The organism is Allosaccharopolyspora coralli (assembly GCF_009664835.1).
Taxonomy (GTDB): domain Bacteria; phylum Actinomycetota; class Actinomycetes; order Mycobacteriales; family Pseudonocardiaceae; genus Allosaccharopolyspora; species Allosaccharopolyspora coralli.
The window spans coordinates 853,486-908,735 of the sequence record NZ_CP045929.1; the positions used below are offsets into that span (position 1 = coordinate 853,486).

Sequence of the window (55,250 nt, forward strand, 5' to 3'; positions counted from 1 at the left end):
GGATCTGGTGCTGAGCGCGGGCGGTGGGGTCTTGCGCGAGCATCGCGCCCTCCATGATCTAGACGACTTCGCGCGCGACGAGGCCACGACGCCGTAGTCGGTGACGAGCTCGGCGACCCATTTGCGAGTATTGTTGGTTCCGTATTCCAGGGCAGCCGTGTGAGAGCGCTTTTGGAAGAGCAATTGTCAATACCTGTGGATGAAGTTTGTTTAGGCTGCTGAGGGTGGGGCGTGGTCGTCGGGGCGTTCGATGAGTTGGCCGGCTGTGAAGCGGGCGCCGGCGCGGACGAGGGCCACGAGGTGGGGTGCGTTGATCGCGCGCCAGCGGGTTTGGGCGGATTCGATGAGCTTGAATGCCATGGCCAGCCCGGCAGCCCGCGAGCCGGGTCCCTTGGTGACCTTCGTTCGATGCCGCACGGTCGCGAAGGTCGACTCGATCGGGTTGGTGGTGCGCAGGTGTTGCCAGTGTTCGGCCGGGTAGTCGAAGAACGCGAGTAGCTCGTCGAGGTCGTCGGTGAGCTTGGCGACGGCCTTGGGAAACTTCGCGCCGTAGGTGGTCTCGAAGGCGGTCACGGCCTCACGCGCGTGGTGTTTGTCCTCGGCGTTCCAGATCTCGGCCAGGGCCTTTTTCGCGCCGGGTTGGGCGGATTTCGGCAGGGCGGCCAGCACGTTGCCGGTCTTGTGGAACCAGCACCGCTGCTCGGCCGTGGTCGGGAAGACCTCGCGCAGTGCGCCCCAGAACCCGAGGGCCCCGTCGCCGATGGCCAGGGTCGGGGCGCGCATGCCGCGGCGGGCGCAATCGCGCAGCACATCGGCCCAGGACTCGGTGGACTCGCGGTAGCCATCGGCCAGCGTGATGAGTTCCTTGCGGCCGTCGGCGCGGACACCGATGAGCACCAGCAGGCAGAGTTTGTGCTCGTCGAGGCGGATGTTGACGTGAATGCCGTCGGCCCACACATACACGTAGTCCACTGCGGACAGATCGCGTGCGGCGAAGGCTCGTTGTTCGGCCTTCCACTGCTCGGTGAGCTTCGTGATCACCGTCGACGACAGGCCCTTGGTCGAGCCGAGGAACTGTCCCAGCGCGGGCACGAAATCCCCGGACGAGAGGCCGTGCAGGTACAGCAGCGGCAACACCTCGGTGATCTTGGGTGACTTGCGGGCCCACGGCGGCAGGATCGCCGAGGAGAACCGCTTGCGCTCGCCAGTGTCGGGGTCGATGCGCTTGTCATTGACCCGCGGGGCGGTGACCTCGACAGCACCGGAGCTGGTCAGCACCTCACGCGGTTGGTGCGAGCCGTTGCGCACCACCAGCCGGTGACCGTGCTCGTCACGCTCTCCGGAGTGCTGGGAGATATAGGCATCCACCTCGGCCTGCAGAGCCTCAGCCAACATCCGCCGAGCACCCTCACGAGCAATCTCATCCAGCAACGACGAGGGCGACGAGCCCTGTGTCGAGCCATCATTACCAGAAGTGGGATCAGGGACTACGCTAAGCATGGGTCGTACCTTCCCGACCAGCGCTGCAACGCCGGTCATGCTTGAGAACCTTCACTCGATCACTGGGAAGGTACGCCCCCTCCCAGCCGATCCACAGGTCCCAAGCATTGCTCCTTTTGGAACTTGGGGAGGACGTTCCGGTCGCGTTGACGAACGAGAAAGAGAAATACACATGTCTCGCTCATTGAGACAATTAATTGATCGGAGCAGACGCTCAGAGCCTGTTCCTAATCTTGGGTGAGGCGTTTGCTGGTGGTGTGGATCATGGCCCAGCGGACGATGGCTTCGTGGTGTTGGGGTAGGCGTTCGTAGTCGCGTACGCAGCGGCGGTGCTGGTTGATCCAGGCGAGGCTGCGTTCGACGACCCATCTGCGGTGTAGGACGACGAAGCCGACTTGGCCTGCGAGTTTGGCGACGATGTCGATGCTGATCCCGAACAGGGTTCTGGCCCAGTCGATCAGGGTGCCGGTGTAGCCGGAGTCGGCCCACAGGTGCCGCACGCTCGGGCAGAGGTAACGCAGCCGTGTGAGGAGGTGCCGGGCGGCGACGCGGTCTTGGACGCCGGCGCCGGTGACCAGCACGCAGATCAGCAGGCCAGCGGTATCCACAGCGATGTGGCGTTTACGGCCGTTGATCTTCTTTCCCGCGTCGAACCCGCGGGTACCGGCACCGACGGTCTCGGCGGCTTTGACCGAGGCCGAGTCGATGATGCCCGCGCTCGGAGCGGCGTGACGACCTTCGGTCAGCCGTGCTCGGTCTCGCAGAGCGTCAAGCAGGTCCTGGGTGGCTTCCTGCCGTTCCCAGTCGGCGAAGTGGTTGTACACAGTGGACCACGGCGGGAAATCCGCTGGCAGGGCGCGCCATTTGATCCCGTTGTCGACCACGTACAGAATCGCGTCGACGATCTCGCGGCGGCAGTGCTTGGCCCGGCGGCCACCCCGACCGGCCAGCCACCCCGGCGTCGGCAGTAACGGCTCGATCACAGCCCACTGAGCATCGGTCATATCCGACGGGTAGCGCTGCGACCTACACGAAGGACGGTGCGTGGTAGCCAACAGGCAACACTCACGACCCCGCACGCCAGGTATCGACAGGCTCAGGCACGATGGCACCCGGGACTCCTCGGTAGAGCGACTGATTAGACACCACTCGATCTACCAGGAGTCCCTCTCCTTCCCCGCAGCGCCCCATCAGCCCAAGATCAGTTCAGGAACAGGCTCTCAGAGGCCGCGCGGTTTGGGGCTGTGGCCAGGTACGGTGCGTCGACGTGTTGCCTGCCACGTACGCAGACCGGCCACAGAACCACCTACGCAGATCAATCCGCGCGCCCTGCACGTGACGGTGTCGGGATCTCTCGGGTCGGTGCCGAGTAGGATCATTTTCGCCACCCAGTTCATTCGTTTCAGCGGTGCTCGGCCGGGGCCGATACGTGCACCTGGCCTGTCGAGGAGGAAAGGAACCACAATGGTTGTCGGCTGGTTGCGTCGGCGCTGGTCCCCGCAGCGCTCAGCCCGCCCGAGCGCCACTGCCTATCTGCCACCCACGCCGCTGTCCGGTGGCGTGATCAGCCTCCAGGTGCACGATGAGCAGGAACGGCTGCAACCCGACGCGACGGTTACGGTCACGGACCGGTTCAACCGGCAGGTCGCTACGGGCGAAACCGACACATACGGCTCGTATCTCACGATGGTCCCGCCGGGTCCACACAAGGTCACCGTCAGCGCGGGCGGCTACAAGAGCAAGATCGAGCGCGTCGAGGTCGGCGTCAACGAGCACCACTCGCTCGGGAGCGTGACGATCGAGCCGGACGATTCGTTGGCCTTGCCCGAACCGGGCCTGTGGACGTTCGACCAGGCTCACACCGAAGTGCGTTTCACCGCTCAACACATCGGCATGTCGAAGATCCACGGCGGATTCCTGAACTTCGACGGTCAGATCCGGGTGCAGTCGCCGTTCGAGTACTCCGAGGTCGACGTCACCATCGACGCCGCCAGCATCACCACCGGCGTGCCGCAGCGGGACGAGCACCTGCGCTCGCCCGACTTCCTCGACGTCGCCAGGCATCCGACGCTGCAGTTCAGCAGCGAGCGCCTCGTTCCGGTCAGCGGCGACCGGTGGAAGGTGCGCGGGGCCCTGACGCTGCGCGACACCACCAGCCCCGTCGAACTCGACACCCGGTACCTGGGCCTGCGCTCCTGGAACGGAATCAGGGCTGCGTGCGTGTGCAGGACGGAGCTGCGGCGTGAGGACTACTCGGTGAACTGGCAGCAAACCCTCGCCAAAGGCATCGCCGTCGTCGGCCCGACCATCCAGATCGAGCTCGACGTGCAAGCGGTCCTGCAACAGTGAACCCTCGGTGCCGAAGCCGTCACACCGGAATGCCACCAGGGGGGGTGCCTCTTCCGGGCTCCACGCCGCGCGGGACCATGGGACGCGTGGAACAGCAGCAGCAGCGACGTGAAGCGCGCACGGCCGGGACCGTATGCGCCGCGCACGTCGGATTCGGCGCCGACGACGACGCGGCCAAGGTCGCTCGCGACCGGTTGGCGAAAGTACTGGCGCATTACCGCAGGGCGTTCGTGACGGAGCGGGACGAGACCGCACCGGTCTGATCGGCCCCGGCTTCGACCTTCGAGAACGCGGGCTGCGGTGGGAAGGACGGTCACGTGGTTGCCGTGGCGGAACGCATCGCCGCGCTGACCGTTCGGCTGCTGGGCGAGGACTGTGTGGGTGTGTACCTGTACGGCTCGGCGGTCGCAGGAGGTCTGCGTCCGGACAGCGATGTCGACGTGCTCGTGGTGACGGAAACGTCGCTGTCCGACCAGGTTCGACGCGAGCTGATCGGAGAGCTGCTGCGCGTCTCGGGCCGCTGGCCGGTTCGGGACCACGAACACCCGGTCGAACTCACTACCGTCGTGCGCGGCGAGGTGGTGCCGTGGCTCCATCCGGCTCGCCGGGACTTCCAATACGGCGAGTGGCTGCGCGACGAGTTCGAAGCCGGGGCTCTGCCACGGCCGGCGAGCGATCCGGATCTGGCCGTGCTGGTCACGCTGGTCCGGCAGGCAGGGGTGCTGCTCGCGGGGCGGTCGCCGCAGGACGTGCTCGATCCCGTCCCGTCGCAGGACGTGATGCGGGCGATGCGGGACGGCCTGCCGGAGTTGCTCGACGGCCTCGACGGCGACGAGCGCAACGTCGTCCTCACGCTGGCGCGGATGTGGACGACGGCCGAGACGGGAGAGATCCTCTCGAAGGACGCGGCCGCAGCGCGCGTCGCCGCGCAACTCGACGGACGGGAACGCGAGATAGTCGAGCTCGCCCGAGCCGCCTACACCGGCGGCGTCGTCGACGACTGGACCGGTCTCCGTGAACCGCTGCTCGGGTTCGTGGACCGCGCGAGGCAGGTTGTCGCGGCGCCCCGTTGAGCCGTGCCATCGGAGTCACTCCTGTAGCCTCAGTTCGACCATCGGTAGCTGGTTCACCGGGACCCCCACCGTCGATTCGATCGCGCCGCGCAAGTGCTTCCAGGCTCGCGGATGTGCCTGTTGGTAGCGCCGCAGCGCCGCCGCCGACTCGTCCTCGGAGAGCATGCGAGCAGTGGCCGGGACTCGATCGCGCCCGCCGGTGCTGACGAAACACGCGGGGTGCGCCTGCAGGTTGCGGAACCATTGCGAGCGTTCGCCGAAGCCGCTGACGATGACGAGGCGGTTCGGTGCGGGACGTTCCACGACCTCGAGGCAGACGAACCGCTGCTGTCCCGACCGCCTGCCGGTGTGTTCGAGCATCATCATGCGGCTGCCGAGCAGCCGTCCGAACCCGGAACGGTAGAGGGTGATCGGCGATCGGGCGAGCGACCGTGTTCGCAGTGCGAGGGCGGCCAACTCCGACGGTAGCGAGACGTCCGTGTTCCCGGAATCCGTGTCGTGGCGCGGGGTTCCGCCGTGCCCGCCGATCACCTTCATCAGGTAGACGGGGCCGAGCCAGCGTTGCGGTCCCCGGTCGGTCGCGACATCGGCGGCGCTCAGTGCGCCCGCGACCAGGTTCGCGACGAGGCGTCGTCGTGGATCGCTCGCCAGAACCGTCTCCAGCGTCGCCGTCGCGGCGACGGCGCTCGCGTAGCGCGCCACGGCTCGCTTCCACGAACCGTCGCCGACGACCGGCACTGCGAAGGGCTGAAGGTGTGCGCCGACGAACACCATGCGTTCGCGCAGTGGAGATTCCGCATACTTCGCTCGCGTCGGCGTGAGTTGGAAGGCGATGACACCTCCGATGAGGTCGAACGCGATAGGCGCCATCGTCGTCGCCGCCAGGAATCCGTTGCGGCGTTTCGTCTGCACCGCGACGAGAACGGTACCCAACGCCGCAGCCGAGACGACCCCGGCCGACCGTTCCGCGCCCAGCGGACCGACCAACCGCCCCCAGAAACGTTCAAGCTGTCCATTCACGACTGCACCGTACGCGGGATCGTTGCGCCACCGCCTGCTGTGCGGGCTGAGAAACCGGATTCAGGCTTGGTCAGGCACGGTGCGTCGACGGTTTTCCCGCTACCGACGCAGACCGGCCGCGAGGTGAGGTTCCGCTCCGGACCCGCCAACGTAGATGACTCCGCGCACCCCTCTTACGCGCTCGCGGCGGGAACATGACGATGCGGGGCACGGGTCAGCCACCCGACCCCGATGCCGACGACGACACCGATGAGCGTCTCCACGCCCCGATCGAACAGCAGAATCGTCGCGGGAGTGGGAACGACGAGGTGGGTCATCAGCAGGGCCAGCGGCGTGATCGAGATGAGCGCGAGGGCGTAGTTGCGGCCGACCCACAGTTCCGCACCCGCCTGCAACGCGACGATCACCAGGATGAGCGCGAACCCCGCGGGATCGAACGCCAGCAGGATCGCCGTGAGCACCAAACCCGCGGCCGTGCCGACGATCCGGTGTGCTCCGCGGATGAGCTGCCCCCGGACGTCGCGATGTGTCAGCGGCACCACCGCCGAGACCATCGCCCAGTAGGGGTGACCGATCCCGATACCCGTGGCCACCGATCCGGCGAGCAGGCAGCTCGCGGTGCAACGCACGGCGTGGCGTGGCGCGATCAGCGAGAAGGAGACTCGACGCAGGCTGGTCCGCACCGCCGAGTCCGGCCTGCGGTGCACGCGCCAGGCAGAGCCGAGACCGCCGACCACGACTGCAAAAGCGGCGGAGCCTCCGGCCACGAGGGCCGCGACCGTGACGTCACCGGGCTCGGACGGCAACGACGCGCACGCCGCGAAGGAGAAGACCGGGAACAGCGGCCCGGGCGGGTGCCAGTCCTGCGCGTCGGAAAGCAGCGAGGTGACACCGGCCACCAACGCCGCGATCGGGACGGCCAGCCAGTCGCGGTAGTCGGACAGGCCGACCACGACGCCGGCCACCACCGACGACGTGAGCACCAGCGCCAGGCTCGACTGCATCTGGAGCCGGGACAGATGCACGTGGGTGCGGCCGAACAGCGACGTGAAAGCACCGAAGGCGGCGTAGATCGACCACTCCTGGTGGCCGATGAGCCACAACACGAGCAAGGGAACGGCCACCGACAGCGCTGCTCGCGCGGCCACGCGGTGCGAGCCCGCGTGTGGCCCCACCCGCATCAGCTGGTCTGTGAAGCGGGGATTGTCGGGCACGACGTCCATTTTCCCTCGGGAAAGCCTCGGGCGAAACGGTGCGGGTCACAAGGCGTCGCATCTCACGCTCGCCGCGTACGTGGGCAGGAGCACGTCTCGTTGCCCGAGTTCAGCGGAACCGCCTAGGCTACTCGTCGGTAACTTGGGAGGTCGGCTCGAATGAACATGTACCTGCGGTTGCTCGTCGTGCTGATCCGCGCGCGAGTGCGCGGCGCGGGCCCGGTGCTCGGTCCCGGCAGGATCCCGCTGCGGGTCCGCCCCACGGACCTCGACCCGTTGGGGCACATGAACAACGGGGTCTACTTCTCGATCTTCGACCTCGGCCGCATCGACCTGATGCTGCGCTCGGGCATGTACCGGCGGTTCAACCGAGCCGGATGGTTCGGCGTCGTGACCGCAGAGACCGGCACGTTCCGCCGCGAGCTCAAGCCGTTCCGGCGTTTCGAGCTCGACACCCGCGTCCTCGGCTGGGACGAGCGGCACCTGTACTACGAACACCGCATCGTCAGCGAAGGGCGGCTGGCGAACAGTGCGGTGATCCAGATCCGGTTCCTGTCTCGTACCGGTGAGCGCATCGAGCCACAGCGCGTGATGGACCTCCTCGACGACGACATCGTGCGTCCGGAGCTGCCCGCGTGGGTGCTGGACTGGGCGAAGTCGACGTTCCACCACGCCAAGGCCGCCGAAGCCGACGCAGCCGAGGCACTCGCTCACTGAGCTCGTCGGTGGCGAAGGCTGCTCGTGAGCACAGCTGCGGGCAGGATGGTGGGCGTGTACAGGGAACGGGCATCCACCGTGCCGGGCGCTGTGGTGTGGGAGAAGACCGGAGTCGGCCACGACGCGGTGTTGCCGGACGGCTGCATGGACCTCATCTGGATGGGCGGTCAGGTCGTCGTCGCCGGTCCCGACACGAGCCCCCACGTGAGTCTCTTTGGTGGCTATAGCAACCAAAAAGACTCACGCGAGGACTCGGAACGCTTCGTCGGACTCCGGTTCCCACCGGGCGCACTGCCACGGCTGCTCGGTGTGCCCGCGACGGAACTGGTCGACGCTCGTGCTCCGCTCGCTGAGGTGATGCCGGGCACCGACGCGCTCGCCGACGAGATCGCGACCGCGGATGCCGGGTCCGCGCTGGAATCCTTCGCGCGTCGTCAGACGATGTACACACCCGATGCCCGCACACGGACGATCGTCCAAGCGCTGCAGGCGGGACTTCCGGTGTCCACAGTGGCGAGTCAGGTGAATCTCAGCTCCCGACAGCTCCATCGGTGGAGCCTCCGGAACTTCGGCTACGGCGCGAAGACGTTGGCTCGCATCCTGCGTTTCCAGGCAGCGCTGAACCTGGCCTCCGTCGAACCGTGCGACGCCGCCGTCGCCGCTCGCGCCGGGTATGCCGACCAGGCCCACCTGATCCGCGAGACCACAGACCTCGCGGGCTGCACTTTCGCCGCCCTCGCCAGGGCGTGAGTCTTTTTGGTTGCTATAGCCACTAAAAAGGCTCACGCGAGCGGGGCGAAGCGGTCGACGGAGGGGGGCAGCCGAAGGCTGGCGTCTTGTGCATGTCGTCGGCGATCATGCCGACCGCGTTGGATTCCGGTGTCAGCGTTCGTAGACCTCGCGGCGGTGCCCGAGGGCGACCACGACGACAACGAGTTGGTTGTCGTCGACGCGGTAGAGGATCCGGTAGTCGCCGACCCGGCGGCGTAGGTATCCGGGTTGGCCGGTCACAGCCACCACCCCGCCGGGGCGGGGGTCGTCGCGGAGTTTCTCGATCGCGGCTTGCAGCCGACGGCGTATCGGCTTGTCCAGTTTGGCGAGGGTCTTCACCGCGTCGCGGGTGATCTCCAGCCGGTAATGGCTCACGCGCGGCCGCTTTCGAGGTCGGCCACGGCGGTGTCCCAGGAGACGGCGCCGGAGGCTTCGGCCTCGGCGACCCGACGCGCCCAGTAGGCGTCTTCGGTCTCGGCAATGGCGTCGGCGGCTTCGGGGGTGACCAGCGCGGCGATGCGCTCACCGCGGTTGGTCACGTACACCCGATAGCCCTGGTCTGCCTGATCGATGTACTTGGTTGGGTTGGTCTTGAGGGTCGACACGGGCACCTCGACCACTTCGTCATCGTGGCCCATCGAGATCGTTTCTGCGCTCATATGTCCACGGTACCATCAGATATACGAGACCTAAAAGACCTATTAGACTATTGTGCGGGTGACTCGCGTCGAGCCGGTCTTCGTCACCGACCAGGCGCACGCGTCCACGTGGCCACAGTCGCCCCGCCACGAACCTATTGAGGCTGCGCGTGGGCTCGGGAATCAGCAGAGTTCGGATCGGGTCTCGCCTCCGCCGTACCGCAGTAGTCCCGAAGGACAGTGCTCCCTTTCCTCCGAGGCGTACGACGTCTTTGCTGCGCCCTCGCCAGGGCGTGAGTCTTTTTGGTTGCTATAGCCACTAAAAAGGCTCACGCGAGCGGGGCGTAGAGGTCGACGGGGGTGCCGTCCGGGTCGAGGACCGTGGCGTAGCGCTGGCCCCAGGGGGCGTCCCACGGTGGGTGGTGGCCCTTGTGTCCGGCCTCCGTCAGCCGCGTGTACGTGGTGTCCACTTCGGATGGTGTGGCGCAGTCGAATGCCAGCGCCGCGCGGTGACCCGCCGACGGGGGCGTCCACGACGGGTCCATCGAGCGCACCATGTCCGCGGAGTCCCACATGAGTCGCACACCGGAGGCGGTGGTCACCTCCACGTGTGGTTGCTGTTCGGCCTCCTCTGGGATGTCGAAACCGAGCAGCCGGTAGAAGGCCAGCGTCTTGTGCATGTCGTCGGCGATCAAGCCGACCGCGTTGAATTCCGGTGTCATGAGGCGACGGTAGAACCACCGGCCGGTGGTCGCATTGAACGAATCGGACGTCACGTCGCGCTCGGAGTCCGCGCAGCCGTTCACCGCTTCTCGGGCAGGAGGACACCGGGGTTGAGGATTCCGGCCGGGTCGAGCGCCTGCTTCGTGGCACTCAACGCGGTGGCGAAAGAGTCCGGACGCTGGCGGTCGTACCAGGGCCGGTGGTCCCTGCCCACGGCGTGATGATGGGTGATCGTGCCGCCGTGCCGGATCAGTGCCTCCGAGACCGCGGCCTTGATCTCGTCCCATTGCGTCACGGTGCTACCCCAGCGCCCGCTCGCGTAGATCCCGAAGTACGGCGCCGGACCGTCCGGGTAGACGTGGGTGAACCGGCACGTCACGACTCCCGTGCCGCACACTTGCCGGATCGCTTCGTTCGCGGCGGTCGTGACGGCAGCGTGGAGATCGGCGAAGCGGTCCCAGGTGCAAGCCGTCTCGAAGGTCTCCACCACCACCGAATGCTGCGCGAGCGCGTCGCGGAGGTACGGCATCCGCAGGAACGACGACCGCCACTGTGTCGCTGCGTCGCCGACCTCCCCGTGCTCCCGGTCCACCGGCCGGCCGCCGTGTTCCCGGCACAACGTCAACGCCCGGCTCAGTGCCGCCTCCACCGGGTGATCCGCGGACTCGAATCCGAGTACGAGGACCCCGCCGCCGACGGAGACACCCGCGTTGAGCAGCGCCTCCGTGGCATCCAGCAGACGGCAGTTCGAGGGGTGGAGACCGGCTTGCACGACGTCCCGGGTCGCGGCCACCGCCGAGGCGAAGTCACCGAAGTGCACCGAGCAGCGTGCACGCCAGTGCGGACGGCGCTGCAACCGCATCCACGCTTCGGTGATCACGCCGAGGGTGCCTTCCGAGCCCAGGAACATTCGGTCCGGTGACGGACCCGCACCCGATCCGGGCAGCCTGCGGGACTCGCCGGCGCCGGTGGGACCGACGGTCCGCATGGACTCCACCAGGTCGTCGATGTGCGTGTACAGCGTCGCGTAGTGGCCGCCCGCGCGCGTCGCCAGCCACCCGCCGAGCGACGAGAACTCGAACGACTGCGGATAGTGCCGCAACGTCACGTCGTACGGGCGGAGTTGTTCCTCCAGGTGCGGCCCGAGCGTCCCGGCCTGCACCCGCGCCGCGCGGCTCACCGTGTCGATCTCGAGCACCTGGTCCAACGCGGTCAGATCCAGTGTCACGGCGCCCGTGTAGTCGCCGTCGAAGCGGGGTTCCACGCCGCCGACCACGGAGCTGCCGCCGCCGTAGGGCACCACGGCGATGCCCTCGCGGGTGCACCAGTCGAGTACGTCGGCGACGTCCTGTTCGGTGCGTGGCCTGGCCACCAGGTCGGGCACGTTCCGGAGTTCGCCGTGCAGGTTGCGGACCACGTCGCGATAGGCCTTGCCGTGCGTGTGCGCGGCGCGTTCTTCGTGGTCGGCGTGGCACAGCCCGGCGAGTGCGGCCGGGGGAGTCACTCGGGGCGCGGGAAGGTCGAGCGACTCGGGCCGGGGAGCCTCGTGCCGTGTGAGGTCGCTGCCGGGCAGCAACGCGGCGACCCTGTCGACGAGTTCACGCCGCTCCTCGCCTCGCACGGCGGCGTCGACTGTTCCCCATCCCCACCACGAGCGCCGCTGTCCGGATGCTGTGCTCACCCTTGCCTCCCCAGTTCGCGTCACACCGGTTCAACGAGGCAGGACGCCGGGCGAATACGGCGGTTTCGGCAGCGGTCAGTTCTGTTCGCCGTAGATGGTTTCGCAGGGGATGCCGTCGTTTTCGTTGTCCATGTTCGACGGGTAGCCGAGTGCGGCCCAGTAGGAGTTGACTTCGTCGAAGGTGAGGCCGTTGTCGGCGAGGACGGAGCAGTCGGTGGTGCCCCACCACTCCTGGTTTCGCGGCGCCGTCACCGGCGGCGTCGTCGCTGGCGGAGGCGGGGACGCGACGGGAGGCGGGGCTGCGGGCCGCGGCGCGGACACGGACTCTTCCACCGGAGTGGGCGGCTGGCCGGTGTCCGGCGACACGGGAGGCTGGATCTGGATGGTGCACGCGCAAGCGAGCAGGAGCGCACCCAAAACCGCTCCGAGCCGGAAAGCGGTGCTCGGACGGAGTGTGTGCTGAACGTGTCCGCTCATGGTTCACCCCGAACCCGTGACGCGACGGATACGGGTTCATCGCGCCAGGAAGACCGCTGTTACCGGGGATGCGGAGAGTAACTATGGCCTTTCATTGCTTTCCGAAGGTTGGCTTGGCGGGTTGGGTGGCGGAACCTCAGCGCCCTCCTCGCTGCGGGATCGATTTCTTGAGTAGCGGCCTACGCGGCGAAATCGCTGTCCTCGCGAGGAGGGCGCTGAGAACCCGCGGGTGGTCGGGCTGGGTACGTGGTGACTGCTCAGCGGCTTCGCCGCTGACACGAGCCACCGGGCAAAACCTCCTGGGGTCTCCGTCTTTGCCGCGCGGTGGCGACGATCGTGTCGACGGCACGGTCGAGTGCGGCGTCGGTGAGGTCGGCGCGTGCGGTCAGTCGCAGCCGGGAGGCCTCGTCCGGCACAGAGGGCGGGCGGAAACAGCCGACCACGACACCGCGCTGCCGGCACGCCTGCGCCCACTCCGCTGCTGCGGTGGGGCTCGACGCCGGAATCCCGATGACCGCAGCTCCGGGCGTGCTGACGGTGAGTCCTGCGCTCGTCAGTCGTCCGTGCAGGCGCTCGGCGACCCGGCGCACCCGGTCGCAACGGTCGGGTTCCGCACGCACCAGCCGCAATGCGGCCAGCGCGGCCGCAGCGCACGCCGGGGCCAGCCCGGTGTCGAAGATGAATGTCCGCGCAGTCTGCGTCAGGTGCTCGATGACCCGTCGCGGCCCGAGCACGACGCCACCCTGCGAGCCCAGCGCCTTCGACAACGTTGCGGTGGCCACCACGTCGCCGGCGCCACCCAGGTCGAGGGCAGGAAGTGCCCCACCGGGCGACAGCACCCCGAGACCGTGTGCGTCGTCGACGAGGAGCCCCGCTCCGTGTGCCCGGCACACAGCGTGCAGTTTGCACAGGGGCGCGCTGTCGCCGTCGACGGAGAACACCGACTCGGTGAGCACCATCGCCGGGCCGCCGTGCGCGGCGAGAGCGGCGTCGACGGCCGTCGGGCTGCCGTGATCGACCACCACCGTCCGGCTGCGAGCGAGACGGCAACCGTCGATCAGCGACGCGTGATCGTGGCGATCGGAGACGATCAGCGTGTCCGGTCCGGTCAGCGCCGTCACCGCGGCGAGATTCGCGGCGTAACCGGACGAGAACACCAAGGCGGCCTCGACACCGCAGGCGTCGGCGAGTTCGACCTCCAACTCCCGGTGCAGCGCCGTCGTTCCGGTGACCAAGCGTGAGCCCGTCGACCCGGCACCCCATCGCAGTGCGGCGTCGGCCGCGGCGCGACGCACCACCGGGTGCGCGGACAACCCCAGGTAGTCGTTGCTCGCCAGGTCGAGCGACTCGTCGTCGGCCTCCCGTACCCGGACCTCCCGGTCCAGCCCGGCGCGACGCCGTTGCGCCGCCACGTCGTCGACCCAGTCGAACGGCCGATCGGACGAGGACGTCGGGGACGACGGACTCGGAAACTGCGGGGTGAGAGACACGGCGCGCACTCTGGCACGGTCGGCGCGGACCGCGACACTGTCCGGTTCACACAATCGAACCGTCTCGATGTTGTTCGGAACGCCAATGCCTGCGGCGATACCTCCCAGGGCAGGATCTCCGACGTGCCCGACGATCACCCGAACCGCGCAGGCAGGCGCCGGACACCCGGCGAGCTCCTCGACCTCGACCACGACCACGTCTGGCATCCGTACGGGTCGATGCCCGCGAACGACCGGCCCTACCTGATCGAGTCCGCGTCCGGCGTGCGGCTGCGCCTCACCGAGCCCGTCGACGGTGTCGGCGAACTCGTCGACGGCATGTCGTCGTGGTGGGCGGCGATCCACGGCTACGCCCACCCGGTGCTCGACGAGGCGATCCGCGATCAGCTCGGTCGGATGAGCCACGTGATGTTCGGTGGCCTCACCCACGAGCCCGCGATCGACCTCGCCACGCGCCTCGTGGAGATCACCCCGCAGCCGCTGCGGCACGTGTTCCTCGCCGACTCCGGCTCGGTGTCCGTCGAGGTCGCCGTCAAGATGTCCCTGCAGTACTGGCGGTCGCGGGGCCGTGGCGGCAAGCGCCGGATGCTCACCTGGCGTGGTGGCTATCACGGCGACACCTGGCATCCGATGTCGGTGTGCGACCCCGAAGGCGGCATGCACCACCTCTGGGGCGAGTCGCTCGCCGAGCAGGTGTTCGCCGACGCACCGCCGCAAGGCTTCGACACGCCGCCGGAGCAGTCCTATCTGGACCATCTCGACGCGATGCTCTCGCGGCACGCCGAGGAGATCGCGGCGGTCATCGTCGAACCCGTCGTCCAAGGAGCGGGCGGCATGGTCTTCCATCACCCCGGATACCTGCGAGCGCTGCGGGAACTCACCGACGTTCACGACGTGTTGCTGATCTTCGACGAGATCGCCACCGGGTTCGGCCGCACCGGGGAACTCTTCGCCACCGACCACGCCGGGGTCAGCCCGGACGTGCTGTGCCTCGGCAAAGCGCTCACGGGCGGGTATCTCACGATGGCCGCCACCCTGTGCACCGCGCGGGTGGCCGAAGGCATCTCCGACGGCGAGGTGCCGGTCCTCGCGCACGGACCGACGTTCATGGGCAACCCGCTCGCGTCGGCGGCGGGCCTCGCCTCGGTGAACCTGCTGCTCGCACAGGACTGGAAGTCGGAAGTGCGCCGCATCGAGACGGGGTTGCGGGACGGACTCGCCGAAGCCACCGGGCTGCCGGGAGTCGTGGACGTGCGCACGCTCGGCGCGATCGGTGTCGTGGAACTCGACCACGACGTCGACGTCGCGACCGCGACCGACGTCGCCGTGCGGAACGGGGTGTGGCTGCGGCCGTTCCGGCGGATGCTCTACACCATGCCGCCGTACGTGACCGGCGATGACGACCTCGCGATGATCGTGCGGGCGATGCTGGCCGCCGCGCGGGACGCATGAGCGGCGGCGAGGTTCTGGTCGTCACCGGAACGGGAACCGGCGTCGGCAAGACCGTCGTCACCGCGGCTCTCGTGAGCCTTGCGACGTCCGAGCGACGTGTCGCGGTGGTCAAACCGGTGCAGACCGGTGTCGCGGCCGACGAGGACGGCGACCTCGACGAGGTGCGACGGCTGGCCGGACCGGTCACGACCGTCGAGCTCGCGCGCTACCCGGACCCGCTCGCGCCCGCGACCGCCGCGCGGCGCTGCGGACGATCTCCCGTCCGCCCGGTGCGGATCGCCGAGGCCGTACGCGAGGCCACGGACGAGCACGACCTCGTGCTCGTCGAGGGAGCCGGTGGTCTGCTCGTGCACTGTGACGACGACGGCGGCACCCTCGCGGACGTGGCAGCGTTGCTCGACGCTCCCGTCCTCGTCGTGGCCGCCGCAGGGCTGGGGACGCTGAACTCGACGGCACTCACCGTCGAGGCACTGTCCGCACGAGGACTCGGCTGCCCCGGTGTCGTGATCGGCTCGTGGCCGCACGAACCGGACCTCGCGTGCCGCTGCAACCTCGTCGACATGCCGACAGTGACCGGCAGGCCGCTTCTCGGGGCACTGACCGAGAACGCAGGCACGTTCCGCCTGGACGAGTTCCGTGCCCTCGCCCGGGACGGCCTCGCTCCTGAACTCGGTGGACAGTGGGAGCCGGGCGGCGAGTGGTAGGGACGCTGCTCCCGCGCTAGCGTGCGCACCGTGACCACCGCACCGCCCGCCGTGCTCGTCGTCGGCGCCGGAGTCCAGGGACTGACCACGGCCACGGTGCTCGCCGAATCCGGTGTCGACGTCCGGGTGCGCACCGCCGAAGCACCCCGCGACACGACCTCCTCCGTCGCCGCCGCGATGTGGGGCCCGACCTTCCTGCAGCCGACCGAACGAGTCACGGGGTGGACGCTGGATTCGCACGCGGCGTTCACCGCGCTCGCCGACGAGCAGGACACCGGTGTTCGCATCGTGGGCGGCCGCGTCGCCGCACGAATCGACCTCGGTGACGAGATACCCGACGAGGCGCGCGCCGTGTCCGACCTCGCCCCGTGCGCGCCGAGCGACCTACCCGCCGGATTCGTCAGCGGTTACCGGATGTCCGTGCCGCTCATCGACATGCCTGGCTACCTGGAATACCTCGTCGACCGGCTCGTGCGCGCGGGAGGACGTCTGTCGCTGAGTCCGGTGTCGACGCTGCGTGCCGCCACCGAGGACGCGCCGATCGTCGTCAACTGCACCGGTGTCGGGGCACACGAACTCGTCGGTGATCCCCAGGTGCGGCCCGTGCGCGGACAGCACGTGGTGGTGCGCAATCCTGGAATCGAGGAGTACTTCATGGAGGTCGGCCCGGACGATCGCTGGGCGGGGATCTTCCCGCACGGCGAGCGTCTGATCCTCGGTGGCGACGCTCGTGAGCACGACTGGAACCGCGAGTCCGACCCGGTCTCCACGTCCGGGATCCTGCGTCGCTGCGCCGCGATCGACGACCGTCTCGCCGAGCCGGTCGTCCTCGACGTGATGGTGGGCCTGCGACCCGGACGCCCGGCGGTGCGACTGGAAATCGAGGACTACGAGGGAGCGCGGATCGTGCACAACTACGGCCACGGTGGTGGTGGCGTCACGCTCTCGTGGGGCTGCGCCCACGAAGCCGCAGCGCTCGCGGCCGCCGCGCTGTGATCAGCGGCGCCAGTGCGCAGGCCGTGTCAGGGTGTCCGGGATCGTCGTCGCGGCGTTCCCTCGTGCGGCTTCCAGCTGCGGCTGGGTGACGAACAAGCCGGTGTCCAGACGTGCGCCGCGTACGTCGGCCGCTCGCAGGTCCGCGCCGAGCAGATCCGTCCGATACAGGCTCACCTCGCGCAGATCCGCCCCCAGCAGGTAGCTACCGCGCAGGCTCACCCCGCGCAGGTCCGCCCGCCGGAGGTTCCGGCCGATCAGGTCGGCACCGACCCGGTCACGCCCCGAACCACGCGCGCCCGCCCGCGCGGACTCGCTGACTTCGTCCAGCACCGGACGGACCCGCTGGCGGTACGCGGCGATGTCGAAGGCGGCGAGCGTGTCGGCGCCGGCCCTCGTCGCGTCCTCGCAGTCTCGTGCGGCCGTCCGAACCGACTCGCGCAGTGGACCGTCCGGCACCAGCGTATCCGCCTCGGCGAGGTACCAGAGCAGCTCGTGCAGCTGACGCATCAATGCGAACACGGCGAACATCGAGTTCGCGGTCGATGCGTCGTCCCGCCAGGTTCGCCCGCCGAAGGTCACCTGCGTGACGTGCTGGCCCGCTCCGAAGCAGTCGAACACCGCACAGCCCGGGAACCCCTCGTCACGGAGCCGGTCATGGATGCCGCAGCCGCAGTCGGCCAACAGGTTGCGGCACGGTTGCCCGGCGGGCTTGTCAACGGCGAAATCGGCCGAAGCCGCGAACGCGGGCGCGACGCAGCACAAACCCGCGCACGAGCCGCAGTCCGCCCGCAGTTCCCGGCGCATCCGCACCCCTCCGATCGTGGAACACGATCAGGATAAACAGAAGGCCGTGCCTGCGGGGGCTAGCGGAACCTCAGCCCCTCCTCGCCGCGGGATCGATTTCGTGAGAGGGCGTCTCGGAACTGGCATGTGTGCCCGTAGGGCACGCCTCACAGGTGACCAGCCGCGGGGGCTCCGAACTGGCGCGACGGTCCTGGACCACCCACCCAAGTTCCCAGATGCCTGCTTAGGAGCCGGACAAAGTGTCCACGACGCCGTCGATCTCCTGGGCCATCGACACGTCCTTCTGGGTGATGCCGCCCTCCGAGTGCGTGGAGCACGAGAACCGAAGCTCGCGCCACCGGATGTCGATGTCCGGGTGGTGGTCCTCCTGCTCGGCGATCTCGGCGATCCGGTTCACCGCCTGGATCGCCTGCGGGAAAGACGCGAGCTTCGCGGTCCGGACCAGGGCGGTGCCCTCCTGGGTCCAGTCCGACAGGTGGTCGAGGGCTGCCTGGATCTGGTCGTCGTTGAGCAGAGACGTCATGACCTCATGGTGGTACGTGATCGTCGATCGCGCGACCTCCCGTCGGTGGGACGTGCACGCCCGGGCCAGTAGACTGCGCCGCGCCACGGGAGTCCGGTCCGCCGGACTGAGAGGAGGGCACGCCCTCGACCGTCCGCACCTGATCCGGATCATGCCGGCGCAGGGAGGCGAACACGATCAGCCCGGCCAGGGGCTCGCGTGGCGCGACCCCGGGAGGATCGTTGTACCGCTCGTTACCCCGTACCGCTGTTCGTGTCGCCGTCTGCGCCGCCGTGGCCCTGCTCGCCGCGGGATGCTCGCTGGTCGCCGCGCCCACCGCCACCGACGAACGGACGGTCACCGTCGTCGCACACGACTCCTTCGTGCTCGACGAGCAGGTCAAGGCCGATTTCGAGGAACGCAGCGGGATCACTCTCGAGGTCCGGACGGTCGGTGACGCCGGTGCGCTCGCCAACCAGCTCGTGCTGTCGAAGGCCGCACCGCTGGGCGATGTCGCTTACGGCGTGGACTCGACCTTCGCGTCACGGCCGCTCGACGAGGGCGTGTTCGTCCCACACGAGTCGCCCGCGACGCAACGCGGTCCGCAGCGTTATGCGCTCGACCCGCAAGCGCGGCTCACCGCCGTCGATGTCGGAGACGTCTGCGTCAACATCGACCCCGCGTGGTTCGCCGAACGCTCGATTCCGGAACCGCGGACGCTCGCCGACCTCACCGACCCGCGCTACCGCGACCTGTTCGCCGTGCCCGACCCGAAGACCTCCTCACCGGGACTGGCGTTCCTGCTCGCCACCGTCGCGACCTTCGGTGAACCCGGTTGGCAGGACTACTGGACGAAGCTGACCGCCAACGGTGTCGAACTCAGCGCGGGCTGGGAAGAGGCCTACAACCAGGAGTTCTCCGGTTCGGCGGGACAGGGGCCGAAGCCCATCGTGCTCTCCTACGCCTCGTCGCCGGCGGCCGAGGTCGGTGCGGACGGAACTCCGCGCACCCGCGCCCTGCTGGACACCTGTTACCGCCAGGTCGAGTACGCGGGTGTGCTGGACGGAGCGAAGGACCCGCAGGCCGCGGCGGAGGTCATGGACTTCCTGGTGTCCCCGGAGTTCCAGCGGACCGTGCCCGAGCAAATGTACGTGTACCCGACGGTCGAGGGGGTCGCGCTCCCGGACGGCTGGGAACGCGCGGCGCCGCAGCCTGAGCAGCCTGCAGAGCTCCCCGCCGAGCAGGTCGAGCAGAACCGTCAACGCTGGATCGAGCAGTGGCGCGCGCTCGTCCGGGGGTGATCGACCCGCCGAACCGGGTAGGCGGTCACCGGCTGTTCGTGGCGGTGGCCGCGACGAGCGTGCTCGGGTTCCTCGCGGTGTTCTTCGCCTGGCCGGTCGTCGCGATCATCGGCCTCGGCGTCGGCGGCGACCTCCTCGGCACCTTCGCCGAGCCGTCAACGGCGCGACTGGTCGGCTTCACCCTCGGTCAGGCCGCGGCTTCGACCGTGGTGGCGCTGCTCGCCGGGATGCCGTTGGCGTTCGTGCTCGCACGCGTCGCACTGCCCGGTAAAGCGGTGATCCGGGCGCTGGTGACGGTCCCGTTCGTGCTGCCGACGATCGTCGTCGGGATGGCGTTTCGTGCGGTGTTCGACGTCGACGGCGCGGCAAGCAGTGCCGTGGCGATCGTGCTCGCCAACGCGTTCTTCAACGTCGCCGTCGTCGCCCGCACCGTCGGAGGTTTCTGGTCGCATCTGGACAGACGCGTGGAGGACTCGGCGCGCACCCTCGGGGCGAGTGGTCTTCGCGCATTCCGGTCCGTGACGCTGCCCGCGCTCGCCCCGGCGATCGGCTCCGCCACGGCCGTGGTGTTCCTGTTCTGCTCCACGAGTTTCGGCGTGGTGCTGGTGCTCGGGGGAGGGTCGCTGCGCACGCTGGAGACCGAGATCTACCTGCGCACGGTGGAGTTGCTCGACCTCTCCGGTGCGGCCGCGCTCTCGCTGATCCAGCTCTCAGCGGTGGTCACCGCGCTCGGATTGGCCTCTTTCGCCCGCAAGCGACGGGAAAGTGCGCTCCGCCTGCGTCGAGCGGACGAAGCGATTCGGGCGCCGCGAGGGCGTGAATGGTGGGTCGTCGGTGTGGCGGCGTCCGTGCTCGCCGCGTTGCTCACGCCCATCCTCGGGCTGCTCGTGCGCTCGGTGTCGGGCCGGAACGGATGGACATTCGACGGCTACCGGGCCCTGTCCGGAACCGGCGCGGACGGCACACTCGAAGTGTCCGGATGGGAAGCAGTGTCGCAGTCCCTGCGCACGGCTGCGGACGCGACGTGGATCGCGATGCTGCTCGGCCTGTTGGCCTCGATCGTGCTGGTCAGCGTGCGGCGACGGTCAGCGGAGGCGATGGACGCGGCACTGATGCTGCCGCTGGGAGTCTCGGCGGTCACCATCGGCTTCGGTTACCTCGTGACGCTGCACCTGCTTCCCGGTGACCTGCGGACCTCGCCACTGCTCGTCCCGTTCGCCCAGGCTCTCGTCGTCACGCCACTGGTGATTCGCACGGTGCTGCCGGTTCTGCGCGCGATCGACCCACGGCTGCGCGACGCGGCCGCGACGCTCGGCGCCGGGCCGTGGCGGGTGCGGTCGGCGATCGACCTGCCGCTGGCGTTGCGTTCGGTGTGCGCGGCGGCAGGATTCGGGTTCGTCGTGGCGCTCGGCGAGTTCGGGGCGACGAGCTTCCTCGCCAGGCCGGACACCGCGACCCTGCCGGTGGTGATCGCGCGGCTGCTCTCGCGACCCGGCGAGTCGAACCTGCAGATGGCCTACGCGGCGTGTTCGTTGCTCATGGTCGTCACGGCGCTCGCGGTGATCGCGATCGAGAGCGTCCGCGTCCGTACTCACGGCGTCGAGGAGTTCTGATGGCTCTGGGCCTGCACGGAATGAGTGTCCACTTCGGAGAGAAAACGGTGTTGTCCGAAGTGGATTTAAAGGTTCCGGACGGCGAGGTGCTCGCACTGCTGGGGCCGTCCGGGTGTGGCAAGTCGACGCTGCTGCGGGCCGTGGCGGGGCTCGAGCGACTTCAGGCGGGAATGGTGTGCTGGAACGACCGCGACCTCGCTCCGGTGCCGGTGCACGAACGTGGGTTCGGCATGGTCTTCCAGGACGGCCAGCTGTTCCCGCACCGCGACGTCGCGGGCAACGTGGGCTTCGCGCTGGCGATGCGCGGAGCCGATCGTCGGCGGCGCGCGGAGCGGGTCGCCGAACTGCTCGCGTTGGTCGGACTGGGCGGCTACGAGCGTCGCCGCGTCACCGACCTCTCCGGTGGTGAAGCACAGCGGGTCGCGTTGGCCCGCGCGCTGGCGGGAGACCCGCGGATGCTCCTGCTGGACGAGCCGCTGTCCGCGCTCGACCGGGCGCTGCGGGACCAGCTCGCCGTGGACCTCGCCGGACTGCTCGCGCGCGCAAGGGCGACGACGATCGTGGTCACCCACGACCACGACGAGGCGTTCACCCTCGCGGATCGGGTCGCGGTCATGGCCGACGGCCGGGTCGTCCAGGTCGACACCCCGTCACGGCTGTGGCAGCGGCCCGCCGACGAGCGAGTCGCCCGATTCCTCGGCTGCTCGACGATTGTGCCCGCGAGCCTGCACGAAAGTCGCGAAGGTCGGGACACCATCGCCACCTGTGTGCTCGGCAGCGTGGCGGTGGCGGAGAACGGCGCCGATGCTGCTGCAAGCACGGTTCGGCTCGGCCTTCGCGCGGGTGGGCTTCGTGCCGTCGCCGGGAACGACGACGATCGCGCCCCGATCGTCCGGCAACGCCTGCACCGGCATGACCATGTGCGGCTCGTTCTGGACGTGCCGGAGATGGGAGAGGTCGAGGCCGTCGCCCCAACCGGAACCGCCCCACACGTGGGCGACCACGCCACGCTGACCCTGGACCCCAACGGCGTAGCGATCATCAGCGACGGGTGAGGGGTGTTCCTCGCAGAGGCTCTTGCTTGGCGGGTCGGGTGGCGGAACCTCAGCGCCCTCCTCGCTGCGGGATCGATTTCTTGAGTAGCGGCCTACGCTGCGAAATCGCTGTCCTCGCGAGGAGGGCGCTGAGAACCCGCGGGTGGTCGGGCTGCGTGCGTGGTGACCGCGCAGCGGCTCCGCCGCTGACAAGAGACGACGACCGCTCATTCCGGGTTGTTCTCCCGCCACCTTCGCAGACCGACCACCGGCGGGTTCTCACCTCGCGGCCGGCGAGGACAGCGTCGACGTGGCGTAGGGCGCTACTCGATGTCGAGGATCCCGGAGCCGACCGCGAGGTGAGGTTCCGCTACGGAACCACCCACGCAGATCAACCCGCGCACCCTCTCAGGCTCAGCTGTCCTTGGTTGCCATTCGTGCTATTGATACCGACACCCCGATGACGACGTAGCAGCCGGCTCGCCACAGACCTTCGACGAGGTTGTCGGTGACCACCGGATCGCGCAGCACGTCGATCACCGAGGTCCAGCCCGTCGTGACGAGGAACGGGTGCAGCCAGGACAGCGACGAGAAGGCACCGAGGACGCCGAAGACGATGACGATGCCCATCGTCGACGCGAGCACGACCACCGGATGTTCCGTCATCGACGAGAGCGCCAGCGCGATCGCGCCGACCGCCGCCATCTGCGCGACGACCCACAGCGCCGCCATCGCCACCCGGGCGAGTCCGTCGAGCATCGGCAGCGTCGTCCCGGACAGCGTGACCAGGTCGCCGCCGCCCACCACGAGCAGTCCGGTGAGCACGCCGCTGACCGCCATCACCCCGACGGAGAGGGCGATCATGGTCAGCACGCCGAGCGCCTTGATCAACACCACCCGGACACGGCTCACCGGCGCGAGCAGCAATCCGCGCAGCGTGCCGTGCGAGGCTTCCCCGGCCAGGGCGTCGGCCGCCACCGTCGCCGCGACCAGCGGCAGCAGCATCGTCTGCGCGAGAATCATCGTCGCCACCGGCAGCACGAGCCCGTTTCCCGCCACCGTCGAGAGCGCCGGTGGCCCGTCTCCCGCGCCGGGCCCGCCGGTCAGCGCGATCGTCGTGCCGACCACGACGGGCAATGCCGCCATCAGCAGCAGCGCCGCCATGTTGCGTGGGCGACGCAGCACCCAGCGGAGCTCGGCGGCCACGACCCGCCCCCACGGTGCGGCGTTGCGTGCGGGTGGCGTCCCGATCGCCGTCGTGGTCATGATTCGTCCTCCGTGAGCCGGGCGAACACGTCTTCCAGCCCGGTGCGGCCACGACGCGCCTCGTGCACGCCGATTCCCGCCCGGACCAGTTCGGCGATCACTTCCGGAGCGTCGACGTCGGTGAGCTCGACCCGGATCTCGCCTTGGTGTTCGGAGGCGGCGATCCGGTTGTCCCGCAACGCCTCCACCCCGCCGTCGACGTCCGGTGTGGACACCAGCAGTGTCGGGCCGCCGGACTCCAGCAGGCCCGCGAGCTCCCCCTGGGCGACCAGCGAGCCCTGATGCATGACCGCCACGTGGGTGCAGGTCGCCTCGACCTCCGAGAGCAGGTGCGAGGAGACGAGCACGGTGGTTCCGGCCCCGTGCAGTTCGGCGATGATCCGGCGGACCTCCTTCGTGCCTGCCGGGTCGAGGCCGTTCGTCGGCTCGTCCAGCACCACGAGCTCCCGCGGCACGAGCAGCGCCGCCGCCAGCCCGAGCCGCTGCTTCATCCCGAGCGAGTAGCCGCGGAAGCGCCGGTCCGCCGCGCGGGAGAGTCCGACCCGGTCGAGTGCGTCGCCGACCGCACCCGGGATCGTCGATCTCGTCAGGTGCGGCTCCATCGCGGCGCAGCGCAGCAGGTTCTGCCTGCCGGACAGGAACGGATGGAACCCGGGACCCTCCACCAGCGCCCCGACCCGGGGGAGAACCCGGTCGGCGTGCTCCGGAACCTCGCAGCCGAGCAACTCGACCTCGCCGGAGGTCGGGCGGGTCAACCCCAGCAGCATCCGGATCGTCGTCGTCTTGCCCGAGCCGTTCGGCCCGAGCACGCCGACGACCGCGCCGTGCGGCACAGCCAGGTCGACGTCGGCCACGGCGACGGTGCTGCCGTAGGTCTTGCGCAGGCCGCGTGTCCTCGCGGCGAACGTGTCCGAGGTGTCCACCGGGGTGGGAGCGGTCTCCTCTGCCCCCACCCGGTCGACACGCAGTGCGTCGGTCATCAGGAGTTCCCGATCGCGTCGGTCAGCACCTGCTCCGGCACGGCGCCGACGGCGACACGCCCGTCCGAGGTCAGCAGTGCCGAACCCGCCTTCGTGGTCACGACCCAGCCGTCGCCCCACGGCCCGGACACCTTCGTGCCGACCTGGTCGGCGAGTGCCCGGACGTCCTGCCCGCCGGGGCCGTCCTGGCGGTTCTGCTCGTCGTCGCCCTGCTGCAGTGCCTGCTCGGGCAAGCGGCTCACCGTCACCGTGTCCCAGCCGTCGCCGACCTTGCGGTGCGGCGGCTTCTGCGCCTGCTCCGGAGCCTTCTCCTGCCGCTGCGGTTCTTCCACCGTCGTCCCGGCGGGCGGGGTGAACTGGAACAGGCGCGCTTCGGGCACGGTCATGTCCAGTTCGGAGAACCCGACTCGCAGCGCGGGATCGTCCGAACCGTGGGTGTTGACCACGACGTTCAGCGGCACCCGCTTCTCGGCGTCGACCGCGACCCGAACCTCGCGCAGCACCGTGCGTTCGCTCGGCTTCGGCGTGAGGACGAGCTCGTAGGCGTCGCGGCCGGCGACGCTGGCCGTTCCGTCCACCGTCACGGTGCTGGACTCCCGGAGGGTGCCGACGACGGCGCGCGCGGCCTCGGCCGGGTCCGCTGGACGCTCCTGGGCGTGGTGCGGCTCCCGCTGCTGCTGTTTCGCCGGGTCCACGTCGGAGCGGGAGGCGGTTCGGGTCGCCGAGTCCCACGTCCACACCGTCGACCCGTCGTGGACGATCGTGCGCTCGCCCGACTCCGACGGCAGGGACACCCGATGCCGGTCGGCGCCGTCGGACCAGACCCGCATGGTGTGCTCGCCGTCGGCGAGCATCGCGCCGACGCCGCTGTCCTCGCCGCCGGCGCCCGGGAGCGCGGGAAGGCCCAGCGCGTTGTCCACCGTCACGGTGCCGCTGAACGCCGGTGGTGACGAGGTCATGACGGACTCGACGAGCTTCTCCGGTGGGATCTCGGGCAGCGTCGGGTTCGCGGTCGCACTCGGCAGGCTCAACGCTGCCAGTCCGAGCACGCCCGCCGCCGCTCCGGCCGTCGCGACGACCGCGACCCTTCTGCTCTGCATGGTGCCTCCCGATGTCCCGGGACCGTCCGGCCCCTGCTGCCCGAGTCTCCCGTTCCCGCTGCTGCTCGGGCACCCCTGCGATCCGGATTCAGCATGAACGTGTGTTGCTGAGATCGGGCTGAGACCGCATCCGGCGCTGAGAACCCGCTGAGAAGCCGCACGCGTGGGCACCGTCGCCGCGCGACGGGTGCCATCCTGAACGCCGACGCGTCGGGAGGCCGAAGGAGGGGTGGCGATGTCAGCGCGTGAGATCGGGGACGAGGCGGGTGAGGCGCCTCGGGTCCTCGTGGTCGACGACGAGGCAGGCGTTCGCACCGCGCTGCGTCGCGGACTCGCCGCCGAAGGCATGCACGTCGAGATCGCCGCCGACGGCCACGACGCCCTGACCCTGGCAGGCACCGGAGCCTTCGACGTCATCGTCCTCGACATCATGCTGCCCGGCCTCTCCGGATACCGGGTTCTGCAGCAGCTGCGCGCGGATGGCGTGACGACTCCGGTACTGATGCTCTCGGCGAAGGACGGCGAGGTCGACCAGGCCGACGGGCTCGACCTCGGTGCGGACGGCTACCTGGTCAAACCGTTCTCCTTCCTGGTGCTGGTCGCCCACGTGAGAGCACTGGTGCGGCGCAACGACATCACGTCCCGGCAGAGCATGCTGCGCATCGGTGAACTGGAGATCGACCGGGACCGTCGTCAGGTGCGCTGGAACGGCGCGGAGGTCGAGCTCTCGCCACGCGAGTACGGCCTGCTCGTCGCACTGGCGAGCCAGCCGGGATCGGTGTTGACCAAGGACGACCTGGTGCGCACCGTCTGGGGGCGGGACCAGTTCGTGACCCGCAACGTCGTCGAGGTCTACATCGGCTACCTGCGGCGCAAGCTCACCGCCGTCGGTGCGGGCGAGCTCGTGCACACCGTCCGTGGACACGGCTACCGCGTCAGCGCCGATCCGGCATGAGGCGAGTGCTCACCTCGGTCCGAGCCTGGTGGGCGCGGCGGACGGTCCAGTTCCGCACCAGCTTCGTGGCGGCGGCGGTCGCGCTCGTCGGGCTCGCGCTGCTCGCCCGGATCAGCATCGCGTTCATCGGCTGGTTCCTGCTCGAGTCCGTCGACACCGAACTGCGGGTCACGGCCGAGTCCGCAGCCGAGCGCTTGGCCACCGGGACGCCGCCGGGACCGCTGGCGGGGGCCGACCTGCGGGTGCTCGACACCGCCGGGGAGCCCGTGGACGGTCGCCCCGGACCGGAGCTGTCCCCCTGGGAACTCAACGAGCTCAAGGCGGGAAACGGAGTGTTCGACCGTGGCGGGCGATCCCTGAACAACGGCGACAGGCCCCCGCAGCGGTGGATCGGTCAGGTCGTGCCGGCTCCGCAGGGGCAGCCGCTGCTCGTGCTGGCCGGTACCGGGCTCGTCGGCCACGACAACACGCTCGGGGTGGCGTCGGCGCTGCTGTGGACGAGCTCGGTCATCGCCGCCGGGACCGTGTGGGCGGCGACCTGGGTCGTGGTGCGCCGCTCGCTGCGGCCGGTCCAGAACATGCGGCTCGCGGCGACGAGACTGCCGGAGGGGGAGCGGTTGCCCGTTCCGACGGCGCGGGACGAGTTGCGCTTCCTCGCCGAAGCGCTCAACGGAATGCTGGCCGGGCGCGACGCCGACACCCGGCGGTTGCGCAGGTTCACCGGGGACGCGGCGCACGAGCTGCGCAACCCGGTCGCGTCGATCCGGGCGCAGGCAGAGGTCGCGGTCGTGCACCCGGACCCGGAACTCACGCAGGACACGCTCGCCGACATCGCCGCCGAGGCACAGCGTCTGTCGGATCTCGTGGAGAGCCTGCTGGCGCTGTCCCGAGCGGAGTCGATCGTGCCGGAGTCCGAGCCCGTGGAACTCGTCGCCGCTGCTCAAGCTGCGGCGGACCGTGCGATGCTCGGGGGATCGCGTCCGAAAGTGCAGCTCAGCACGCCCACGGGCGCTGTCGTCGTCCTTGCCGCTGCGAACGAGGTCGCCACGGTGCTCGACAACCTGCTGTCCAACGCGGCTCGGTACGCGCGGGCGCTCGTACGGCTCTCCGTGCTGCCCGCAGGCGGTGGCTGGGTGCGGCTGGTCGTCGACGACGACGGCCCCGGCATTCCGGACGAGCAACGCGCGCGGGTGTTCGACCGCTTCCACCGCGTCGAAGCCGATCGGGCGAGGCGTAGCGGCGGAGCCGGGATCGGCCTCGCGTTGGTCGCCGAAGCCGTCCGGCGGCGAGGTGGCACTGTGCACGCCGGTCGTTCGCCCGAGGGAGGCGCTCGCATCGAGGTGCGCTGGCCCGCCCCGGGCGCGCAGCCGTCGCACCGGGCGTAGCCGCGTCCGAGTCGGCCGCAGGAGGTCGGGCAGGATGGTCGTCCGTGGTGGTGATGCGGAGATCGGCTGCGGTGGACGCGCCCGCGCACACCGTGGCGGCGGTGCTGCGGGAGCCCTCGACGCTCGTTCGCGCGCTCGCGGGCGCGGGTGTTCGGGCCCGGGTTTCGGACACGGTCGGGCGGCTGTTGGTCCCCGGGGACGAGGTGCGGCTCGGGTTCCCGTTCAGTCCGTGGATGGTGCCGACGTGGTTGCGAGTCGTGCGTGCCACCCCGAACGGCATGCGTGTGGTTCTCGTGCGCGGGTTGTGGCGTGAGCTGACCGTCGAAGCGTCGCTCACCGAGCTCGGCGGGCGAACTGAGCTTGTCGCCGAGTTCCGGGGGACGGCCGCGTTCGGGGCCGCGTCTCGCCGCAGCGTGGAGCATGCGCTCGACACGGTGGTGCGCGAAATCGGCGCGGTAGCCCAAGACTGGGCCGGCCGCCGGGTCGTGGTGGGTGCGGCGATCGTCCACGACGGACTGCTTCTCACACAGCAGCGACGATTTCCCGTTGCCGACGCCGGGCGCTGGGAGCTTCCCGGCGGGCGGGTGGAGCCTGGTGAGTCCGAAGTGGACGCGGTGGTCCGGGAATGCAATGAGGAATTGGGCGTCGGCGTGGCCGTGGACGGCGGCGTGGCGGCGGGCGGGAGCGGAGGCGCGACGAGCAGAGTCGGGACCGACGTGCCGTTGGAACCGGACAGCGTGCTGCGGATCCATCGGGCGCGTCTGCTCGACCCGTCGGAGGTCCCGCGACCGATCGAACACCGGCGGCTGCGGTGGGTCGGCGCGGCCGAACTCGGCGAGCTGGACTGGCTCGAGGCCGACCGCGTCCTCGTCCACTCCCTGCGGCTCATGGAAGCGTGAGTCTTTTTGGTTGCTATGACCACCAAAAAGACTCACGCCCGCTAGCCGACTCCGGTCCAATCAGAGCAGCTCGATCGTGCACTCCGGCTCTGGGGCTTTCGTCAGCCGCGCGTCGGTGGTGAGCAACGCGGCCGCGTCGGTCAACTCGGTCAAAGCGACGTATGGGGCGTCGTAGGCGCCGAGGTTGTGTCGAAGCGCCCAGATCCTCGGGCGGAGCCGGTCGGCCGGGAACCTGGTCAGAAGCTCGGGCGAAGCCCTCCATCGCGAGGTCACCTTGCTCTTCGTTGAGAGCGCCGCGACGAATCAGGCCCCGCACAACGTGGGTGAGTTCGCCGTCGATCAGGTGCGGCCCGCCAGCTCTTCGTCGCCGAGTCGTTCGGGCTCAAGGTTGCCTGCGACGAGCTCCACGACGACGCCCGCGTCGACGACCTTCACTCGCCGCGTCCCTCGTGCAGCACCGACAGGATCGTCTCGCGATCCGACCGTCCCCGAACTCGACCCTGGGTCCGACGGATCACGTCAGCGTTGTGCCGTCCGAGCCGTCATTTCCCGGGAACAGCCCCGGTGTCCCTGGCAGCGTGCCGGCTCGGTGGTGGGGCGTGAGCCTTTTTGGTTGCTATGACCACCAAAAAGACTCACGCCCGCTGGCCGACTCCCTTCCCGGACAGGTGCAGTCGGGGCCAGCTCGCCACGGCGCGCAACATCTGGCGATCGTGCGTAGCCACGATCGCGGCAGCCCCGGTGTGGTGCAGCGCTTCGGTGAGCTCGTCGACGACGGTCGCTGAAAGGTGGTTGGTGGGTTCGTCGAGCAGGACGAGGTTCGGCCGGACGGCGAGTTCGAGCGCCAGCTGCAGGCGTCGCCGTTGCCCCTCGGACATCCGCCCGACCGTGGTGCGCATGGCGTCGCGGTCCAGCAGCCCGAGTGTGCTGAGCGCCACCGCATCGCCGTCGTGGATCGTGCCGGCGGCGACGAGCCTGCCGACACGACGCTCGTAGACTTCGCGCCCCGAGCGTTCGGCGTCGCCGTGGCGGTTCCACGGCGGTACCTCTTGGGACAGTACGGCGATCCTCGCGGCCTTGGTGTGGGTGACGCCGCCTGTGGTGGGCGCGAGATCGCCGGAAAGGACGGAGAGCAAGGTCGACTTTCCCGCGCCGTTCTCCCCGGTGACCACGAGCCGGTCCGCGGCGCCGATGTCGAGCGACACGGGTTCCGTCAGGCGCCCGGCAACGGTGATGTCGTCGGCACGCAACAGCCTCGTACCGGCTCGGGCACCGAGTTCGGGCCAGCGCAGCGTCAGCGGCGGGGCCGGCACTGTGATCTCGTGAGCGTCGAGGGCGGCTTGCTGGCGGTGCAGGGCCTGGACCACGCCGGGCGCACGGGACTGGCGCTGGTGCTTGCCGGTGCCCTTGTCCGGACGCCAACCGGTGGACAGTCGGTCCCGAGCCTGGGCGACGGCCTCCGTCAACCGGCGTCGTTCGTCCTGCTGGGCCGCGTGGTCGGCAGCCCAGCGTTCCCGGTCGCGGCACCGTGCGTGTTGCCAGGCGTCGTAACCACCGGCGTAGAGCGTCGGCCTGCCGTCGCGGCTGGGGTCGAGGTCGAGGAACTCGGCGGCGACGTCGGCTAGCAGTGCGCGGTCGTGGCTGACCACCGCCAGCCCCCCGTCGTGCTCGCGCAGTCGGCGAGTCAGGAAGGCCAGGCCGTCGGCGTCGAGGTGGTTCGTGGGTTCGTCGAGCAACAGGATGTCGTGCCGAGCGCCGAGCAGACAGGCCAGCCGTACCCTGTAGCGCTGCCCCGCCGACAACGTGTCCAGCTCGCGGTTCCGGTCGGCGCACGCTCCGAGCGCGTCGAGAGCGATGTCGACCCGGCGCTCGGCATCCCATGCATCCAGGCGAGTCGCGGCCTCGAGCGCCGTGGCGTAGCGGTCTTCGGCGCCGTCGACACCGTCGGCCAGCTCCCCGGTCGCGGCGTCCAACGCCGCCAGTGCCGCGACCGAGGTGTGCAGGGCGGCGTCGGTGACCGTTCCCACCGTCGCACCTGGTGCGGCGGTGAGCTCCTGACGTGCCATGCCGATCGTGCCGACACGCGTGACCGTGCCCTGATCGGGCAAGAGCAGGCCGGCGAAGGCGTGCAGCAGGGTGGTCTTGCCGCGCCCGTTCTCGCCGACCACAGCCAGTCGCGAGCGGTGCGAGACCGTGATCGTGACGTCGGTCAGGACCCGGCGGTCGCCGCGGGTCACGCCGACTCGGTTCGCACGGATGTGGGCGCTCTCGCCGGCGGGCAGACCGTCAGCGGCCCCGACGTCGAGAACGGCGGAAGTCAGAGGTGAGGGACAGAACGGGGATCGGGGAACAGAAGGCACAGGATGCTCCGCAGCTCGGAATGGAGCCGGGCAGCATGATTCGGCCGCCCGGCGGAAAACAACCGGGACGGCGGGCGCTGATTCGGATCAGGTCAGAAGGGCGCCGCCGTCAGCGGACGGCGCGCACCTTCTGCGACCAGAGGCCACTTCCTGTACACATCACGACCACGCTAGCAGACCACCAGGGAGCGTGAGCCTTTTTGGTGGCTATGACCACCAAAAAGGCTCACGCCGCGTCAGCGGAGTCCGGCGAGCCGGAGAGCCGCCGACAGTCGTGGTTGCGCTCGGTCGGCTGCCCGCGTGGCTCCGCGCGCTCGGCTCCGGTCCAGCTCGTCCGGATCGGCGAGCAGCTCCTTCGTACGTTCCCGCACGGGACGCAGGTGTTCGATCACGGCCTCCGCGGTCGCCTCCTTCAGTGCGCCGTACGACGAGTACTCCGCGGCGAGGCCGTATGGGGTCGTTGCTCGACAGGCGCCGAGGATCTCCAGCAGGTTCGACACGCCCGGCTGGTCGTCCGGTGCGTACCGCACCGTGCCGAGATCGTCGGTCACCGCGCGGCGCACCTTGCGGCGTACGAGGTCTGGCTCGTCGAGGACCTGGACCACGCCCACCGAGGAGCCGGCGGACTTCGCCATCTTCCGCGTCGGGTCGGACAGGTCCAGGATCCGCGCTGCCGTGGGGGCGACCGTGGCGCGCGGGACCGCGAAGACCTCCCCGTACTCGGAGTTGAACCGGCGGGCCAGCGTCCGCGCGAGCTCGACGTGTTGGTCCTGGTCGCTTCCGACCGGAACCTCGGTCGCGCCCTGCAGCAGGATGTCGGCCGCCATCAGCGCGGGGTACGTCAGCAGGCCCAGGCGGACCGACTGCTGTTCACCGGCCTTCTCCTTGAACTGGATCATCCGTGCCGCCTCGCCATAGCTGCAGGTGCATTCGAGCACCCAGTTCAGCGCGCCGAGCTCACCCGCGAGGTCGGACTGGACGAAGACCGAGTCCGTGTCGATGCCCGCCGCCACCAGCACGGCGAACGACTCCCTGGTCAGCGTGCGCAGTGTCGACGGCCGGTAGGAGACCGTCATGGCGTGCATGTCGGAGATGAAGAAAAGGTCGTCCGGCGCCCGTTCGGCGGCCCACCGGGCGACCGCCCCCAGATGATTGCCCAGATGGATGTGGCCGGACGGGGTGACGCCGGACAGACGTGGCATGGTTGTTCCTCCCTGCCTGCCGCCATCAGGGAGGACGCGTCATCCGCTCGCCGCCTGTTGGCGGCCGGACGGTTGCGTGTGCGAGATCAGTGCACGACGGGTCGGGGCCGCTCGTCGGCGGCCCACCAGTTACCCGAATGCGTGTGCACGCAATGAATTCTACCGGTCGGACGATCGGCATCAGACCCACGGGGGCACTACGCTGGAACCATGTATGTGGTGTTGGTGAATTACACGGCTCCGCTGGCCGACATCGACAACGCGCTGGCGGATCATTCCGACTGGATCGCCCGGCACTATGAATCGGGCGATTTCATCGCCGCGGGCAGGCGCGACCCGCACACCGGAGGTGTCATCATCGCCAGGCCGATGGTGCGCGGGCAGCTGGACGCGATCCTCGCGACCGACCCGTACGCGATCCAGCGGCTCGTACGGTACGAGGTGATCGAGTTCCAGGCGTTGTTGACCATTCCCGAACTGGCCCACTACGCCGATCACCTCGCGCCCACGCGCGACTGACGCACGCGCCGGAGCGGGCCGGACGGCAGGACGCGGCCCTGAAGGTCAGCGGACGGACGACTGCGCCGCGAGACCGCGATGGTGGCCCGCCGCGGTGAGTTCACCGTGCCTTTTTGCCCTTTTTGGACGATTTCTTCGGGTTCTTCCGGGAATCGGGCCCGGTTTTCTTCGTCGGCGCCGGCTCGTCGGATTCTGTGCCGTTTTCGCGGGCTTTCTCCGCTTTCTTTTCGGCCTTCTTCGCGTCCTTCGCCTTGGCGTCCCGCAACACCTCGCGGAGCACGACGATCGGGCAGCTCTTGCACGCCGGGGTCGAACGGCAACATTTGCGTTTGACCTTGATCGTGCCCTTGCCCACCGTTCGACCTCCTTCGGCGCTCCGGGTGCCCGGCCCGGCGAACCGGGCCCCTGTCAGGGTAGGGCAGCCTCACCTCACTCGGCGAGACCCTGCGGCTGTGCTGTTGCGCTCGACACGGTGCGACCGGTTGTGCGTCGCCGTGCACTACGCTAGAGGGAGCCGCGCGCCGACACAGCGTGCCCGGAGGCAGCCACCCGACGCTGCGCCAGGGCGCCGTCCCGAGCCTCGCCGCGGCGGTGCGTGCGGGGCCGCGGGCGCCGACGTCGACCGCCGACACCGCCCCGCTCGACAGCAAGCTCGTCCCGAAACGCCAGGAGACCCCGCGTGCCCACCAGTGTCGCCGTCCCGAACCAGCAGACCCGCACCGATCTGCGCAACGTCGCCATCGTGGCGCACGTCGATCACGGCAAGACCACCCTCGTCGACGCGATGCTGCGCCAGTCGGGCGCGTTCTCGGCACGCACCGAGCCCGTCGACCGGGTCATGGACTCCAACGACCTGGAGCGCGAGAAGGGCATCACGATCCTGGCGAAGAACACCGCGATCCGGCGCGAGACCGGCGACGGTCCCGTCACGATCAACGTGGTCGACACCCCCGGCCACGCCGACTTCGGCGGTGAGGTCGAGCGCGGCCTGTCGATGGTCGACGGCGTGGTGCTGCTCGTCGACGCCAGCGAGGGCCCGCTGCCGCAGACCCGGTTCGTGCTGCGCAAGGCGCTCGCCGCCGACCTGCCGGTGATCCTCGTGGTCAACAAGGTCGACCGTCCGGACGCGCGCAACGCCGAGGTCGTCGACGAGGTCCACACCCTGTTGCTGGACCTGGCCACCGAGGTCGGAGCCGACGATTCCGTGCTCGACCTCCCGGTGATCTACGCCTCCGCGCGGTCGGGCCGGGCGAGCCTGACGGCGCCGGACGACGGCGACCTTCCCGCCGACGAAGACCTGACCTCCCTGTTCGACGTGCTGATGGAGCGGGTCCCTGCGCCGGTCGGCGACGACGAGGCGGGACTGCAGGCACTGGTCACCAACCTCGACTCGTCCCCGTTCCTCGGCCGGATCGCGCTCTGCCGCATTCACGCGGGCACTCTGCGCAAGGGGCAGACGGTCGGCTGGTGCCGCGAGGACGGCTCGGTCGAGAAGGTGCGGCTGACCGAACTCCTCGTCACCGAGAACCTCGACCGGGTTCCCGCCGAGACGGCCAGTGCCGGTGACCTGGTGGCGATCGCGGGTATCCCGGACATCACCATCGGGGACACCCTCGCCGACCCGGACGCGCCCGAACCGCTGCCGCGCATCACCGTCGACGCCCCCGCGATCTCGATGACCGTCGGCACCAACACCTCGCCGCAGGCAGGCCGCAACGGCGGCACGAAGATGACCGCGCGCCTGCTCAAGAACCGCCTCGACGCCGAACTGATCGGCAACGTCAGCGTCCAGGTCGTGCCCACCGAGCGCCCGGACACCTGGGAGGTGCAGGGCCGCGGTGAGCTGGCGCTGGCCGTGCTGGTCGAGACGATGCGCCGCGAGGGCTTCGAACTCACCGCGGGCAAGCCGGAGGTCGTGACCCGCACCATCGACGGCACGCTCTGCGAACCGTTCGAGCGGCTCACGCTCGACGTGCCCGAGGAACACCTCGGCGCGGTCACGCAACTGCTCGCCTCCCGCAAGGGGCGCATGGAGCACATGGAGGGGCACGGCACCGGCCGGATCAAACTCGACTACGTCATCCCGGCGCGCGGTCTCATCGGATTCCGCACGGAATTCCTCACCGAGACGCGGGGAGCGGGCATCGCCAACCACGTGTTCGAGGGCTATTTCCCGTGGGTCGGCGAGCTGCGCACCCGCAACAGCGGCTCGCTCGTCGCGGACCGAGCGGGCGCGGTGACCACCTACGCGATGACGCAGTTGTCGGACAGGGGGACCTTCTTCGTCGAGCCGACGCAGGAGGTCTACGAGGGCATGGTCGTCGGGGAGAACCCGCGCGCCGAGGACCTCGACATCAACGTCACCAAGGAAAAGAAGCTCACCAACATGCGCTCCGCCTCCGGCGAGGAGCTGGAGCGCCTGGCCCGGCCGCGCAAGCTCGGCCTGGAGGAGGCTCTGGAGTTCTGCTCCGCCGACGAGTGCGTCGAGGTCGGGCCCAACACCATCCGGGTGCGCAAGGTGACGCTGGACGGCACGACCAGGCAGCGGGAGCGCAACCGGCAGAAAGCCAGGGACAACGGCTGAGCTCGCGAGTCTTTTCAGAAGGTGGGGGCTGGCTGGCGGAACCTCAGCGTCCTGCTCGCTGCGGGATCGATTTCTTGAGTAGCGTCCTACGCTGCGAAATCGCTGCCTCGCGAGGAGGGCGCTGAGAACCAGCGGGTTGTCGGGCTGCGTACGTGGTGCCCGCTCAGCTGCTCCGCCGCGGACATCCGCCCAAGGGCCCCTAAACCGCCCCCGGTGTGCGGGAGGTGGTGACCACGCGGAACCATGAGACACGGGGCGACGTCCCCTTTCGGGGGTGTTCGCCGTGTGTGAGGGAGGTTCTGCAGCGTGAACGAGGGTCCACGACGGAAGCGCGCGATGCTGCCTGCGTTGCTCGCGGCCCTGTTCACGCTCGCCGCCTGCACCAACGCTCCGCCTCCACAGTTGGTCGAGCGCCCGCCGAGCGAGTCGCCGACGACCAGCGCGCCCACGACGCGGCCGAAGCTGACCGAGGTCACGGTCGGGGTCGACAACCTCGAGGGCGGGTTCAATCCGCATTCCCTGGCCGACTTGTCGCCGACGAGTTCGGCGTTGGCGAGTCTGATGCTGCCGTCGGTGTTCCGGCCGGGGCCGGGTGGCGAACTCGAACTCGACCGGACGCTGATGGAGTCGGCCAAGGTCGTCGAGGACGCCGAGAAGTTCACCGTGCGGTACCAGATCCGCAAGGAAGCGGGCTGGTCGGACGGGGCACCGATCGCCGCCGAGGACTTCGTCTACCTGTGGGAGCAGTTGCGGTCGCAGCCCGGTGCCAGTGATCCGGTCGGCTATCAGCTCATCGAGGACGTCGCGTCCCGCCAGGGCGGCAAGACCGTCGAGGTGACGTTCAGCAGGCCGTACGAGGGCTGGCGCACGCTGTTCACGAATCTGCTACCTGCGCACCTGGTCAAGGACGCGCCGGGCGGCTGGGCGGAAGCGCTGGACCGCGGCTATCCGGCATCGGGAGGGCCGTTCGCGATCCAGCAGTTCGACCTCGACCGCGGTGAGATCGTGCTGGTGCGCAACGACCGCTACTGGGGTGAGCCGGCCGTGTCCGACCGGGTGGTGCTGCGCTCCAACGACCGCGCTCGCCAGGTCGAGTCGCTGCGCAGCGGCGACAGCCACGTCGCGGTGTTCTCCGCCGACGACGAGACGATGGACGCGCTCCGCGGCCTGGGCGACGCCGTCCGGGTGAAGACGGTCCCGCGACCGGCGACCATGCAGCTGTTGCTGCGGCCGAGCAGCCCGAATCTGACCGACGTCCGGGTGCGCAAGGCGGTCGCGTCGGCGTTGAACCGTGAGGATCTGACCGAGGTCGGTACCCAGGGCGGTCCAGCCGACCAACTCCCGGCGCACGCGCAGGTGCTCGCTCCGTCGGAGCGTGGCTACACCCCCACCGAGCCTCCCGGTGCGTTCCCCGGCGAACCGGACGGTGGCGAGGTCGCGCGTCTGCTCGGCGAAGCCGGGTATCAGCGTAGCGGGGGCACGTGGCTGCGGGACGGCCGTCCGCTGAACCTGGTCATCGCGGCGCCGTTCGACAACGAGCAGTACATCCGGATCGCGGAGGAGACCGCGGACCAGCTGCGGCAGCAGGGCATCCAGGCGAACGTGATCACTCCGACCGGCGACCAGCTGTTCGGCGAGATGCTGCCCGCGAACCCCCGCACGGAGGACCCGGGAGCGAGCTCCGTGGACATCGCGGTCGCGCCGCGGCCGGCCGGTGGCGATCCGGCGACGATGCTCGCGGCCTCCTTCGGGTGCCCGAAGACCGACGAGGACGGGGAACAACCGTTCCCGTACACGATGACCGGGTTCTGCGACCCGCTGCTGCAGCCGACGATCGACGCGGCACTGAGCGGGGCGATCTCGTTCGACGAGGCCTCGGAGCGGGTCGAGCCGGTGGTGTGGTCGCAGGCGGTGGCGCTGCCGCTGTACCAGCAGGCGCAGGTGATGGTGGTGCGCCGCGGGATGAGCGGGGTGCAGCCCGGTTTCGGCTTCGCCGGGCCGTTCTCGACCGCCGACCGCTGGCTCGGTTCCCCCACCGACGACGACGGTTACTGAGGCGTGAGGGGTGCGCAGGCGTGAGCCTTTTTAGTGGCTATAGCAACCAAAAAGGCTCACGCGCCGCAGGCCTGGTGTGCGTGCGCTGCGGGCAGCGGTTTGCGCTCCGCTTCGACACGGACGGGTGCACGGCGTGCCGCGCCGAGGGCGTCCCCGCCGCGCTGGTGGCCGAACTAGCCCTGGACGAAGTGGACGGCGCCGCGCTGTGGTCCGAGTGGGCGGGGCGCCCGCACGGGCTCTGGCGGCACCGTGAACTGCTCCCGGCGGACGCGGACACGGCCGTGTCGCTGGCCGAGGGCGGGACTCCGCTGCTGGAGGCGGACGGGCTGCTGATCAAGGACGAACGGCGCAACCCGACGGGCAGTTTCAAGGACCGGTTCTTCAGCGTGGCGGTCTCCTGGGCGCGGCAAGCCGGCGCGGACACGGTGGCGGTGGCCTCCAGCGGGAACGCCGCGGTGTCCATGGCCGCGTACGCGGCGGCAGCCGGCCTGAACGCGATGGCGGTCACCACGGCGGAGATGAGCCGAACCTGGCGCGCACTGACGACGTTGCACGGCGCCCGGTTGGAGTTCGCCGCCGACGCGCAGGAGCGGTGGACGTTGTTGCGGGAGAATTCCGACCGCTGGCAGGTGCTGACGAACACCTCGGAGGTCCCGGTGAGCAGCCTGTGGGTGGGGATCGAGGGCTACAAGACGATCGCGTACGAGATCGTGCGTGACCTGGGAGCCGTGCCCGACGTCGTCACCGCTCCGGTCTCGCGCGGGGACGGCTTCATGGGAATGTGGCGGGGGTTCCTGGAACTAGAAGAACCTGGGCGTGACGAACCGGTTGCCGCGAATGGTGGCCGTCGAGCGTTACCCGTCGCTGACCTCGGCGTTGGACCGAGGTCTGGAGCTGCCACCGGCGCACGGGGCGGCCACGGGCGAGCGGGCCACCTCGATCGGAAATCCACAGGCGACGGTCATGTCGCTGCAGGTCATCCGCGAGTCCGGTGGGACGGCCGTGCTCTGCGACGACGATCAGTTGACGCAGGCGGCGGCCCGGTGGGGTCGTCGAGGCATCGCAGCGGAGCTGAGTTCGGCGGCGGGCTCGGTCGGAGCCGACGAGCTGCGGCGCCGTGGCGAGGTGGGCGCAGACGAGACGGTCGTGGCGTTGTGCACGGCGGCTGCGGCGAACCAGCCCGAGACCTTGCCGTGAACTCGCCCCGCACCGATCCCGGACCTCTCGGCCGGTGGCTGCCACCGTTTAGGCTGGCCCGGTGACGTTGACGGCCCCTCCACGGTTACTGCTGGTGCACGCGCATCCCGACGACGAGACGCTCACGACGGGCGGGACGATCGCCCGGTACGCCGCCCGTGGAGTGGAAGTGATCCTGGTGACCTGCACTCTCGGCGAGGAGGGTGAGGTGATTCCGGAGAGCCTGCGCGGACTCGACTCCGACCACGCGGACCAGCTCGGCGGCTACCGGGTCGGTGAGTTGCGCTCGGCGTGCTCGGCGCTGCGGGTGGCCGACCACCGGTTCCTCGGCGGCATCGGCCGGTGGCGCGACTCGGGGATGCTCTGGGAGAGCGGCGGCCGAGCGGGAGCCGCGACGAAAGCACACCCTCGGGCGTTCGCGACCGGCGACCGCGACGAACAGGTCGCCGCACTGCGGGAGGTGCTGGACGAACTCAAGCCGCAGGTCGTCGTGACGTACGCGGCCGACGGCGGCTACGGGCACCCTGATCACGTGCGGGCGCACGAGGTGACCATGGCGGCCACGGATGCGGTGCCCTCGGTGCTGCGGGTGTTCCACACGGTGCCGTCGCGTACTGCGCTCGAAGCCGGACTCCGGCGGCTAGCGGACGCACCCGGAATGCCGTTCGAGATGCGTCCGCTCGACGAGATCCCGCATGTCCCCGACGAGGAGATCACCACGATCGTCGACGTCGCCGAACACCTGCCCGCGAAGATCAGCGCGTTGCGGGCGCACGGCACGCAGGTGCGGACGTGGTTGGACCAGCGGCACGATGGGGCCGGAGTCGCCGCCTTGGCCCTGTCCAACGGCGTCGCGATGCCCGTGGGCGACCACGAGCACTTCGTGCTGGCCTCGGGTGAGCCTGAAGGCTGCGCCACCGGCTTGTTCGGCGGGCTCGGGGTGAGCGGGGCGGTCGGGCAGTCGTGAACTGGAGTGTCTCGGACCGACTGCTGCTCGGCGTGCTGATCGTCGACGCGGCGCTACTCGCCGTGGTCGAAGTGATGTTCCTCCCGCTGTACTGGGGGGCGGTGCCGTTCCCGATCACGGCTGCCGTCGCGGCCGTGACCACTCCGTTCCTGGTGGTCGCCGCGGGCAAACTGGGTTTCGGGGCGCGCGGCGCCTCGGCGCCGTTGGTGGCGTGGTTCCTCACGGTGTTCGTCGTCGGTGTGCTCGGCCCCGGTGGCGACATCGTGCTGTTGAGTGACTGGCGGACGTTGCTGCTGCTCGCGGGTGGAACCGTGCCCAGCGCGGTGCTGCTGGGGTTGCTCACCGCACGGCAGCAGGCCCAGGCGGGCCGGGCTCGCCCGTGAGTGAGACGTGGCTCACCGCGCCGGGAGCCATGCGGTGCATGAGATCACTCCGCGGCGGGGTACACGATGGATGAGCTGGACAGCGCGTCGGTATAGGGTCGGTCGCGCTCCCGGCTCGTGGGACCGTGCTCCGCGCGGGCCGGTGCGCGAGATACTGTCGGGGGACCGCGCCCGAGTGCCGTGGCGCGGCAGAGGAAACGCTTAGCAGGAGTGACAACGTGACCTACGTGATCGCCCAGCCCTGCGTCGACGTGCTCGACAAGGGGTGTATCGAGGAATGCCCCGTCGACTGCATCTACGAAGGCGGGCGGATGCTCTACATCCACCCCGACGAGTGCGTCGACTGCGGCGCCTGCGAACCGGTCTGCCCGGTCGAGGCCATCTACTACGAGGACGACGTTCCCGAGGAGTGGGCGGCGTACACGAAGGCCAACGTCGACTTCTTCGACGACCTGGGCTCGCCCGGTGGCGCCGCCAAGGTCGGCAAGGTCGACTACGACGTCGAGCCCGTCACGAGCCTCCCGCCGCAGGGCGAATGACCGGCCTCGCGGGCCCGCGCCTGCCCGAGTTCCCCTGGGACTCCCTGACCCGGCTGGGTGAGGTGGCGCGGGCCCATCCCGGCGGGGTCGTGACCCTGTCGGTGGGGACGCCGGTGGATCCCGTCCCGGAGGTCATCCGGGAGGCACTGGCGTCGGTCTCGGACGTGCCCGGCTATCCCGCCACGCACGGCACGTCCGAGCTGCGCGAGGCGGCCGTGGGAGCGCTGCGGCGCCGTCACGGGGTGACCGGCGTGGACGCCGAGGACGTGTTGCCGACGATCGGCTCGAAGGAGCTCGTCGCGTGGCTACCGACCCTGCTCGGGGTCGGCCCCGGCGACGTCGTGGCGATCCCGGAGCTGGCCTACCCCACCTACGAGGTCGGGGCACAGCTGGTCGGTGCCGAGGTCGTCCGGTTGGCTCCCGGCGAGGCTCCGCCCGCCGGGACCGCGCTGATGTGGGTGAATTCGCCGTCGAACCCGACCGGCCGTGTGGCCGGTGCGGAGGCGTTGGCGTCGTCGGTGCGGGCGGCGCGTGCTCTCGGCGCGGTCGTGGCCTCCGACGAGTGCTACCTCGCGCTCGGCTGGGACGCGCAACCGGTGTCGGTGCTGAACCCCGAGGTCAGCGGTGGTGCGTTCGACGGCCTGCTCTCGGTTCACTCGCTGTCGAAGACCTCGAACCTCGCGGGCTATCGCGCCGGTTTCGTCACCGGGGACCCGGCGCTGGTCCGGCGGTTGCTCGAGGTGCGCAAGCACGCGGGCATGATCATGCCCCGCCCGGTGCAGCAGGCGATGGTCGCGGCGTTGACCGACGACGAGCACATGGCGGTGCAGCGCGAGTCGTACCGGCGGCGCCGCGCGGTGCTTCGGACGGCGTTGGAAGGCGCCGGGTTCACCGTCGAGCATTCGGAAGCCGGACTGTACCTGTGGGCGACCCGTGGCGACGACGCGTGGGACACCGTGGAATGGCTGGCTGAGCGCGGAATCCTCGTCGCACCGGGCACGTTCTACGGCCCGGACGGCGGCCGGCACGTGCGAGTGGCCCTGACCGCTTCGGACGAGCGAATCGACACGGCCGCTCAGCGCCTGTCGGCCTGAGCGACTCGGACCCGCGCTCGTGAGAACGAGATCAGCGGGAACAAGCGCACTACCCTGGACGGGTGAGACCCCTCTCGTTGCTTTGACGATCGACGAGCGACGCTGGTTGAATACAAGTGAGCCGGTGACAAGAGCCCCAGGGGGGCTCTCCCTCTCAAGGGGTAGCCGGCTTTTTACTTGCTCCAGGGCGTGAAGCAAGTCGTGAATGATTCAGCGATCATGTCCCAGTAGCGTGTCTCGTTCTTCTCCAGTTTTCGCTGGACCGCCCAAGCCGCATAGTCCGCAACTTGGAGCCCCCACGCTGTCGCCGCAGGCCAGTGGCACAGATGAACATCGCGACCGTGAGGTCCCTGAACACGGCAAACGTCGTGGAGAGCGGACTCGAACGCCTTCTTGCGAGCGTTGGTGCCGAGCGTGGCCGCAATGACGAACAGCCTGTCGCCTGGATCGGACACTCGCGGAGCGATGAACTTGAAGTGCTGATGCCAGGCAAGCTTGTACAGGTACACGTCTCCCGCTTCCCGTACGCGCGGGTAGGCGTTGTCCTTGTCGAGCATCGTGGCGTCGAACCGCCATCCTTGATCCGCGATCAGACCGAAGACTTCTTTCCGGGTCGGGTGACTGTCGTCGCAGGCGTGAAAGCAGCCCTTGTTCAGTGGCACACCAGCGGCATGGAGTTCGGTTCGGACCCTCAGTGCTTCGGTCAGGACGGTGCCGTGATCTCGGATCACGGCCGTGGCGATCCCGAAGTGGCGTGACGCGCCTTGATGTTGCTTGTAGTCGAGATTGCCGGTCTCGTCGGCGTACATGTAGACGTTGGCCACGATGTTCCTTCGCGCGCGTTCTGTTGATCAACTCACCGTATCGCCCGGAGCCGACCTCACGTATCGGCTGCACAGGTGAGCGCCTTGCGAAACAATCACCGCTTTGCGGACTCGGGTGAGCGGGTAACGCATGGGGTCACCCGGCGCATTGGGCTGTGCGGCGATCACCGGAGGGCTCGGGGGTTCAGAGGGCTTCGCCGCGTTTGCGGAGTTTTCGCCAGGCCCCGGGCCACAGGTCTCGTTGAGCGAGTCTGCGCCGATGCTCGCGCTCCACCAGGCGTCCCGCCGCGAGCGCGACGTCCGGGCATGCCTCGTCTCCGAGTTCGGTGACCAGTGTGCGGAGTCGTTCGATCGCCACGCACGCGTCCTGGTGATCCCCGATCACGTCCTGGAGCCTGGCAGCGGCCTTGACCACGCGCCGTACGGGTTTGCCGCTGATCGGTGTGGCGAGTTCGCCGGTGTAGCGGAGACGTTTCACCCGGATGCGGATGGCGTGCAGTGCGTCGTCCGCGGGCTCCGTGTCCAACGCGCGGATCTCCTTCCGCAGAGTGCGGAACTGCTTGGCGGCCAGCGTCCGCAAGGTCTCACTTCCGTCCACATCGGAGTCCTGGTGCGGTAGAGGAGTGTTGAGAGCGGCGACGAGCCGGTGCAGCAGGTCCAGATAGCCTTGACTGTCCAGAACAGACAGCAGCTCACGACGGGCGGAGTCGTGCTCGGCGTCGAATCCCTGCAGGAGCCGGTCGGCCGCCCGCTGGTCTTCGACAGGGAGCCCTGCGGCTTGCGCGCGCAGCTGTGCGCTCATGACGTCGAGGTCGCGGACCGGGCCGAGGGCACGCCCGAGTTCGCCGAGGTCGGCTCGCAAGGGCTCGGCGAACGACGCGTCGAGGAACGGGCCACCCGCCTTGAGCACCGCCCGCATGCGCCGGACCGCGACCCGCATCTGGTGCAGATCTTCGGGATCCTCGCCGGATCGGGTGCCCGGGTCGTGTTCGAGCAGGCGTCGGGTGCGATGGTCGAGAGCCGCGCGCACGTGCTCGTGCACTGGTGCGTCGCTCGGTGCGTGGACCTGGGTAGGAAGGCTCTGTCCCAGGTCTTCGACCCGGGACGCCACGGTGGCGGTGTCGGACTCGTCGAGCGCCGCCCGTTCGGAAGTCATTCTCGAGTATGGCACCGCCGAGCAACGAACACCGCCGAGCAGGCGATCTCGTTGATCGCCCGCTCGGCCTGGCGTCGAGCTCAGTCGTTGGCGTGCAGCGCGGCGTTGAGTTCCACCTTGCCGCCGGTTCGGGGACGCACCTCGACGGCACCGGTGGTCGAGTTCCGGACGAACTGCAGACCGTTCGACCCGGACAGCTCGCGGGCCTTGGTGAGGGTGCCGTCCGGCAGCGACACCTTCGTGCCTGCGGTCAGGTACAACCCGGCTTCGACGACGCAGTCGTCACCGAGCGAGATGCCGCATCCTCCGTTGGCGCCGATGAGGCACCGCTCGCCGACGGAGATGACTTCCTTGCCGCCGCCGGAGAGCGTACCCATGATCGACGCGCCGCCTCCCACGTCGGAGCCGTCGCCGATCACCACGCCCGCCGAGATGCGACCCTCGACCATCGAGGCGCCCAGCGTGCCCGCGTTGAAGTTGACGAAACCCTCGTGCATGACCGTGGTGCCGCTGGCCAGGTGGGCGCCGAGGCGTACCCGGTCGGCGTCGCCGATGCGCACACCGGACGGGGCGACATAGTCGACCATGCGCGGGAACTTGTCGATGCTGTAGACGGTGACCGCGCCGCGTGCGCGCAGCCGCAACCTCGTCTGTTCGAAGCCCTCCACGGGACACGGGCCGTGGTTGGTCCACACGACGTTGGACAGCAGCCCGAACAGCCCGTCGAGGTTCTGACCGTGCGGCTGGACGAGGCGGTGCGAGAGCAGGTGCAGTCGCAGGTACACCTCGTGCGCGTCGGCCGGGGCGTCGGCGAGCGCGGCGACGCCGGTACGGACGGCGACGACCTCGACACCGCGCGCCTCGTCGCGCCCCACCAGTTCGGCTCCGGCGCGGCCGAGGAACTGTTCGGTCTCCTCGACACCGAGCCGGGCGCTGCCCACCTCGTCCGGCGCCCCCAGACGGACCATCGGGAACCAGGTGTCGAGGACGGTGCCGTCGTCGGTCACGGTGGCCAGTCCGACGCCGTGCGCGCCGGTGGTCTGCGGGTCGGGAGTCTGTGCGCTCATGGGGAAAACGGTAATCGGCCCAGGTCGTCTGCCGTCCGGAGGGTGGTCATCGGGTCGAGCGGTGCCGGAACCGGCGGGTACGCTGCGTGATCGTGACGCCGCGACTGAACCTCACCGCCGACCCCGTCGAGCTCACCGCCGCCGTGGTGGACGTGCACAGTGTCTCGGGCGAGGAAAAAGCGCTCGCGGACGCCGTCGAGCAGGCTCTGCGCGAGCAGGCGCCGCACCTCGAGGTCGTCCGCAACGGCGACGCCGTGCTGGCCCGGACGAACCTCGGCCGCGAGTCGCGTGTGGTGTTGGCCGGACATCTGGACACGGTTCCGCTCAACGACAATTTCCCCTCCCACCGGGAGGGGTCGGGCGCTGGGGAGCTGCTGTTCGGGTGCGGCAGCACGGACATGAAAGGCGGAGTCGCGATGATGCTCTCCGCCGCCGGAGCGCTGGCCGAACCGAGGTACGACCTGACGTTCGTGTTCTACGACTGCGAAGAGGTCGACGCCGCCCGCAACGGCCTCGGGCGTATCGAGCGGGAGCTGCCGGAGTGGCTCGACGGTGACCTCGCGATCGTGGGGGAGCCGTCGAACACGACGATCGAGGCCGGGTGTCAGGGCACGCTCCGGGTCGAGGTCCGTACCACCGGCAAGCGGGCGCACAGCGCGCGGGCGTGGATGGGCAGCAACGCGATCCACGCGGCGGGGCCGGTGTTGCAGCGGCTCGCCGACTACACGCCACGGAACCCGATGATCGACGGTTTGCAGTACCGCGAGGGCCTGCAGGCGGTGCGCATCGAGGGTGGCGTCGCGGGCAACGTGGTGCCCGACGAGTGCGTGGTGGCGGTCAACCACCGGTTCGCACCGGACACGTCCCTGCCGGAGGCCGAGGCTCGCGTCCGGGAGATTTTCGACGGGTTCGACGTGACCGTCGTCGACGCCTCCCAGGGTGCACTGCCGGGCTTGTCCGTTCCGGCGGCACGGGAGCTCGTCGCCGCGGCGGGCGGCGACCCGGTCGCCAAACTGGGGTGGACCGACGTGGCGCGGTTCGCCGCACGGGGACTGCCTGCGGTGAACTTCGGGCCCGGTGATCCGATTCTGGCGCACACCCAGCGCGAGCACGTGCATTCCAGCGACATCCGCCGCGCGGTCGCCGTGCTGCACCGCTTCCTGAAAGAGGGCGCGGACTGAGGCGTGAGTCTTTGTGGTGGTTATAGCAACCAAAAAGACTCACGCCTGGGTCAGGACGTGGAGCCCGGTGTGGCGATGGTTTCGGAGTCCGGGAACGCCGGTGTCATGTCCTCCAGGGACGCGCGTGGCGACGGTGGGACGGCCTCGGGCACCTCGGCATCGTCGAGGACGCCTGCGGCGTCCTGAGCGCCGACCTCGTCCTCGTGGGGGCCGGTCGAGGTGGTGTGGAGTTCGCCGCCTTCGAACTCGCCGTCCCCGGCGGCCTCGGCGCCGCCCTGGGCTCGTTCGAGAAACCGCAGCAGCTCCACCGGGAACGGCAGGACCAGTGTCGAGTTCTTCTCGGCCGCCACCTCCACGACCGTCTCCAGCAGCCGCAGCTGGAGCGCGGCCGGAGTGTCGTGCATCACACGCGCGGCGTCCGAGAGCCGCTGCGAGGCCTGGTACTCACCGTCGGCCGAGATGACCCGGGAGCGCCGCTCCCGCTCGGCCTCCGCTTGACGTGCGATGGAGCGCTTCATCGTCTCCGGCAGCGAGACGTCCTTGATCTCCACCCTGTCGATGTGCACCCCCCACCCGAGTGCCGGGCTGTCGATCATCAGCTCCAGGCCCTGGTTGAGCTTCTCGCGGTTGGACAGGAGGTCGTCGAGGTCGCTCTTGCCGATGATGGACCGCAGCGAGGACTGGGCGACCTGGCCCATCGCGAAGCGGTAGTCCTCGACGTTGATGACGGCCCGCACCGGGTCGGTGACGTTGAAGTACACGACGGCGTCGACCCGCACGGTCACGTTGTCCCTGGTGATGCCCTCCTGCGAGGGCACGGCCATCGTGATGATCTGCAGGTTGACCTTCCGCATGTGGTCGATGCCCGGCACGATCATGGTGAACCCGGGACCGCGGACGTGCTCGCGCAACCGGCCGAAACGCAACACGACCCCGCGTTCGTACTGTCGAACCACCCGCGCCCCCGCGGCGACGTAGAGGACCCCCGCGGCCAGGATGATGAGAAGCAAACTGAGAGCGATCATGGCAGGCTCCCGCGTTCGAAGGCCGTTCGGATCGCCTCGTCCCTGGTGAGGACGCTGCGACGGCCACGGCGTCGATCGCGCTGAACGGACGCCGGTGGGTCGTCGTGAGCGGCTCGAGCCGGGACGCCGACGCACCCGATCTTCTTCGCATGATACCCCTGACCTGCGGCCTTGGGCTGCCACCCGCTCGGGTCACGGGAGCCGGTGGCTACGCTCGCGGCATGACCATCGAGAGCCCGCGAGAGAGCCCGAACTCGGACGAACGGCCGCAGGAGAGGCAGACGGGGCCGGTCGTGCTGCGCCGCTCCCGGCTGAACGAGCCGAGTACGACCGACCAGCGGCTGCTCGACTCGCGCGGGCCGACCGACTGGGTGCACACCGACCCGTGGCGGGTCCTGCGCATCCAGGCCGAGTTCGTGGAGGGCTTCGGCGCGCTGGCCGAGGTGCCGCGTGCGGTGACGGTGTTCGGCTCGGCGCGCACCCCGCGCGAGCACCCCGAGTACCAGCTGGGGATGCAGCTCGGTTCCGGTCTGGCGGACTCGGGCTGTGCGGTCATCACCGGAGGCGGTCCCGGCACGATGGAAGCGGTGAATCGCGGTGCTTCCGAGGCGGGTGGGCTGTCCATCGGACTCGGGATCGAGCTGCCGTTCGAGCAGGGCCTGAACCCGTGGGTGGATCTCGGTGTGAACTTCCGGTACTTCTTCACCCGCAAGACGATGTTCATGAAGTACGCGCAGGCGTTCGTGTGCCTGCCGGGCGGCTTCGGCACGATGGACGAGCTTTTCGAGTCGTTGACGCTGGTCCAGACCAAGAAGGTCACCAAGTTCCCGGTCATCATGTTCGGCCGGTCCTACTGGCAGGGGCTCTACGACTGGATGCGGGACTCGATGTGCGCCTCCGGCAAGATCGGCGAGAAGGATCTGTCTCTGCTGCACCTGACCGACGACGTCGACGAAGCGGTGTCGCTGGTGCAGGAGGCGTACAAGGCATGGGAGGACGCACATTGAGCGAGCAGTTCGCGGTCTGCGTGTACTGCGCGTCGCGGCCGGTTGACCAGCGCTACCTCGACCTCGCGAAGGCGGTCGGCTCGGCGATCGCCCGGCGCGGGTGGTCGTTGGTCTCCGGTGGCGGCCGGGTGTCGATGATGGGTGAGGTCGCCAGGGCGGCCCGAGCGGGCGGTTCTCGCACGGTCGGGGTCATCCCGAAGGAGCTCTACGAGCTGGAGGTCGCCGACACCGAGGCGGACGAGTTGCTCGTCGTCGACTCGATGCGGGAGCGCAAGGGCCTCATGGACCGGCACGCGCAGGCGTTCGTGACGTTGCCCGGCGGGATCGGGACCTGCGAGGAGCTCTTCGAGGTGTGGACCTCGCACTACATCGGGATGCACACCAAGCCGGTCGTGCTGCTCGACCCGGACGGGCACTACGACGGCCTGCTCAAGTGGGTGCAGGACCTGGCGGGAACCGGGTTCGCGACCCAACGCTCGGTGGACGCACTACGGGTGGTCACCGACGTCGAGTCCGCGCTGGACGCGTGCGCGCAGTGAGCCCGCTGCGGTTCGGCGGCCGCAGTGTCGCCGACGACCGGCCGCTGGTGATGGCGATCGTCAACCGCACCCGGGACTCGTTCTTCGATCGTGGGGCGACGTTCGACGAGTCGGCGGCCACGGCGGCGGTCGATCGGGCCGTCTCGGACGGCGCGGACCTGGTCGACATCGGTGGCGTGCGCGCGGGCGCCCAGGGCGAGGTGGTGGACACCGACGAGGAGTCGCGCCGGGTGGTGCCGTTCGTGGCCGCCGTCCGGGAGCGGCACCCGTCGGTGGTGATCAGCGTGGACACGTGGCGGCACGAGGTGGCCCGCCGGGTGTGCGAGGCAGGGGCCGACCTGCTCAACGACACGTGGGCGGGCGCCGATCCGAAGCTCGCCGAGGTCGCCGCCGAGTTCGGTGTGGGAGTCGTCTGCTCACACACCGGAGGTCTCGCGCCCCGCACGGACCCGTTCCGGCCGCGCTACGACGACGTGGTCGCCGAGGTCGCAGCCGAGCTGGTCGGTCTGGCGGAGTGGATGGTGCGGCTCGGGGTGCCACCGGAGGGTGTGCTCATCGACCCCACCCACGATTTCGGCAAGAACACCTGGCACGGCCTGGAGTTGCTGCGCAGGCTGGACGAGCTGGTCGGCACCGGCTGGCCGGTGCTGATGGCACTGTCCAACAAGGACTTCATCGGCGAGACGCTGGGCGCGGCGGTCGACCAGCGGTTGGAGGGCACCCTCGGGGCGACCGCCGTCGCGGCCTGGCAGGGAGCGCGGGTGTTCCGAGCGCACCACGTCGCCGAGACCCGGCAGGTCGTGGACATGGTGGCCGGGATCGCGGGCACCCGCCCGCCGCACCAAGTGCTGCGTGCCCTGTCCTGACCGGCGACCGATTTTCTTCAAGGTGCGCGCGGGTCGGTCTGCGTGGGTGGTCGGGTGGCGGAACCTCACCTCGCGGCCGGCTTCGGGATCGTCGACCTCAGGTAGCGCGCTCTCCAGCACGTCGACGCCGTCCTCGCCGGCCACGAGGTGAGAACCCGCGGGTGGTCGACCACTGACCCAAAGGTCGAAAACGCCCCTCTCATCAGAGGACTTCGTTGATGAGGCGGGTGATCTCGGTGACCGAGACCTCCGGCAACAGGCTCTCCACGAGCGGGGCGAGGCGGATCCAGCGTGCTTTGACGCGTCGTGCGCTCGGGGTCGGCTCGGCGAGGTCGTCGACGAGCTCGCGGACTCGCCACAGAGCCTCGTCCCGTTCCCACGGGGCGCCGTCGTGCTCGGCAATGGCCTCGCCGAGCAGGTCCATGTAGTGCCGGACCTGGTCGAGTGAGTGCACCGGTTCGTCGTCCTGCACCGTGAACGTGGTCGCGGCGAGGAGCGCGGAGCCCGGGTCGTTCTCGGGGTGGCTGTGCGGTTCGTGCGGGTGCACCACCGGGGACTCCTCGGGTGTCGTCGGGTCTCGTGCGTCACGAGACGGGGTGGGGCGGCTCGGGGAGCGGCTGTCATTGAGATCGTTCAGCATCCCACTCGGTGACTGTGTCGATCAATCGACGCTCGGCGTACCGGATTCGCGTCACCGCCACCCGAATGGATCAACGCGTTCCCGCGCCTCGGGATATTGCCTCCACCTGGAGTGTTGCACGTCACGTGGGCCGGGTGGCGGGTGAGGACGAAAGTCCCTGGTGTGGAGGGCGATGACACCCGCCCTCCGTGTCCGTAAAGTCACTTCTCGTGAAGGCTGATGCGCTGCGCGGGCACCTCGACGCCCTCCTGTTGGCGAGCCTGGACGGCAGGCAGCTGCACGGGTACGCGATCATCGAGGTGTTGCAGGAGCGCAGCGGCGGTGCGCTCGATCTGCCGACCGGCACCGTCTATCCGGCCTTGCGCAGACTGGAGCGTGCCGGACACGTGCACAGCGAATGGAGCACGGTCGGCGGCAGGCAGCGCCGGACGTACCGCCTGACGACCTCCGGCGCCCGGACGCTCGCCGACGAGCGGCTCGCCTGGAACGAATTCACCACCGCCATCGAAGGCGTACTCGGCACAGAGTCGCCGACGCCGGCGCAGGCCTGACAGGGCGTGGGAGCTGGCCGTTGTGCCTCCGCTGACGACGGTCGCCTGCCGTGCTCCGGACGCCACCGGCCCGGCCGTCGGCCACTCGTGCCACGATCGGAATCGTGGTGAGCGCACTCCTGTACCTCGTGGTGGCCCTCGTAGTGGCCGGCGTCGTGTTCGTGCTGGCGTCGGTGGTGTTCGGCCGTGGCGAGGAGCTCGAGCCGTTGCCGCCCGGCACGACGCCCACGCGGCTGCCCGCTACGGAGGTCGACGGTGACGACGTTCGCGCCCTGCGGTTCCAGCAGGTGCTGCGCGGGTACAAGGCGACCGAGGTGGACTGGGCGCTGCACCGCCTCGCGAGCGAGCTCGACGAGTCGCACGGCCGCATCGCCGCTCTCGAACGGCAGCTGGACGCGGCGAGCGAGCAGCTCGCCCGCCACCGTCGCGAGCAGGAGGGCTGAGCATGGGCCGCACGGTGGAGGCGCGTTGCGCCGTTCCGGTCGCCGCGAGCGGGGAGACGGTGTGGCAACGAGCGACCGACTGGGCGAGTCAGGGCGAGTGGATGCTCGGGACGGAGGTCTTCGTCGTCGACGGTCACGGCGGGCTCGGTGCGACGCTGGCCGCGTTCACGGGGGCCGGCAGCGTCGGGGTCCTGGACACGATGAGGATCGTGCGGTTCGAGCCGCCCCACCGGTGCCGGGTGGAGCACACAGGGAACGTGGTGCGCGGTGAGGGAGGTTTCGAGGTCGTCCGGGAGGGACCGCACTCGGCGAGGTTCGTGTGGTGGGAGGCGCTGCGGCTGCCGACCGCGCTGGCGTGGGGTTGGCCGCTGGCGCGGCCCGCGTTCCTGTGGGGGCTACGGCGCTCGCTGGAGACGTTCGCGCGCCTCTGCCGGGAACGAGAAGGGAGCGCGGGTGAGCGAGACTGACGGAGCGGCGGTGCTCGGCGACGACGGGCTCGCTCGCTGCCCGTGGGGCGCCGGACCACCCGACTACGCCGCCTACCACGACACCGAGTGGGGGCGGGAGCTGCACGGCGAGCAGGCGCTGTTCGAGCGGATCAGCCTCGAATCGTTCCAGTCTGGGCTGTCGTGGCTGACGATCCTGCGCAAGCGGGAGGCGTTCCGCTCCGCGTTCGCCGGGTTCGACCCGCGGCGTGTCGCCCAGTTCGATGCCGAGGACCGCGCGCGGTTGCTCGCCGACGCGGCCATCGTCCGCAACCGCGCCAAGGTCGACGCCACGATCACCAACGCCCGCGCGACCGGCGAACTCGACTCTCCGTTGGACGAGCTGCTGTGGTCCTTCGCGCCGGACGACGACCGCAAGCGGCCACGGACGATTCACGACGTCCCGGCGACCACGCCCGAGTCCGTGGCGATGGCCAAGGAGCTCAAACGGCGCGGGTTCACCTTCGTCGGGCCGACGACCTGCTATGCGCTCATGCAGGCGACCGGCATGGTCGACGACCACCTCACCGACTGCTTCCGCGCTGGTCGCTAAAAGGGTGCCCGGAGGTGGTCTGTGTGGGTGGTTCCGTGGCGGAACCCCAGCGCGGCTATTCGACGTGGAGGCGTGAGTCTTTTTGGTGGTTATAGCCACCAAAAAGACTCACGCGACTTGGCCTGCGCTCGCGCGCGACTTGGCCTGCGCTCGCGCGCTTGCTTCAGTGGCCGCTGAAATGCGGGGTGCGCTTGTTCAGGAACGCGGAGACGGCCTCGCGGTGGTCGTCGGTCTGCCCCGCCTGCACCTGCGCCCCGGCTTCGACGGCGAGTGCCTCGTCCAGGCCTTCGGCGGCGGCGGCCAGCACGGTCTCCTTGATCCGCGCGTAGGCGCTGGTCGGTCCGGTGGCCATGCGGCCGGCGAGCTCCTGGGCGGCGGTCGTGGCCTCGCCGGAGCCGACGAGCCGATTGATCATGCCGATCCGCAGCGCCTCTTCCGCGGCGACCGGTTCGGCGAGCAGCAGCATCTCCATCGCCCGGCCGTAGCCGATCAGGCGGGGCAGTGTCCAGGACACGCCCGAATCGCCCGAGAGTCCCACGTTGGCGAACGCCATCAGGAACTTCGCGTCCGCCGAGGCGACCCGCAGGTCGCAGGCATAGGCCAGCGACGCGCCTGCTCCGGCGGCGGTGCCGTTGACGGCGGCGATGACGGGTTTCGGCATGCTCGTGACCGTGCGGATCAGCGGGTTGTAGTGCTCCTCGACCGTGTTCAGCGGCGATTCCTCACCCGAGTCCAGCTGTGCGACGTGCTCCTTGAGGTCCTGGCCCGCGCAGAACGCCTTCCCCGCGCCGGTGATCACCACGGCCCGGACCGACTCGTCGGCGGCGGCGTCCCGCAGTGCGCCGAGTAGAGCCTGCTTGAGCTCGACGGTCAGCGAGTTGAACGCGTCCGGCCGGTTCAACGTGAGCAGCCGTACACCCGCAGCGTCGTCGATCAGCAGTACCTCGGACACGTCTCGCCCTTTCGTCGCTGGTGTTCCGCCCGGTCTTCGCGGGTCAGGGTGTTCCTGCCCCGGCGCCGCCCGCAGTGCACAGTGGACGGTCCGAACGCCGCGCCGCATCCTCGGCACGGGTGGGTGTCCCCAGTGGACCAGCTCGACTCCGGGGTTCGGAACACGGCCCGAAGTCCGGCGACGGGCTCCTCGAACCCGGACCGGAGCCTGCCTCCAGGCGGACCGACCGCGGATCGAGCACCCACGACGGCCGAGTCTGCCACCCGCGAGTGGCATTCGACCAGCGCAGCGCGACACGAATAGATCGGCTCGGTTTCGCCGCCGCGTCCGGATGGGGGAGAATGGTGCGGGTACCGACTGGTCGCGGCGGCCAGCGGTGGGGAATTGTTCACGGAGGGAGCACGCTATGGCGGCCATGAAGCCCCGGACCGGTGACGGTCCCCTCGAGGTGACGAAGGAGGGACGCGGCATCATCATGCGCGTTCCACTCGAGGGCGGTGGGCGGCTCGTCGTCGAGATGTCGCTCGATGAGGCCAAGAATCTGGGCGACGCCCTGGAGTCGGCGACCGGCTGAGGCCGCTGCGGCGTGCGGGCGTGTCCGCCCCCGACCGCGCCGAACACTCCGGCCCCGGCACGCGTGGTGCCGGGGCTTCGTCCGTGATCGGCCTGCGCAGCGCCGCGCAGGTGAACCGTGGAAGGTAGTCGTGCCCGTTTCTTCATCCTCCGGTCCGCTGTTCGAAGCTGTGCACGCGGGAGAGTCCGAGCGTGCACTGCCGGTGATCCCGACGTCACTGGTCGAAGTGGACGTGGTGACACGTCGGCGCGACGGTCTGCCGACCGCGACGCCCGTTTACGCCGGTGAATCCGGCGCGGATCTCGCATCCGCCGCGAGGTCCTGGTCGGTTCCCGAATCCCTGTTGAACGCGGCCGGGGCGACGAGTGCCGTCGGTTCGGTCACCTCGTTGCCGTTGCCCGACGACCGGCTCGGGTGGACGGTCGGTGTCGAGTCCGGTCGGCCGGACCAGTGGCGCTCCGCCGGTGCGGCACTCGTCCGCGCCGTGCGTGAACGGCTGACCTCCGCGAGTGACGACGACTCCGACCCGTCCGACCTCGGCGACGCGCTCGATGCCGAGTACGTGCAGGTCATGCTTCCGGACGCCGCGGACGCGGAGCTGATCTCGGAGGTGACGCTGGGTCTCGCGCTCGGCGACTACCGGTTCCGGGTGACCGGCGAGTCGTCGAAGCCGCGGTTGCGCAAGGCGCTGTTGCTGGTGCCGGAGTCCGCCGAGGTCGAGACGCTGCGCCAGGCAGCGGCGCGGGCGCGCGAGTGGGCGGCGGCGACCGCGCTCGCCCGCGACCTCGCGAACGCACCCTCCAACTTCAAGGACCCCGCCTGGCTCACCGGTACAGCCGCGCGGCTCGCCGAGGAGGTGCCGAACCTGTCGGCGACCGTCCGGCACGAGAAGTGGCTCGCCGCGCACGACTTCGGCGGTGTCCTCGCAGTGGGAGGCGGCTCGTCGCGACCGCCACGGTTGCTGGAGCTGCGGTGGCGGCCGCCGGGCGCTGCGTCGGCGCCGCACGTGGTGCTCGTCGGCAAGGGCATCACCTTCGACACGGGCGGGATCTCGATCAAACCCGCCGAGGGCATGCACTTGATGCGCACCGACATGGCCGGTGGCGGCGCGGTCGTCGCCGCGATGCTGTCCATCGCCCGGCTCGACCTGCCGGTGCGGGTCACCGCGTTCGTGCCCGCCGCGGAGAACCACGTCTCGGGGTCGAGCTACCGGCCGGGGGACATCGTGCGGCACTACGGCGGGACGACGACGGAGGTGACCAACACCGATGCCGAGGGGCGGATGGTGCTCGCCGACGCGCTCGCCTACGGCATCGAGCAGCACGACCCGGACCTCGTGGTGGACGTGGCGACGTTGACCGGCGCGATGAAGGTCGCGCTGGGGCTGCGCACCGGCGGTGTGTTCGCCTCCGACGACGCGGTCGCGCACCGGGTGCGGGACGCGGGCGAGCGGGTCGCGGAGAACTGGTGGCCGATGCCGCTGATCGCCGATCACGCCGACGACGTGCACAGCGAGATCGCCGACGTGCGGCAGTGCCCGCCAGGGCCGGGCGGTGTGATGGCCGCGATGTTCCTCCGCGAGTTCACGTCGGGTCGCCCGTGGGCGCACCTCGACATCGCCGGTCCCGGTCGTGCCGAGCGAAACTACGCCGAGGTCGTTCCGGGAGCGACGGGGTTCGCGGCCCGGACGCTGATCGAGGTCGTCGCCGGAATGCAGTGATCCCTCGGGGCCGCGGCGCGACGCCTGGCCGAACGGTGCCGGGTCACCGGCTGCGGATGAAGTCGCGGAAGGCGCGCACCGCCGGTGGAGCCGGATGACGGGGCGCCCACGCCAGCCCGACCG

General features: G+C 69.7%; 59 protein-coding genes and 1 riboswitch (2 of these 60 only partly in view). Of the genes, 33 read left to right on the forward strand and 26 right to left on the reverse strand.

Features of this window, described 5'->3' with window-relative positions; all coding sequences use genetic code 11:
* Nucleotides 1–97: the final stretch of an SDR family NAD(P)-dependent oxidoreductase gene (locus GIY23_RS04060; RefSeq protein WP_222850230.1), read on the forward strand. 833 nt of this gene lie to the left of the window's left edge; 97 of the gene's 930 nt are visible here — the last part of the coding sequence; the start codon falls outside the window, past its left edge; it ends in the stop codon at nucleotides 95–97.
* Nucleotides 98–210: 113 nt separating this feature from the next.
* Here the strand turns inward: GIY23_RS04060 and GIY23_RS04065 are convergent, their stop codons facing one another.
* Entirely contained in the window at nucleotides 211–1,500 is a 1,290-nt protein-coding gene (locus tag GIY23_RS04065) for an IS256 family transposase (RefSeq protein ID WP_154075433.1), read from the reverse strand.
* 227 nt (nucleotides 1,501–1,727) lie between these two features.
* Nucleotides 1,728–2,504 carry an IS5 family transposase gene (locus tag GIY23_RS04070; protein ID WP_154075434.1) on the reverse strand — a complete coding sequence of 259 codons (777 nt, stop codon included), beginning with the start codon at nucleotides 2,502–2,504 and terminating at the stop codon, nucleotides 1,728–1,730.
* Nucleotides 2,505–2,964: 460 nt separating this feature from the next.
* Here GIY23_RS04070 and GIY23_RS04075 point away from each other — a divergent pair, with 460 nt between their 5' ends.
* The 3 genes from GIY23_RS04075 (at nucleotide 2,965) to GIY23_RS04085 (ending at nucleotide 4,922) form a co-directional block, all read left to right on the forward strand.
* Nucleotides 2,965–3,849, forward strand: a complete 885-nt coding sequence (locus GIY23_RS04075) for a YceI family protein (protein WP_154075435.1) — start codon at nucleotides 2,965–2,967, stop codon at nucleotides 3,847–3,849.
* A gap of 86 nt (nucleotides 3,850–3,935) precedes the next feature.
* Nucleotides 3,936–4,112: a hypothetical protein gene (locus GIY23_RS04080; RefSeq protein ID WP_154075436.1), complete on the forward strand. Its 177-nt coding sequence runs from the start codon at nucleotides 3,936–3,938 to the stop codon at nucleotides 4,110–4,112.
* A gap of 54 nt (nucleotides 4,113–4,166) precedes the next feature.
* Nucleotides 4,167–4,922 carry an aminoglycoside adenylyltransferase family protein gene (locus GIY23_RS04085; RefSeq protein WP_154075437.1) on the forward strand — a complete coding sequence of 252 codons (756 nt, stop codon included), beginning with the start codon at nucleotides 4,167–4,169 and terminating at the stop codon, nucleotides 4,920–4,922.
* 15 nt (nucleotides 4,923–4,937) lie between these two features.
* On the opposite strand, the gene GIY23_RS22935 is transcribed toward GIY23_RS04085, so the two are convergent.
* Nucleotides 4,938–5,942: a nitroreductase family deazaflavin-dependent oxidoreductase gene (locus GIY23_RS22935; RefSeq protein WP_228717533.1), complete on the reverse strand. Its 1,005-nt coding sequence runs from the start codon at nucleotides 5,940–5,942 to the stop codon at nucleotides 4,938–4,940.
* A gap of 173 nt (nucleotides 5,943–6,115) precedes the next feature.
* Nucleotides 6,116–7,156, reverse strand: a complete 1,041-nt coding sequence (locus GIY23_RS04095) for an FUSC family protein (protein WP_222850231.1) — start codon at nucleotides 7,154–7,156, stop codon at nucleotides 6,116–6,118.
* A gap of 159 nt (nucleotides 7,157–7,315) precedes the next feature.
* Here GIY23_RS04095 and GIY23_RS04100 point away from each other — a divergent pair, with 159 nt between their 5' ends.
* Both GIY23_RS04100 and GIY23_RS04105 read left to right on the forward strand, forming a co-directional pair.
* Nucleotides 7,316–7,873 carry a thioesterase family protein gene (locus GIY23_RS04100; protein WP_154075439.1) on the forward strand — a complete coding sequence of 186 codons (558 nt, stop codon included), beginning with the start codon at nucleotides 7,316–7,318 and terminating at the stop codon, nucleotides 7,871–7,873.
* A 54-nt stretch (nucleotides 7,874–7,927) separates the two neighbouring features.
* Nucleotides 7,928–8,623 (forward strand): helix-turn-helix domain-containing protein, encoded by a 696-nt coding sequence (locus GIY23_RS04105; protein ID WP_154075440.1) that lies wholly within the window; start codon nucleotides 7,928–7,930, stop codon nucleotides 8,621–8,623.
* A gap of 132 nt (nucleotides 8,624–8,755) precedes the next feature.
* On the opposite strand, the gene GIY23_RS04110 is transcribed toward GIY23_RS04105, so the two are convergent.
* From GIY23_RS04110 to GIY23_RS04135, 6 genes are all read right to left on the reverse strand, one after another.
* Nucleotides 8,756–9,019 (reverse strand): type II toxin-antitoxin system RelE family toxin, encoded by a 264-nt coding sequence (locus GIY23_RS04110; RefSeq protein WP_154075441.1) that lies wholly within the window; start codon nucleotides 9,017–9,019, stop codon nucleotides 8,756–8,758.
* Nucleotides 9,016–9,303, reverse strand: a complete 288-nt coding sequence (locus GIY23_RS04115) for a type II toxin-antitoxin system prevent-host-death family antitoxin (protein ID WP_154075442.1) — start codon at nucleotides 9,301–9,303, stop codon at nucleotides 9,016–9,018. Before GIY23_RS04115 ends, GIY23_RS04110 begins: the two co-directional genes overlap by 4 nt.
* A 308-nt stretch (nucleotides 9,304–9,611) precedes the next feature.
* A complete protein-coding gene (locus GIY23_RS04120) occupies nucleotides 9,612–10,004 on the reverse strand; it encodes a VOC family protein (RefSeq protein ID WP_154075443.1) in 393 nt (130 codons plus the stop codon).
* An 80-nt stretch (nucleotides 10,005–10,084) separates the two neighbouring features.
* Nucleotides 10,085–11,686, reverse strand: a complete 1,602-nt coding sequence (locus GIY23_RS04125; protein ID WP_187352019.1) for an FAD-binding oxidoreductase — start codon at nucleotides 11,684–11,686, stop codon at nucleotides 10,085–10,087.
* A gap of 75 nt (nucleotides 11,687–11,761) precedes the next feature.
* On the reverse strand, nucleotides 11,762–11,938 hold the full coding sequence (locus tag GIY23_RS04130; protein WP_154075444.1) for an excalibur calcium-binding domain-containing protein: 177 nt from the start codon (nucleotides 11,936–11,938) through the stop codon (nucleotides 11,762–11,764).
* Between the two features lie 482 nt (nucleotides 11,939–12,420).
* Nucleotides 12,421–13,653 (reverse strand): 8-amino-7-oxononanoate synthase, encoded by a 1,233-nt coding sequence (locus GIY23_RS04135; protein WP_228717534.1) that lies wholly within the window; start codon nucleotides 13,651–13,653, stop codon nucleotides 12,421–12,423.
* A 123-nt stretch (nucleotides 13,654–13,776) separates the two neighbouring features.
* Between GIY23_RS04135 and GIY23_RS04140 the strand changes: the two genes are divergently transcribed.
* From GIY23_RS04140 to GIY23_RS04150, 3 genes are read left to right on the forward strand one after another with little or no spacing between them, the layout of a single operon-like run.
* Nucleotides 13,777–15,105 (forward strand): adenosylmethionine--8-amino-7-oxononanoate transaminase, encoded by a 1,329-nt coding sequence (locus tag GIY23_RS04140; protein WP_154075446.1) that lies wholly within the window; start codon nucleotides 13,777–13,779, stop codon nucleotides 15,103–15,105.
* Nucleotides 15,102–15,809 carry a dethiobiotin synthase gene (gene bioD / locus GIY23_RS04145; protein ID WP_154075447.1) on the forward strand — a complete coding sequence of 236 codons (708 nt, stop codon included), beginning with the start codon at nucleotides 15,102–15,104 and terminating at the stop codon, nucleotides 15,807–15,809. Before GIY23_RS04140 ends, bioD begins: the two co-directional genes overlap by 4 nt.
* Before the next feature lie 30 nt (nucleotides 15,810–15,839).
* Nucleotides 15,840–16,805: an FAD-dependent oxidoreductase gene (locus GIY23_RS04150; protein WP_228717535.1), complete on the forward strand. Its 966-nt coding sequence runs from the start codon at nucleotides 15,840–15,842 to the stop codon at nucleotides 16,803–16,805.
* Here the strand turns inward: GIY23_RS04150 and GIY23_RS04155 are convergent, their stop codons facing one another.
* Both GIY23_RS04155 and GIY23_RS04160 read right to left on the reverse strand, forming a co-directional pair.
* The gene (locus GIY23_RS04155) at nucleotides 16,806–17,609 is read right to left on the reverse strand and encodes a pentapeptide repeat-containing protein (protein ID WP_154078598.1); all 804 of its coding nucleotides are present in this window, start codon (nucleotides 17,607–17,609) and stop codon (nucleotides 16,806–16,808) included.
* A 223-nt stretch (nucleotides 17,610–17,832) separates the two neighbouring features.
* Entirely contained in the window at nucleotides 17,833–18,132 is a 300-nt protein-coding gene (locus GIY23_RS04160; protein WP_154075448.1) for a 4a-hydroxytetrahydrobiopterin dehydratase, read from the reverse strand.
* A gap of 75 nt (nucleotides 18,133–18,207) precedes the next feature.
* Nucleotides 18,208–18,315: riboswitch (TPP riboswitch) on the forward strand.
* Nucleotides 18,316–18,353: 38 nt separating this feature from the next.
* On the opposite strand from GIY23_RS04160, the gene GIY23_RS04165 reads away from it, so the two are divergent.
* From GIY23_RS04165 to GIY23_RS04175, 3 genes are read left to right on the forward strand one after another with little or no spacing between them, the layout of a single operon-like run.
* Nucleotides 18,354–19,412, forward strand: coding sequence for a thiamine ABC transporter substrate-binding protein (locus GIY23_RS04165; RefSeq protein ID WP_154075449.1), 1,059 nt, complete (start codon nucleotides 18,354–18,356; stop codon nucleotides 19,410–19,412).
* A complete protein-coding gene (locus GIY23_RS04170; protein ID WP_407646828.1) occupies nucleotides 19,388–21,025 on the forward strand; it encodes an ABC transporter permease in 1,638 nt (545 codons plus the stop codon). Before GIY23_RS04165 ends, GIY23_RS04170 begins: the two co-directional genes overlap by 25 nt.
* Nucleotides 21,025–22,080, forward strand: coding sequence for an ABC transporter ATP-binding protein (locus GIY23_RS04175; protein ID WP_154075450.1), 1,056 nt, complete (start codon nucleotides 21,025–21,027; stop codon nucleotides 22,078–22,080). Before GIY23_RS04170 ends, GIY23_RS04175 begins: the two co-directional genes overlap by 1 nt.
* A 393-nt stretch (nucleotides 22,081–22,473) precedes the next feature.
* Here GIY23_RS04175 and GIY23_RS04180 read toward each other — a convergent pair whose 3' ends face one another.
* The 3 genes from GIY23_RS04180 to GIY23_RS04190 are packed head-to-tail and all read right to left on the reverse strand — an operon-like array spanning nucleotide 22,474 to nucleotide 25,405.
* Nucleotides 22,474–23,325, reverse strand: coding sequence for an ABC transporter permease (locus GIY23_RS04180; protein ID WP_154075451.1), 852 nt, complete (start codon nucleotides 23,323–23,325; stop codon nucleotides 22,474–22,476).
* Nucleotides 23,322–24,305, reverse strand: a complete 984-nt coding sequence (locus GIY23_RS04185) for an ABC transporter ATP-binding protein (RefSeq protein ID WP_154075452.1) — start codon at nucleotides 24,303–24,305, stop codon at nucleotides 23,322–23,324. Before GIY23_RS04185 ends, GIY23_RS04180 begins: the two co-directional genes overlap by 4 nt.
* The gene (locus tag GIY23_RS04190) at nucleotides 24,305–25,405 is read right to left on the reverse strand and encodes a LolA family protein (protein ID WP_154075453.1); all 1,101 of its coding nucleotides are present in this window, start codon (nucleotides 25,403–25,405) and stop codon (nucleotides 24,305–24,307) included. The genes GIY23_RS04185 and GIY23_RS04190 overlap by 1 nt, the downstream gene beginning before the upstream one ends.
* A gap of 235 nt (nucleotides 25,406–25,640) precedes the next feature.
* Here GIY23_RS04190 and GIY23_RS04195 point away from each other — a divergent pair, with 235 nt between their 5' ends.
* Genes GIY23_RS04195 through GIY23_RS23280 form a run of 3 tightly spaced genes read left to right on the forward strand, consistent with a single transcriptional unit; the run spans nucleotide 25,641 to nucleotide 28,644 of the window.
* A complete protein-coding gene (locus tag GIY23_RS04195; RefSeq protein WP_154075454.1) occupies nucleotides 25,641–26,360 on the forward strand; it encodes a response regulator transcription factor in 720 nt (239 codons plus the stop codon).
* Nucleotides 26,357–27,745, forward strand: a complete 1,389-nt coding sequence (locus tag GIY23_RS04200; RefSeq protein WP_154075455.1) for a sensor histidine kinase — start codon at nucleotides 26,357–26,359, stop codon at nucleotides 27,743–27,745. Before GIY23_RS04195 ends, GIY23_RS04200 begins: the two co-directional genes overlap by 4 nt.
* A 53-nt stretch (nucleotides 27,746–27,798) precedes the next feature.
* Entirely contained in the window at nucleotides 27,799–28,644 is an 846-nt protein-coding gene (locus GIY23_RS23280) for an NUDIX domain-containing protein (RefSeq protein WP_154075456.1), read from the forward strand.
* Between the two features lie 60 nt (nucleotides 28,645–28,704).
* Here the strand turns inward: GIY23_RS23280 and GIY23_RS22945 are convergent, their stop codons facing one another.
* The 3 genes from GIY23_RS22945 to trpS form a co-directional block, all read right to left on the reverse strand.
* On the reverse strand, nucleotides 28,705–28,917 hold the full coding sequence (locus GIY23_RS22945) for a hypothetical protein (RefSeq protein WP_228717536.1): 213 nt from the start codon (nucleotides 28,915–28,917) through the stop codon (nucleotides 28,705–28,707).
* Nucleotides 28,918–29,279: 362 nt separating this feature from the next.
* A complete protein-coding gene (locus GIY23_RS04215; RefSeq protein WP_228717537.1) occupies nucleotides 29,280–30,881 on the reverse strand; it encodes an ABC-F family ATP-binding cassette domain-containing protein in 1,602 nt (533 codons plus the stop codon).
* A gap of 359 nt (nucleotides 30,882–31,240) precedes the next feature.
* Nucleotides 31,241–32,206, reverse strand: a complete 966-nt coding sequence (gene trpS, locus GIY23_RS04220; RefSeq protein WP_154075457.1) for a tryptophan--tRNA ligase — start codon at nucleotides 32,204–32,206, stop codon at nucleotides 31,241–31,243.
* A 210-nt stretch (nucleotides 32,207–32,416) separates the two neighbouring features.
* On the opposite strand from trpS, the gene GIY23_RS04225 reads away from it, so the two are divergent.
* Entirely contained in the window at nucleotides 32,417–32,725 is a 309-nt protein-coding gene (locus GIY23_RS04225; RefSeq protein ID WP_154075458.1) for a YciI family protein, read from the forward strand.
* 100 nt (nucleotides 32,726–32,825) lie between these two features.
* Here GIY23_RS04225 and GIY23_RS04230 read toward each other — a convergent pair whose 3' ends face one another.
* A complete protein-coding gene (locus tag GIY23_RS04230; protein ID WP_154075459.1) occupies nucleotides 32,826–33,080 on the reverse strand; it encodes a hypothetical protein in 255 nt (84 codons plus the stop codon).
* 324 nt (nucleotides 33,081–33,404) lie between these two features.
* On the opposite strand from GIY23_RS04230, the gene typA reads away from it, so the two are divergent.
* From typA to dapC, 7 genes are all read left to right on the forward strand, one after another.
* Nucleotides 33,405–35,309 carry a translational GTPase TypA gene (gene typA, locus GIY23_RS04235; protein WP_154075460.1) on the forward strand — a complete coding sequence of 635 codons (1,905 nt, stop codon included), beginning with the start codon at nucleotides 33,405–33,407 and terminating at the stop codon, nucleotides 35,307–35,309.
* 306 nt (nucleotides 35,310–35,615) lie between these two features.
* A complete protein-coding gene (locus tag GIY23_RS04240) occupies nucleotides 35,616–37,364 on the forward strand; it encodes an ABC transporter family substrate-binding protein (protein WP_228717538.1) in 1,749 nt (582 codons plus the stop codon).
* A gap of 20 nt (nucleotides 37,365–37,384) precedes the next feature.
* Complete coding sequence (locus GIY23_RS23460; RefSeq protein ID WP_456061931.1) at nucleotides 37,385–38,626, forward strand: threonine synthase; 1,242 nt, start codon at nucleotides 37,385–37,387, stop codon at nucleotides 38,624–38,626.
* A complete protein-coding gene (gene mshB / locus GIY23_RS04250; protein WP_154075461.1) occupies nucleotides 38,623–39,528 on the forward strand; it encodes an N-acetyl-1-D-myo-inositol-2-amino-2-deoxy-alpha-D-glucopyranoside deacetylase in 906 nt (301 codons plus the stop codon). Before GIY23_RS23460 ends, mshB begins: the two co-directional genes overlap by 4 nt.
* A complete protein-coding gene (locus tag GIY23_RS04255; RefSeq protein WP_154075462.1) occupies nucleotides 39,525–39,911 on the forward strand; it encodes a hypothetical protein in 387 nt (128 codons plus the stop codon). Before mshB ends, GIY23_RS04255 begins: the two co-directional genes overlap by 4 nt.
* A 218-nt stretch (nucleotides 39,912–40,129) precedes the next feature.
* On the forward strand, nucleotides 40,130–40,450 hold the full coding sequence (fdxA, locus tag GIY23_RS22780) for a ferredoxin (RefSeq protein WP_222850232.1): 321 nt from the start codon (nucleotides 40,130–40,132) through the stop codon (nucleotides 40,448–40,450).
* Complete coding sequence (dapC, locus tag GIY23_RS04260; RefSeq protein ID WP_222850233.1) at nucleotides 40,447–41,544, forward strand: succinyldiaminopimelate transaminase; 1,098 nt, start codon at nucleotides 40,447–40,449, stop codon at nucleotides 41,542–41,544. Before fdxA ends, dapC begins: the two co-directional genes overlap by 4 nt.
* A 173-nt stretch (nucleotides 41,545–41,717) precedes the next feature.
* Here the strand turns inward: dapC and GIY23_RS04265 are convergent, their stop codons facing one another.
* The 3 genes from GIY23_RS04265 to dapD all read right to left on the reverse strand — a co-directional run bounded on the left by GIY23_RS04265 (nucleotide 41,718) and on the right by dapD (nucleotide 44,591).
* A complete protein-coding gene (locus GIY23_RS04265; protein ID WP_222850234.1) occupies nucleotides 41,718–42,368 on the reverse strand; it encodes a DUF3800 domain-containing protein in 651 nt (216 codons plus the stop codon).
* 184 nt (nucleotides 42,369–42,552) lie between these two features.
* The gene (locus tag GIY23_RS04270) at nucleotides 42,553–43,524 is read right to left on the reverse strand and encodes a CHAD domain-containing protein (protein WP_154075464.1); all 972 of its coding nucleotides are present in this window, start codon (nucleotides 43,522–43,524) and stop codon (nucleotides 42,553–42,555) included.
* Nucleotides 43,525–43,604: 80 nt separating this feature from the next.
* Nucleotides 43,605–44,591, reverse strand: a complete 987-nt coding sequence (gene dapD / locus GIY23_RS04275) for a 2,3,4,5-tetrahydropyridine-2,6-dicarboxylate N-succinyltransferase (RefSeq protein WP_154075465.1) — start codon at nucleotides 44,589–44,591, stop codon at nucleotides 43,605–43,607.
* A gap of 92 nt (nucleotides 44,592–44,683) precedes the next feature.
* Between dapD and dapE the strand changes: the two genes are divergently transcribed.
* Nucleotides 44,684–45,772: a succinyl-diaminopimelate desuccinylase gene (dapE, locus tag GIY23_RS04280; protein WP_154075466.1), complete on the forward strand. Its 1,089-nt coding sequence runs from the start codon at nucleotides 44,684–44,686 to the stop codon at nucleotides 45,770–45,772.
* 50 nt (nucleotides 45,773–45,822) lie between these two features.
* Here the strand turns inward: dapE and GIY23_RS04285 are convergent, their stop codons facing one another.
* The gene (locus tag GIY23_RS04285; protein WP_154075467.1) at nucleotides 45,823–46,797 is read right to left on the reverse strand and encodes a slipin family protein; all 975 of its coding nucleotides are present in this window, start codon (nucleotides 46,795–46,797) and stop codon (nucleotides 45,823–45,825) included.
* Between the two features lie 221 nt (nucleotides 46,798–47,018).
* Between GIY23_RS04285 and GIY23_RS04290 the strand changes: the two genes are divergently transcribed.
* The 3 genes from GIY23_RS04290 to folP are packed head-to-tail and all read left to right on the forward strand — an operon-like array spanning nucleotide 47,019 to nucleotide 49,209.
* The gene (locus tag GIY23_RS04290) at nucleotides 47,019–47,804 is read left to right on the forward strand and encodes an LOG family protein (protein ID WP_154075468.1); all 786 of its coding nucleotides are present in this window, start codon (nucleotides 47,019–47,021) and stop codon (nucleotides 47,802–47,804) included.
* A complete protein-coding gene (locus GIY23_RS04295) occupies nucleotides 47,786–48,343 on the forward strand; it encodes an LOG family protein (protein ID WP_154075469.1) in 558 nt (185 codons plus the stop codon). The genes GIY23_RS04290 and GIY23_RS04295 overlap by 19 nt, the downstream gene beginning before the upstream one ends.
* On the forward strand, nucleotides 48,340–49,209 hold the full coding sequence (gene folP / locus GIY23_RS04300) for a dihydropteroate synthase (RefSeq protein WP_154078603.1): 870 nt from the start codon (nucleotides 48,340–48,342) through the stop codon (nucleotides 49,207–49,209). Before GIY23_RS04295 ends, folP begins: the two co-directional genes overlap by 4 nt.
* A gap of 202 nt (nucleotides 49,210–49,411) precedes the next feature.
* Here folP and GIY23_RS04305 read toward each other — a convergent pair whose 3' ends face one another.
* On the reverse strand, nucleotides 49,412–49,759 hold the full coding sequence (locus GIY23_RS04305; RefSeq protein WP_154075470.1) for a hypothetical protein: 348 nt from the start codon (nucleotides 49,757–49,759) through the stop codon (nucleotides 49,412–49,414).
* A gap of 299 nt (nucleotides 49,760–50,058) precedes the next feature.
* Between GIY23_RS04305 and GIY23_RS04310 the strand changes: the two genes are divergently transcribed.
* The 4 genes from GIY23_RS04310 to GIY23_RS04325 all read left to right on the forward strand — a co-directional run bounded on the left by GIY23_RS04310 (nucleotide 50,059) and on the right by GIY23_RS04325 (nucleotide 51,881).
* Nucleotides 50,059–50,400: a PadR family transcriptional regulator gene (locus GIY23_RS04310; protein ID WP_154075471.1), complete on the forward strand. Its 342-nt coding sequence runs from the start codon at nucleotides 50,059–50,061 to the stop codon at nucleotides 50,398–50,400.
* A 104-nt stretch (nucleotides 50,401–50,504) separates the two neighbouring features.
* Entirely contained in the window at nucleotides 50,505–50,843 is a 339-nt protein-coding gene (locus tag GIY23_RS04315; protein WP_154075472.1) for a DivIVA domain-containing protein, read from the forward strand.
* A gap of 2 nt (nucleotides 50,844–50,845) precedes the next feature.
* Nucleotides 50,846–51,310 (forward strand): SRPBCC family protein, encoded by a 465-nt coding sequence (locus GIY23_RS04320; RefSeq protein ID WP_154075473.1) that lies wholly within the window; start codon nucleotides 50,846–50,848, stop codon nucleotides 51,308–51,310.
* Nucleotides 51,297–51,881 (forward strand): DNA-3-methyladenine glycosylase I, encoded by a 585-nt coding sequence (locus tag GIY23_RS04325; protein ID WP_154075474.1) that lies wholly within the window; start codon nucleotides 51,297–51,299, stop codon nucleotides 51,879–51,881. Before GIY23_RS04320 ends, GIY23_RS04325 begins: the two co-directional genes overlap by 14 nt.
* A 163-nt stretch (nucleotides 51,882–52,044) precedes the next feature.
* Here GIY23_RS04325 and GIY23_RS04330 read toward each other — a convergent pair whose 3' ends face one another.
* Nucleotides 52,045–52,833: an enoyl-CoA hydratase-related protein gene (locus GIY23_RS04330; RefSeq protein WP_154075475.1), complete on the reverse strand. Its 789-nt coding sequence runs from the start codon at nucleotides 52,831–52,833 to the stop codon at nucleotides 52,045–52,047.
* A 406-nt stretch (nucleotides 52,834–53,239) separates the two neighbouring features.
* Between GIY23_RS04330 and GIY23_RS04335 the strand changes: the two genes are divergently transcribed.
* Both GIY23_RS04335 and GIY23_RS04340 read left to right on the forward strand, forming a co-directional pair.
* Nucleotides 53,240–53,407 (forward strand): DUF3117 domain-containing protein, encoded by a 168-nt coding sequence (locus GIY23_RS04335; RefSeq protein WP_154075476.1) that lies wholly within the window; start codon nucleotides 53,240–53,242, stop codon nucleotides 53,405–53,407.
* Between the two features lie 202 nt (nucleotides 53,408–53,609).
* Nucleotides 53,610–55,127, forward strand: coding sequence for a leucyl aminopeptidase family protein (locus tag GIY23_RS04340; RefSeq protein WP_228717683.1), 1,518 nt, complete (start codon nucleotides 53,610–53,612; stop codon nucleotides 55,125–55,127).
* Between the two features lie 43 nt (nucleotides 55,128–55,170).
* Here the strand turns inward: GIY23_RS04340 and GIY23_RS04345 are convergent, their stop codons facing one another.
* Nucleotides 55,171–55,250, reverse strand: partial view of a LysR substrate-binding domain-containing protein gene (locus GIY23_RS04345; protein WP_154075478.1) — the 3' end only. 835 nt of this gene lie beyond the right edge of the window; 80 of the gene's 915 nt are visible here — the last part of the coding sequence; the start codon falls outside the window, past its right edge; the stop codon is at nucleotides 55,171–55,173.

What these genes read in the sequence shown, in the direction of transcription:
- GIY23_RS04065 (WP_154075433.1), bottom strand. Translation starts at nt 1,500, where the DNA reads ATGCTTAGCGTAGTCCCTGATCCCACTTCTGGTAATGATGGCTCGACA.
- GIY23_RS04070 (WP_154075434.1), bottom strand. Translation starts at nt 2,504, where the DNA reads ATGACCGATGCTCAGTGGGCTGTGATCGAGCCGTTACTGCCGACGCCG.
- GIY23_RS04075 (WP_154075435.1), top strand. Translation starts at nt 2,965, where the DNA reads ATGGTTGTCGGCTGGTTGCGTCGGCGCTGGTCCCCGCAGCGCTCAGCC.
- GIY23_RS04100 (WP_154075439.1), top strand. Translation starts at nt 7,316, where the DNA reads ATGAACATGTACCTGCGGTTGCTCGTCGTGCTGATCCGCGCGCGAGTG.
- GIY23_RS04115 (WP_154075442.1), bottom strand. Translation starts at nt 9,303, where the DNA reads ATGAGCGCAGAAACGATCTCGATGGGCCACGATGACGAAGTGGTCGAG.
- GIY23_RS04120 (WP_154075443.1), bottom strand. Translation starts at nt 10,004, where the DNA reads ATGACACCGGAATTCAACGCGGTCGGCTTGATCGCCGACGACATGCAC.
- bioD (WP_154075447.1), top strand. Translation starts at nt 15,102, where the DNA reads ATGAGCGGCGGCGAGGTTCTGGTCGTCACCGGAACGGGAACCGGCGTC.
- GIY23_RS04155 (WP_154078598.1), bottom strand. Translation starts at nt 17,609, where the DNA reads ATGCGCCGGGAACTGCGGGCGGACTGCGGCTCGTGCGCGGGTTTGTGC.
- GIY23_RS04160 (WP_154075448.1), bottom strand. Translation starts at nt 18,132, where the DNA reads ATGACGTCTCTGCTCAACGACGACCAGATCCAGGCAGCCCTCGACCAC.
- GIY23_RS04175 (WP_154075450.1), top strand. Translation starts at nt 21,025, where the DNA reads ATGGCTCTGGGCCTGCACGGAATGAGTGTCCACTTCGGAGAGAAAACG.
- GIY23_RS04180 (WP_154075451.1), bottom strand. Translation starts at nt 23,325, where the DNA reads ATGACCACGACGGCGATCGGGACGCCACCCGCACGCAACGCCGCACCG.
- GIY23_RS04185 (WP_154075452.1), bottom strand. Translation starts at nt 24,305, where the DNA reads ATGACCGACGCACTGCGTGTCGACCGGGTGGGGGCAGAGGAGACCGCT.
- GIY23_RS04190 (WP_154075453.1), bottom strand. Translation starts at nt 25,405, where the DNA reads ATGCAGAGCAGAAGGGTCGCGGTCGTCGCGACGGCCGGAGCGGCGGCG.
- GIY23_RS04195 (WP_154075454.1), top strand. Translation starts at nt 25,641, where the DNA reads ATGTCAGCGCGTGAGATCGGGGACGAGGCGGGTGAGGCGCCTCGGGTC.
- GIY23_RS04200 (WP_154075455.1), top strand. Translation starts at nt 26,357, where the DNA reads ATGAGGCGAGTGCTCACCTCGGTCCGAGCCTGGTGGGCGCGGCGGACG.
- GIY23_RS23280 (WP_154075456.1), top strand. Translation starts at nt 27,799, where the DNA reads ATGCGGAGATCGGCTGCGGTGGACGCGCCCGCGCACACCGTGGCGGCG.
- trpS (WP_154075457.1), bottom strand. Translation starts at nt 32,206, where the DNA reads ATGCCACGTCTGTCCGGCGTCACCCCGTCCGGCCACATCCATCTGGGC.
- GIY23_RS04225 (WP_154075458.1), top strand. Translation starts at nt 32,417, where the DNA reads ATGTATGTGGTGTTGGTGAATTACACGGCTCCGCTGGCCGACATCGAC.
- dapC (WP_222850233.1), top strand. Translation starts at nt 40,447, where the DNA reads ATGACCGGCCTCGCGGGCCCGCGCCTGCCCGAGTTCCCCTGGGACTCC.
- GIY23_RS04270 (WP_154075464.1), bottom strand. Translation starts at nt 43,524, where the DNA reads ATGACTTCCGAACGGGCGGCGCTCGACGAGTCCGACACCGCCACCGTG.
- dapD (WP_154075465.1), bottom strand. Translation starts at nt 44,591, where the DNA reads ATGAGCGCACAGACTCCCGACCCGCAGACCACCGGCGCGCACGGCGTC.
- GIY23_RS04285 (WP_154075467.1), bottom strand. Translation starts at nt 46,797, where the DNA reads ATGATCGCTCTCAGTTTGCTTCTCATCATCCTGGCCGCGGGGGTCCTC.
- GIY23_RS04290 (WP_154075468.1), top strand. Translation starts at nt 47,019, where the DNA reads ATGACCATCGAGAGCCCGCGAGAGAGCCCGAACTCGGACGAACGGCCG.
- GIY23_RS04295 (WP_154075469.1), top strand. Translation starts at nt 47,786, where the DNA reads ATGGGAGGACGCACATTGAGCGAGCAGTTCGCGGTCTGCGTGTACTGC.
- GIY23_RS04320 (WP_154075473.1), top strand. Translation starts at nt 50,846, where the DNA reads ATGGGCCGCACGGTGGAGGCGCGTTGCGCCGTTCCGGTCGCCGCGAGC.
- GIY23_RS04335 (WP_154075476.1), top strand. Translation starts at nt 53,240, where the DNA reads ATGGCGGCCATGAAGCCCCGGACCGGTGACGGTCCCCTCGAGGTGACG.